The following is a 56,091-nucleotide window of genomic DNA, read 5'->3' as shown; positions in this document are numbered from 1 at the left end:
ATCAAGGAGGAGCTCAGCCGCCGCTGTAGACTGGCCGGCATCCCTGTCAACGAGACGTTTGGCCCGCTGAGCCAGCAATCCGAGGCCATCCGCGCGCGCTGGCCGCAGGCGTAGGCCGACCATTGTCGTATCGCCGCCGCAATAACTATCATTTTTGATAACTGTATTGCTGAAGTCCTATGAATATTTTCGTAAAGCAACTATACTCATGGCTCTTTAAAAAATCATCGTCACGCTGGCGGCCAGACATCCGCGCCAGAGTTCGTACGCATTCCGCTTTTTCCCTCTGTAAAAAGCACCTTTCCCCCGCGCGGCAGGCGCGGGCGTGATGACCGAGCCTTGCCCTGGTCGATTGCTACCGTTGTCATTTCCGCTGTGTTGCCGCTTTACTAAAAAGCCGGGCGCCGGCGCGCGGTGCGCAGTCATGTTTTGCGACGTCACGTTTCACTCTATTCGGTTCACGACAGTATGCTGAGTTCCATCTTTGCCGTATCGAACGATACCTTGCCGTACATCTATGGCACGCACAATGCCTGGCTGGTGCTGTTTTCCATCGGCATCGCCATCTTTGCCTCGTTCATGGCCTTGCAGATCGCCGGCATGGCGCGCAGCAGCGAACGCGGCTTCCAGCGCCAGACGGCTATCGTCACGGGCGCCATCGCGCTCGGCGGCGGCATCTGGTCGATGCACTTCATCGGCATGCTGGCCTTCGACATCTGCACGCGCGTGTCCTTCGCTCCCGGCCTGACCCTGCTGTCCATGCTGCCCGGCGTGGCCGCTTCATGGGTGGCGCTACATTTGCTGGCGCGTCCGAGTATCAACTGGCGGCAACTGGTGGTCGGCGGCGTGCTCGTCGGCGTGGGCATCGGTTCCATGCATTACAGTGGCATGGCCGCCATGCAAACCTCGCTGACCCTGCACTACGAGCCGTGGCTGTTCGCCCTGTCGCTGCTGGTGGCCGTCACCATGGCCATGCTGGCGCTGTGGGTGCGCTTCGGCCTGAGCGCGATGCGCCAGCGCCTCAGTTCGCTGGCATCCCTGCTGGTCAGCAGCGTGGTGATGGGTCTGGCTATTTCCGGTATGCACTATACGGGCATGCTTGCCGCGCGCTTTTCCGGTACGCCCACGGCCGGCGAGAACACGATCACCGTGCAAGCTTCGTTCGTGGCGCTGGCCGTGGCCCTGATTACCGTCACCCTGACCGTCTTCGTGGCCGCCGCGAACGGCTTGCTGCGCTACCGCCAGCTGCTGCGCCACGCCAGCGCTGGCGAATCGCGCCTGCGCGCCATCGTCGACACGGCGGCCGATGGCCTGATTACCATCGATGGCCAGGGCAAGGTGCGCTCCTTTAATCCCGCCGCGGAAAAGCTGTTCGGCTGGCGCGAAGCGGAGATCGTCGGGCGCGACGCCAGCGTGCTGCTGCAACCGGCCGACGCGGCCGAATACGAGGGCTATCTGCGCGACTACCTGGAAACGGGCGCCTCGCGCATCCTCGACAGCGGACGCGAACTCGATGGCTGCCACAAGGATGGCGCCGTGCTGCCCATGCGCGTGGCGATCGGCAAGATCGACATGCCGGGCCAGCCCCTGTTCGTGGCCTTCGTCACGGACATGCGCTCGTCGCGCAGCATGGAGCAGGCGCTGAAGGACAGCGAGCGCCAGTACCGCACCCTGATCCGCAATATCCCCGGTGTGTCCTTCCACTGCAGCTTCGCGCCCGAATGGAAGATGATCTTCATCAGCGACGCCGTCTTCAACCTGACGGGCTGGATGCCGCAGGACTTCATCGAAGGGCGGGTCAGGCTGTTCGACCTCGTGCATCCGGACGACCGCCAGCGCGTCAACGACACCTGCGTGCAGGCGGCCGGCGAACAGCGCGACTTCGAGAACGTCTACCGCCTGATCCACCGCGACGGGCGCGAGCGCTGGGTGCGCGAAAGCAGCGGCCCCGTGCTCGATAACGACGGCGTGGTGCGCTGGATCGACGGCGTCATCCTCGACATCACGGAAAGCGAATTGCGCAACGCCGAATACGAAGGCAAGGTGACAGCCATCTCGCGCGCGACGGCCGTGGCGGAATTCGACCTGCAGGGGCGCATCCTAGCGGCCAACCAGAACTTCCTCGACCTGGTCGGCTACCAGCTCGACGACGTACTGGGCCTGCACCACAGCATTTTCTGCGAGCCCGCCCAGGTGACCTCGCCCGACTACATCGCGTTCTGGCGGCACCTGGCGGGCGGCGAATTCAATACGGGCGAATACAAGCGCATCGGCAAGGATGGCCGTGAAGTGTGGATACAGGCTTCGTACAACCCGATCTTCAACACGGACGGCAAGCCGTTCAAGGTGGTCAAGCTGGCCACCGACGTGAGCGAGCGGCGCGCCATGCAGGAAAACCTGCGCGCGGCGAAAGACCGCGCCGAGCTGGCCGCCGAATCGAAGACCAGTTTCCTGGCCAACATGAGCCACGAAATCCGCACGCCGATGAACGCCATCATCGGCTTTACGGAAGTGCTGCTGGGGACCGCCCTGGACAGCCTGCAGCGCCGTCACCTGGGCACGGTGCGCCAGTCGGCCCGTTCCCTGCTCGAGCTGCTCAACGACATCCTCGACACGGCCAAGCTGGAAAAGGGCGCTACCGAGCTGGAACTGGTGGACTTCTCGCTGCCCGACCTGGTCGACCACGTGGCCGCCTCCCTGCGCGTCACGGCGCATGCGCGCGACCTGGTGCTGCATGTCGATGTCGATCCCGGCATGGGCCAGTTCTTCCTCGGCGACGCGCGCCGGGTGCAGCAGGTGCTGACGAATTTGATCGGCAACGCCGTCAAGTTCACGGAAGTGGGCCACGTGCGCGTGGCCGTCGACATGCAGGGCGAGCAAGTGCATATCGCCGTGCACGACACGGGCATCGGCATCCCGGCCGACCGCCTGGACAAGATCTTCGCGCCATTCACGCAAGCCGATTCCTCGATGAGCCGGCGCTTTGGCGGCACGGGCCTGGGCACGACGATTTCGCTGCAGCTGGTCGAACTGATGAAAGGCACCATCACGGTGGAAAGCACCCTGGGCGTGGGCAGCGTCTTCCACGTGCTGTTGCCGCTGGCGCCGGGCAAGGCCGTGGCGCGCCGCAGCGAGCAGCCCGTGGTGGCCTTGCCGCCGCTGCGCATCCTGGCGGCCGATGACGTGCCGCAGAACGTGGAGCTGCTGCTGATCAGCTTGGGCGCCGCCGGCCACCAGGTGATCGCCGCCAGCGATGGCGAGAGCGCCGTGCGCGAGTTCAGCAAGGGTAGCTTCGACATCGTCCTGATGGACGTGCAGATGCCGCGCATGGATGGCCTGGAGGCGACGCGCCTGATCCGCGTGCACGAGCGCGAGCAGGGCTTGAAGGCGACGCCCATCATCGCCCTGACGGCCAGCGTGCTGGAACAGGACCGGCGCGCCGCGCAGACGGCCGGCATGAACGGTTTCGCCTCGAAGCCGCTGGAGATGCACAAGCTGACGGCGGAAATCGCCCGCCTGCTCGATATCGCCGTGGCCATGCCGCCGCCAGCGTCCGGCGCGGCGGCGCGAGCGGCCGCCGGCCAAGTCGACTGGCAGCGCGGCATCGCCCTGTGGGGCGGCCGCGAAGCCCTGCAGCGGGCGATTGGCCGCTTCGTGCAGGCCAATGGCGACTGCGCCGCCATGCTGGCGGCGGAACTGGAACGCGGCGGCGGCAGCGTGGCCGGCCACCTGCTGCACCGCATCAAGGGCGCGGCAGGCAATCTGTGCCTGGTGCAGGTCGAAAGCCTGCTGGGACGCATCGAACAGGCGATCGCGCGCCAGTTGCCGGCCACCGAATTGCTGGTGCAGCTGGCCGCCGCCTTCATGGCGCTGGCCGGCGAACTGGAAGAGGTGGAGATGCCGGCCGTGGCCACGCCGGCGCCTGCTGCCAGCGCGCCCCTCGATGTAGCCGCCGCTGGCGCCTTGCTGCGGCAAGCCATCGCCAGCCTGGAGGGCGGGCAGCTGGACGACGCCCTGATGGCGCGGATCGCCGCCATGCTGGCGCCGCATGGCCAGCAGCAGCGCCTGCAGGCACTGGCCAGCGCCATCGACGACTTTGAATTTGCGCGCGCCGTGGGCGTGCTGCGTCAGCTGCTGGCGTGGCTCGAGGCGCCAACGGCTGCCGACCTTTCCTGATATTGGGCTAATGATGAGCTTACAAGAAGACAAACCGATCCTGCTGCTGGTCGACGACGAAGCGACGAATCTGCAGGTGCTGCGCCAGATCCTGCAGGACGATTACCGCCTGCTGTACGCCAAGGATGGCGAGAAGGCGCTGGAACTGGCGCAGAACAACCCCGTCGAACTGATCCTGCTCGACATCATGATGCCCGCCATGACGGGCTATGAAGTGTGCCGCCAGCTCAAAGCCATGCCGGTCACGGCGTCCATTCCCGTCATATTCGTCACCGCCCTGTGCGATGTGAAGGACGAGGCGGACGGCTTCGACGCGGGCGCCGTCGACTACATCACCAAGCCCGTCAGCCCGCCCATCGTGCGCGCCCGCGTGCGCACGCACTTGTCGCTGGTGGATGCCGAGGAATTGCGCCGCTCGCGCCTGCAGGTGATCCAGACCCTGGGCCAGGCGGCCGAATACAAGGATAACGAGACGGGCATGCACGTCATCCGCATGAGCTATTACGCGCGCCAGCTGGCGCTGGCGGCCGGCTACAGCGCGGCCAGGGCGGAAGATTTATTGAACGCGGCACCGATGCACGACGTGGGCAAGATCGGCATCCCCGACGCCATCCTGCAAAAGCCGGGCAAGCTCGATGCGGACGAATGGAACGTCATGCGCAGCCACGCGGAAATCGGCGCGGCCATCATCGGCGAGCACGCGGGCGGCCTGCTGAAAATGGCGCGCACCATCGCCCTGACGCACCACGAGAAATGGGATGGCAGCGGCTATCCGCAAGGCTTGAAAGGGGAGGAAATCCCCCACGAAGGCCGCATCGTCGCCATCGCCGACGTCTTCGACGCGCTCACCAGCGAGCGCCCCTACAAGCGCGCCTGGACGGTCGAAGAGGCCATCGCCACCATGCAGCGCGACAGCGGCACGCATTTCGATCCGGACTTGCTGGCGCTGTTCGTGGAGCACTTGCCGGCCATGCTGGAGATCAAGGACAAGTGGCGCGAGCCGGCGTAGGGGAGCATCAGCTCAGGGCGGAACCACGCGCAGGCGGTCGGCCAGCAACTGTGCATACGCAGGACTGTCGCCGAATGTCAGCTGTGAGCACGCCATGGCCTGGCCCAAGGTTGCCATGTGGCGCGATGAAATGGCATAGGCAAGTTTGCCGGGCTGCCGGCGCGATGGATACACGAAGCCATGAATCGCGCCTGCCTCCTGCGCAATGATCTGGTCCAGCTGCCAGCCCAGCCATTGGCACCAGCCGTGGTCGGGACTGCGCAATTGATCGTAGATACCCAGGCGGCTGGCGGCCAGCCCTGTCAGGTCGAGCAATTGCAGCGGGGCGCTGAACGACAGCGTGGCGATCAGCGCCAGTTCCGCACCATGCGCGATATAAAAGGTGCCCGGACGCGTCACGTCGTTCTGGCAAAGCTGGGCTTCCCAGGCCGCCGTGTAGGCATCGTCCGCAATATACGCCCAGTGATAGGGGAAGCCGGCCGCATCTGCCAGGTCGGCGGGCGGGCCGAAGCGGTATGTGCGTTCGACCTTCGCGGGCCAAATAGACGCCTCGTTCCACGCCGCGCGCACCAGGGCCTGGCCTGCTGGATGGGTGATGATATGACTCAATAATTCAGCGCGCAGCGATGCCAGCGCCGGCAGGCGCGCGGTCATTTCTGGCGGGATGGGCGTTAATTCAAACGTCATGCGGGGCTAGCCTACGATGTCGGCCATGCCCCTATGCTGCCACTTCGCCGCCGCCAGCACCTTGCGCAATCTCTCGCTGGCGGGCAAATCCAGCAGCGCCTGCTGACTGGGGTGGATGTCGGCCCGCGTTTCGAATGATTTTCCTGCGAGCATCTCTGCCGGCGAAAGTTCGTTGAGTTCGTCTGCGCTGCTGATCCAGAAGGCATGGATGTCACTACTGGGCTGGCCGGCGAGGACGGCCAGCACGGGCGCGATCAGTTCCGGCACAGGCTGGACAAATTGCCAGGCCGGAAACTCCTTTCCGATACTGCGCCCCTTGGGCGTCACGCAATAGAACCGCTGGCTTTCCACGGCGCGATACAGCGACGCCTGCGACAGTTCCACCCATCCTTGCCCAATGACATCGGATACCTTGAGTTTTGACACGGGAAGTTGCAGCAGGATCGAAGGCGGTGTGGCGAGCAGCGAAGCGCGCGCCGCATCGAGTGCGTGCGTGACCAGGCCGACCAAACGCTGGCGCTCGGGACCTTGCGCCAACAGGTCGAGTTGTGCGTTTACCAATTGCGAGAATTGTTCCACTACCCGCAGGTCGTTGTCGGTCCATTCCCGGTGCTCGGGCGCCAGGGTGTCGTGATGCAGATGCGCTGTCATGTTCGCTCCTCGGGTATATGCGCCAGGCATGCTACACACAAGATTATCATGTTTCGCAACTTTATCAAGCAAAAAACGCATTTTTCCTGCATCAGGCAGCGAGATATATGCGGCCGATCAGGGCAAGCTGTCCGGCAGCCGCAAGATTCGCCGTATCTCCAGGATCGCCTGCGGGCTTTCCTGCACGCTGTGCCACGAGGGGATGACTTTTTCCGACAGGGCGCCGTCGAGGTGGGCGCTGGCGTAGGGCACCACGCCGTCGCTCGATTCCGCCAGCGGCAGGTCCGGCGTGTCGTTGCCCATGATGGAGTAGTAGCGCACTTTCGGGCTGATGGGCAGGTCCGCCACCAGGCGCACGAACGGGTCCTTGTCGCTGAGGTTATCGATGCTGTTGGGGATGCGCAGCGGCTCGCTGCTGCCCGTGTCGAGCTGCGCCAGGCTGCCGGCCGCGTCGGACAGCTGGTCGAGCATGGTGATGGGCAAGGTGACGAGGTTGGCGATCCAGCGCGCCACCTTGTGGTTGGCGAACGAGGTGCCGCGGTGCGGCGCGGCGATGAAGATGGCGCGGTTGACCTGCGGCATGGCCGTGAAATTGAGGTAGGGCGCCAGCCCGGCGCGCACTTTTTCCGCCTTCTTGCCCTTCAAATTGTATTCTTCCGTGATGGCGTCGAGCAGGGTGTTGCTGGCGTCGGACACCATCAGGCGCGCCAGCACGCCGCCCATGCTGTGGCCGATCAAGACCATGTCGTTCGCCGCGTCGGCCTTGCCCGCCGGATCGAACTGCGCCAGGGTGGCGGCGAGCGCCTTGCGGATGGCCGCATTGTTGGCGGCCAGCGGCGCGTTGCTCGGGTAGTACACCTGCCAGATCTGGTAGCGGCGGCGCAGCTGCTCGTCGCCCATCAGTTCATTGGCCACGTTGATCCACGCTTCCGGGCTGCTGGCCAGGCCGTGCAGCATGACGATGGTGCGCTTGTTCGGGTCGTAGGGCTGCATCAGGTGCACCTGCGGGCGCGAAATGCCGTCGGCGCGGCCGAACAGGGTGCGCAGCGCCTGCACGCCGAAGCCGGAACGGGCCAGCCACAGGCCATAGCCGGCCGTGAAATTGGCGGCCACGGGCAATTCCTGGCCCGCCATGCGCGTCGATTCGCTGCGCGTCGGGTCGACCAGCATCACCAGCAGCTGCTGCGTGGCCAATACCTCCTGCAGGCTGTTGCCGTCGAAGCGGATCAGCGCCGTGACGACGGGGAAGCGCGTCTCCTGGTACGGCACATAGTCGCCTTTCGACGCCGGGGGCTTGGGCATGACGGCCACCAGGTCGGCGCCGAAGCCGTCGCGCCGGTACACATTGCGCAGGCCGGAAAACGTCAATGAGGTGGCCGGCAGCAGTTCTTCCGGCAGGGTGCCGTCGTCGGGCAGGCGCAGGGCCGACAGTTCGCTGTCGATCTGCCAGCCGGCGACGCGGATCACGTGGCCGTCCGGTCGGTATTCGCCGCGGTGGCGGAACAGGTTGCCGACGGCTTTTTGCACGGCGTAGTTATAGTAGTCGCGGATTTGCGTCTGGCGTTCCTCGAAGGCGCGCTGGCCCGGCGTGCGCGTCGTGTAGAACAGGTAGGCGTAGGCGTAGCGGGCCGATTCCAGCCACGCGGCCAGCAGTTCGGCGCTGGGGTGGCCGCCCTGTTTTTCTTCCGCCAGCGCGCTTTCCAGCCACAATTCGGAGAGCGTCGCCAGGCGCTGCTCGTCGCTGAGCAGCTCGGAGCGGGCCAGGTCGGCGCGGCAGCTGCCCGTATTGGCTTCGCAGGCGGCGATGTCGCTGCCGATAATGCGCAGCACCTCGCTGGCCGCGGCGCTGAGTTTGCCCGTGGTGAGGATGTCGCCGCGCCGCTGCTGCAGGTAGTCGGCCGGAGAAATGGCGCTGACGGTGACGGCGGCGCAGCCGCTCAGCAGCGCCGCGGCGCACAGCAGGGCGCCCAGGCGCAAGCGCCGCATCAGCGTGGCCGGCATCTCAGAACGAGTAGACCAGGGTCAGCGAGGTCTGCGTATCCGTGTTCTTCTTGTCGTCCGGTACGCGCGTATCGTTGCGGGCGCTGAAGGCGGCCTTCATCTGCATGGTGCCGTTGATCTTCGTGCTGAGGGCTGTTTCGGCGATCGAGTGGGTGTTCGAGGTGCCCCGTTCCACGCTGACCGTCTGGCTGAACATGGCCGACTGGCTGATCTTCCACTTCATGGCGGCCGCGCCGCGCACCGTCAGGCCGTGTTCCGATTCGCCCGCGTCATTGGTGCCGCTGAAATAGCCTGGACCGACTTCCACGTCGACGCTCTTGTCGCTCGACTGGTACCAGCGCGAGCCGTGACCGACGGCCAGGGTCGAGTACTTGGTGTAGGCGCCGAACTTGTCGTTCACGTGCGAAGCCAGCACGAACAGCTTTTCATGATCGGCCATCAGCTTGTAGGCGGCCTTGGCGGAGGCGGAAAAGCGTTCGGCCGAGCGCTCGCGGATCTTTTGTCCTTCGTCGTTGGTCGTTTCGTCTTCCTTGAAGTAGCCGCTGAAGATGTACTGGTTGCTCCAGTCATCGAGTTCCTGGCGCGCGTCGATCTTGCCGGTGACGGAGGTGCCGACCGTGTTGCCCGAGGTGGTGATGGCGCCCAGTTCGGCGGACGTGCTCCAGCTGCCGATGGGGATTTCATCGAACAGCATGCTTTGTTTGGTGTCTGCGGCAGCGGCGTTGCCGCATGCGCTGGCCATGGCCAGCGCCAGTGCGAGAGAGTGGGTCGATTTCATGGCTGTATTGGTCTGTGGCGCGCGCCGGGCGCGCCTGCTGTTCGTTAGTGGCAGTGGTGGCGATGCAGGCCGCGGCAAGCCGTGCGGCGCCTGTAGCAGGGGCGCGCGGGCGCGGCCAAACATTGTCGAGGCTGTATTGTACCCGACCCTGTTATCGCGCGCCGCACGCTGCGGCGCGCCCGAATGCGGCTATATGGATTTGCCCGGGCCTGCGCGGCGGGGCTGGCAAGTGGCGCGCGCCTGGCGTATGCTGCGCGTATTTGCTGCCTGATCTTTACAAGGAATCTCCCGTGCGCTGCCTGGTCATCGAAGACGAAGCCGAAACTTCCCGCTATATCTGTGCCGGCCTGCGCGAGGCGGGCCACGACGTGACCGCCTGCGACAATGGCATCGACGGCATGCGTCTGGCCTGCGGCGAAGACTGGGATGCGCTGGTGCTCGACCGCCTGCTGCCCGGCGAGATCGACGGCCTGGCCATCGTCGCGCGCCTGCGCGGCATGGGCCGCAACACGCCCGTGCTGGTGCTGTCGGCCCTGTCCAGCGTCGACGAGCGCGTGCGCGGCTTGCGCAGCGGCGGCGACGACTACCTGTCGAAACCGTTCGCCATCGCCGAGCTGCTGGCACGCATCGAGGCGCTGCTGCGCCGCGCCGCGCCCGTGCCCGAATCGACGCAGCTGCAGGTGGCCGACCTGGTGCTCGACATGCGCACCATGCGCGTGACGCGCGCCAACCGGCAAATCGCCCTGCAGCCGCGCGAATTTCGTCTGCTCGAATACCTGATGCGCCACCAGGGCCAGTCCGTCACGCGCGCCATGCTGCTCGAAGCCGTGTGGGACTACCATTTCGACCCGCAGACCAACGTCATCGACGTGCAGGTGAGCCGCTTGCGCACCAAGGTGGACAAGGAGTTTTCTCCGCCGCTGATCCACACGGTGCGCGGCGTCGGCTACACCCTGGGCGTGCTCGACAGTGCGTAACTTGCACCGCTCGATCGCGGCCCGGCTGGCGCTCGGCTATGGCGTGCTGGTGGTCGTGTCGATCAGCATCGTCTGCGCCGTGTTCTATTTCGGCACCATCGGCGTGCTCGATCGCAGCGTGGACCGCAAGCTGGCCTTGCTCTCGGAGCGCCTCGCCGCGCTGTACGAACAGGGCGGCAGCAGCCGCACGACGGCGGAAATCGCCCATCTGCTGACCGACCGCACCGACAGCGACACGGAGATCTTCTTGCTGGTCGATGCCGATGGCCGCCGCGTGGCGGGCAACCTGTCGTCCTGGCCCGACCTGGGTAGCCCCGTGGGCCGCCTGCTGCACCGCGACGTCACGCGCGAAGGCCGCAGGGTGCCCGCGCGCATGCTGATCCGCGACCTGGCGGGCGGCGCGCGCCTGTTCGTCGGGCGCGACATGGAGGAGGGCAAGTCGATCCGTACCCTGGTGCTGCGCTCGCTGGCCTATGGCGGCGGGGTGGCCATCCTGCTGGTGGTGGCGGGCGCCTGGCTGTTCCGCCGCCAGCTCGAGGCGCGCATCGGGCAGATCCGCCGCACGGCGGGCGAGATCGAGGCGGGCGACCTGAGCCGGCGCATTCCCGTCTCCAGCGAGGATGAATTCGGTTTGCTGAGCCGCGACATCAACCGCATGCTCGACCGCATCGAACACCTGATGGAAGGCGTGCGCCACGTGTCGAACGCCATCGCGCACGACCTGCGCACGCCGCTGGCGCGCATCCGTAACAAGCTCGATGGCGCCTTGCGCCAGCAGCAGGGCGTGGCCGGCTACGAAAGTGCGGCGCAGGGGGCTATCGACGACATCGACGACCTGACGCGCGTGTTCGACAAGCTGCTGCAGATCGCGGCGGCCGAATCGGGCATGCGTCCCGAGAATTTCGATGACATCGACCTGCATCAGATCGGCGCAGACATCGTGGAAATGTACGAGGCGACGGCCGACGAGCAGGGCGTGCTGCTGGTGCAGATGTATGGCGACAGTGTGCCGGCGCGGGGCGACCGCAACCTGCTGGGCAGCGCCCTGGCCAGCCTGGTCGACAACGCCATCAAGTACGCGGGGCAGGGTGCCACGGTGGAAGTGTCGGCCGGCAGCGATGAGCAGGGCAGCTGGCTGGCCGTGCGCGACAACGGCCCCGGCGTGCCGGCCGAGGAATTGCCGAAGCTGACGCAGCGCTTCTACCGGCTCGACAAGAGCCGCCATTTGCCCGGCAATGGCCTGGGCCTGTCCATCGTGGCCGCCATCGCGGCCCTGCATGGGGGCAGCCTCGAGATCGAGGACGCGGCGCCGGGCTTGCGTCTGCGTTTGCGGCTGCTGCGCTAAGGCGCCGCTGCCAGGCCGGCGTGGCGTATCGGCACATTACCAACTTGTAACCCCCTTCGTTTTCACCTCCCCCTATCATCCCCTCTACCCTGCGCGAAGCGGCTGCCAGCGTGCAGCCGGTTTGCTCCGGGCTGCCTGCGGCCGTTGCCGCGTCCCGTTCAGTAGAGCCGTTTCATGCATACTTTTACCGCCACCGGCGACAACGCCGCGCCGCAGCAGCCGGCATTGCGCCAGCATGGGCACCGCCTCAAGGCTGCGCTGGGCGCCATCGTCTTTCCCGTGCAGCGCGCGCGCTGGCAAGCCTTCGTCGCGGGCATGCCTGGCCTGGCGGCGCTGGCGCAAGCCCATCCCAGCCTGCTGTACAAGATTTACCGCCCCTACGCCAGCCGCCGCTTCGGCTGCGCGGCGAGGGTGGACCTGCTGCGCGGGCATTACCGTTTCCTGTGGCAGGCGGGCGCCCGGCCGCTGGTGGAATACGCCGCGCGCCGCGCGCTGGTGCTGGCCACCATCGAGGGCAAGGATGGCGCCACCTACCGCCTGCAACTGACGGCCATCCACGACAGCCACCGCGAGGGCGACCTGTGCCTGCGCCTCACGCGCGACGGCGTGTCGCTGTACCTGGCCAGTTTCCTGTTCCGTCCCCAGCCCGGCGGCGCCGTCATCCAGCTGGGCGCCTTGCAGGGACTGCGCTCGCAGGCGGGTGCGCAGGCGGTGAAGGACGCGACGCGGGCGCTGCACGGCTGCCGGCCGAAAAACCTGATGGTGGCCGCCTTGCGCGACCTGGGCGAGTTTTTCGGCTGCAGCCACCTGGACCTGGTCAGCAACGCCAACCGCATCGCGCTGAACTGGCGCCGGCGCCGCCACATCTCGTGCGACTACGACCTGGCGTGGCGCGAGCTGCATGCGCTGCCTGCCGGCGACGGCAATTACCGCCTGCCATGCGGCCCTTGCCGGATGCCGGACCTGGAACTGGTGCCGTCGAAAAAACGCGCCGATGCGCGCCGCCGCGGCGCCATGCTGGTGCAGCTGGCGGCGGACATGCGCTGGCAAGTGGCGGCCCTGTTGCAGCCGCAATGACGGCGCGGGGCAGGGTTTTTTGATCTGCGCGGCTTTTTTGCGGGGCGGCCCGGCGCAAGCGGCGCGATCGGCGTATACTTGCTGGCGTTGTTAACCTGAAGCCAGTCACCCCATGCCAGCACAATTCCCCACTTCGCGCATGCGCCGCCTGCGCGCGACCCCGCAACTGCGCGAGCTGTTCCGCGAAACCGAGATCAATCCGCGCGACCTGGTCCTGCCGATCTTCGTCGACGAGGGCAGCAGCGATTTCATCGACATCAAGTCCATGCCCGGCGTGCGCCGCATTCCCGAAGCGAAGCTGGCGCAGGAAGTCGAACGCTATGCGCGCGCCGGCCTGCGCTCCGTCATGACCTTCGGCATTTCGCACCACAAGGACAGCCACGGCACGGACACCCTGAACCCGGACGGCCTGGTGGCGCGCATGTCGCGCATCATCAAGGATGCCGTGCCGGAAATGGTGGTCATGTCCGACACCTGCTTCTGCGAATACACGGACCACGGCCATTGCGGCATCCTGCATGGCGACACGGTCGACAATGACAGCACGGTGCTCAACTTGGGCAAGCAGGCCGTCATCGCGGCCCAGGCGGGCGCCGACATCATCGCGCCATCGGCCGCCATGGATGGCCAGGTGGCGGCCATCCGCAGCGCGCTCGACGCGGCCGGTTTCCACGACACGCCTGTGATGGCGTATTCGACCAAGTTCGCCTCGGGCCTGTACGGCCCGTTCCGCGACGCGGCCGGCAGCACCCTGAAGGGCGACCGCAAGACCTACCAGATGGACCCGATGAACCGCCGCGAAGCGGTGCGCGAGTCCTTGATCGACGAAGCCGAAGGCGCGGACGCGCTGATGGTCAAGCCGGCCGGCGCCTATCTGGACATCATCCGCGACCTGCGCGAAGTGACGCGTTTGCCGATCGGCGCCTACCAGGTCAGCGGCGAATACGCGATGATCAAGTTCGCCGCGCAGGCGGGCGCCATCGACGAGCGCCGCGTGGTGCAGGAAACCCTGGGCGCCATCAAGCGCGCGGGCGCGGACATGATCTTTACGTACTTCGCGATGGATGTGCTGAATAATCCGTACTAAGTCAACACGGGGCAGGGCGGCCGCCTTTTCAGCTATCATGGCGCGCTGCCCAACCTGAACTTGCCCATGCCCCTGAAAATCTCCCGCATCCTGCACGCCGGCTATGTCTTCGCATGCGAAGGCACGGCCATCGCCTTCGATCCCATCGTCGAAAACCCGTTCAGCCGCAACTGCCACGCGTTTCCGTCCGTGCGCTTCGACCTCGACGCCGTGCGCCGGCTGCGCTGGGATGCCGTCTTCATCTCGCATTTCCACGACGACCACTGCTCGCTCGACAGCCTCGTTGTGCTGGACCGCGCCACGCCCATCTATCTGTATTGCGTCTTCGAGGAACTGTTCGCGATGCTGCGCGCGCTCGGTTTCACGCAGGTGGAGAAGCTGCAGGTTGACGTGCCCGTGCGGGTGGGCGCCATCGAGGTGATCCCGCGCCGGGCGCTCGATGATGACGTCGATTCGCTGTTCCAGGTGCGCGCGGCGGGGCTGAACGTATTGAACGTCGTCGACTCGTGGATCGGCCCCGAGACGCTGGCGCAGCTGGCCGCGTTCGCGCCCTGGGACATGGTCTTGTGGCCGTTCCAGACCATGCGCGAGATCGCCGTCATCGCGCCGTCGCTGGCAGCGCGCGGCCCGGTCGAGCTTCCCGACGACTGGGTGCCCCAGCTGCGCGCGCTGGCGCCCCGTTACCTCGTGCCCAGCTCCTGCCAGTTCGTGCAGGAAGACTGGTCCTGGTACAACCACGCGATGTTCCCCGTTACCTACCGCCGCTTTGCCGATGAAATCGGCGCCGCGCTGCCCGAGGCGCACATCTTTCGCCTCGACCCGTCGACGTCCGTGCTGCTCGACGCGCACGGAGTGAGCAGCGCAGAACCCTTGCCCTGGGTGCTCCCTGTGGGGTCGCAGGACGTGGATTTCGACTATCGCCCCGACGCGCCGCCGCCCGCCACGGCCGATATCGCCCGCCGTTTTGCGCCCTTGAGTGCCCATGATGCGGCGCTGGTGCTCGATTTTTGCCAGAACGGCTTGCTTGAACGCTACCGCGACATGGAACTGCCCGAGGACAGCTACTTCCAGCAACCGCGCCTGTGGCGCTTGGCCCTGTACGGCCATGACGGCACGGCCACCATCCTGCATTACCGCACGCACGGCGACTTGATCGACCTGGTGCCCGAGACGAACGAAGCGCCCGGCTGGACCACCGAAGTGCCGCTGGTGAAATGCCATGCGGCGCTGGTGCTGGGCGAATCGCTGACATCGATGTACATGCGCATCAACGACGGCCCGTTCGATGCCGGGGCACGGGCCGCACTGGCGGAGGCCGATATCGTCGACGATCCCCTGATCCGCTGCCTGTTCAATGACGCCATCGGTGCCTACCAGGCGGCGCAGCTCAAGCGCTTGCTGGCCCGCTGAAGAAAGTCGCGCGACAGAGTAAGATAGCTGCTTCTGACTAGAACGGGAAAGACACCATGGCACAAGACAACGAAACCGCGATCCTGGCCGGCGGCTGCTTCTGGGGCGTGCAAGATTTGCTGCGCCGCTATCCGGGCGTGATCGCCACGCGCGTCGGCTACAGCGGCGGCGACGTCGCCAACGCCACCTACCGCAACCACGGCACGCATGCGGAAGCGATCGAAATCATCTTCGACCCGAAAACGATCAGCTACCGCAAGATCCTGGAATTCTTCTTCCAGATCCACGATCCCAGCACGCCGGACCGCCAGGGCAACGACCGCGGCACGAGCTACCGTTCGGCCATCTTCTATACGAACGACGAGCAAAAGCGCGTGGCCGAAGACACCATCCGCGACGTCGACGCGTCCGGCCTGTGGCCCGGCAAGGTGGTGACGGAAGTGGCGCCGGCCGGCCCGTTCTGGGAAGCGGAGCCGGAGCACCAGGATTATCTGCAGCGCTTGCCGCACGGCTACACCTGCCACTACATCCGGCCGGACTGGGTCTTGCCGCAGCGTCAACAATAAGCGTCACGGGAGACGGCCATGCGCTATTGGCAGGTGGAGCGGCGGCAGGCGGAAGGGCAGCTGGATCTGGGGCGCGCCCTTGACCTGGTGGCCGCCATCGGCCATGCCGACGTGAATGCCGTCGCCGGGGCCATCCTGAAGACGGTGAGCACGGTCGCGCCCATTTCCCAGTGCACGATCTTTGCCTATGAATTCGGCAACCGGCCCCGCACGGTGGCTGTGGCCGACCGGCGCGGCGGGCGTTTCCTGCAAGATATTGCTGACAGCTACGCGCGCCACTATTACGCGCTCGACGGCAACCAGCGCGTGATCGCGCCCGCGCCCGGGCGGAAAATCGATCCAGCCATCGTACTGCACCAGCAAGCGAGCGACGAGATCGACCATCCCGGCTATCGCGCCACCTGCTATCAAAAACCGAATGTCTCGGACCGGCTGTCGCTGCTGGTGCAGCCGGCCGGCGATATCTGGTTGTCCGTCAATTTTTACCGCGACAGCAGCCAGGGCCAGTTCCAGCCTGGCGAAATCGCCGCCATCGAAACCCTGTCACCGCTGTTCGCCCATGCGGCCAAGCACCACTACAGCTTGAACGGCCAGCCCGCGCAAGGCGTCGCGCCCATGATGCTGGCCAGGCTGCGCCAGCATTGTCCCGCCTTGAGCAAGCGCGAACTGGACGTGCTGCGCTGCGTGCTCGAAGGCTTCACGGCCGTGGAAATCGCCGAGACCATGGGCCTGCAGCCATCGAGCGTCATCACCTACCAGAAGCGCGCCTATAAACGCCTGGGCATTTCCAGCCAGCGCCAGTTGTTTGCGCTGTGCATGGCGCCAGCGCCTGTCTAGTCCCTTGGATGTAGGGATGGCTCCGCCTTTTTGACTGTGTTTGCCGCGAAATGTCCCCAAAATGGGGACGGGGTTCCCGGCGCGCGTCTGCATACTGTGTTTCAAGCCGGGACCGCCCGGCCGCTCTCACCCAATAAAATCAACAAGGGGAGGGCGACACCTTATGGAGACAAGCATGACCATCGCCCAAGGGGCCACCCCCGCCATCGCCGCCACCCCGGCGCCCGTCCTCGACGCGGCCAGCGTGCAACTGGAACAGCAGGTGATGCGCAAGGTATCGCGCCATCTGCTGGGCTTTCTGTTCCTGCTGTTCGTGTTTTCCTTTCTTGACCGCATCAACATCGGCTTTGCCGGCCTGACCATGATGCAAGACCTGGACCTGTCCAGCACCCAGTTCGGCTTTGCCACCACGCTGTTCTACATCGCCTACATCGCTTGCAGCATTCCCAGCAACATCGTGCTGGCCCGCATCGGCGCCCGGCGCTGGATAGGCTCGATGATGATCGCCTGGGGCCTGGCCTCGACGGCGACCCTGTTCGCCAGCGGCCCGGCCAGCCTGTATGCGCTGCGCTTTTTAGTGGGCGTGACGGAAGCGGGCTTTCTGCCCGGCATGCTGCTGTATCTGACCTACTGGTTTCCCAGCGCCTACCGGGCGCGCGCCAATGCCCTGTTCATGATCGCCATGCCTGTCACGGCCGCCATCGGTTCGGCCCTGTCGGGTCTGATCCTGGGACTGGACGGCCACTGGGGCTTGAAGGGCTGGCAATGGCTGTTCTTGCTCGAAGGCATGCCTTCCGTGCTGCTGGGCCTGGCCGTCTACGGTTATCTCGACGACTCGCCCACCAAGGCGAACTGGCTGGGCAAGCTGGAACAGCAGGTGCTGGCCCGCATGCTGGCAGCCGAGCACAAGCCTGTGGCGCAGGCCCAGAAAACCTCGGTGCTGGCGGAAATGCTGTCACCCACCGTGCTGAAATTCGGCATCGCCTACTTTTGCCTGGTGAATACTTTGGCCATGGTGGCCGTGTGGACGCCGCTGATCGTGAAGAGTTTTAATAGCGGCGCCAGCAACACGCAAATCGGCTTGCTGGCGGCGATACCGCAAGTGTGCACCGTGATCGGCATGATTGTCTGGGGCCGCCGCTCGGACCGGCTGCAGGAGCGCCGCTGGCATATCGTCTGGCCCATGCTGCTGTCGGCCGGCGGCTGGCTGCTGACCGCGTATGCCGGCAACCCCATGCTGCAACTGCTGGGCGTGTGCATGGCCTCGACGGGCGCCTACACGGCCATGTCCGTCTTCTGGACCACGCCGGACCGGGCCCTGAGCCTGGGCGCGCGCGCCATCGGCATCGCCGTCATCAACGCCACGGGCAATATCGGCTCGGCCCTCAATCCCGTCGTCGTGGGCTGGCTGAAGGATTTCACGCACAGCTTTGCCACGGGCTTGCTGTATGCCAGCGTGCTGCTGGTGGTCGGGGCTGCCATCGTGCTGACCTTGCCCATCGCGCGCGGCGGCAACAAAGAACAATCTTGAAGAGGACACCATCATGCGCGACACGTTTCACCCTTATCCCCATGTGCCGAAAGTGTATCCGCCCGGCAAGCCAGCGGGCGCCGGCACGCAGCACGTCCCGGTCCTGATCGTCGGCGGCGGCCCCGTGGGACTGGCCACGGCCCTGGGCCTGGCGCGCCACGGCGTGCGCTCGGTGCTGATCGAGGCGGACGACGGCGTCTGCACGGGCAGCCGCGCCATCTGCATCTCGCGGCGCAGCCTGGAAATCATCGACCGCCTCGGCGCGCTCGACGGTTTTATCAGTAAAGGCTTGCCGTGGGCGGGCGGACGCAGCTTTTACCGCGACGAGGAAGTGCTGCACTTTACGATGCCGCAAGACGCGAACCAGAAATTGCCGCCGATGGTGAACCTGGCGCAATACCATATCGAGCAATTCCTGCTCGACGCGGCCGAACGCCAGAGCGAGCTGATCGATATCCGCTGGCAGACGCGCGTCACTGGCGTGCGGCAGCGCGCCGACGGCGCCACCGTCACCGTGGCGACGCCCGACGAAACCTACCAGATCGACACGGACTGGCTGGTGGCGGCCGATGGCGGGCGCAGCGTGGTGCGCGAGGCGCTGGGCCTGAAATTGCAGGGCACCAGCTATGAAGGGCGCTATGTGATCGTCGATATCCACCTGAAGAGCGAGCGCCCGACGGAGCGCCTCGCGTATTTCGACCCGCCGTCGAACCCCGGCTCGACCGTGCTGGTGCACAAGCAGCCCGACGATATCTGGCGCATCGATTACCAGCTGCGCGACGACGAGGATGCGCAGGCGGCCGTGCTGCTGGAAAACGTGGCACCGCGCGTGGACAGCCTGCTGGCCATGATGGGTGAGACACAGCCATGGCATCCCGTGTGGATCACCATCTACAAGGCCAACGCGCTGACCCTGGAAAAATACCGGCACGGCCCCGTGCTGTTCGCGGGCGACGCGGCCCACCTGGTGCCCATCTTCGGCGTGCGCGGGGCCAATTCCGGCATCGACGATGCCGACAACCTGGCCTGGAAACTCGCCTATGTCGTCAAGGGACAGGCGCCGGATAGCTTGCTGGACAGCTATTCGGACGAGCGCGTCTATGCCACCCATGAAAACCTGCGTCACGGCACGAAAAGCACGGAATTCATGGCGCCGCCCACGTTCGCCTTCGAGCTGATGCGCACGGCCGTGCTGGGCCTGGCGGGCAAACATGCGCACGTGCGCTCGCTGATCAACCCGCGCCAGACGAGCGCCATCGCGTATGCGCAGTCGGCCCTGAACGCGCCTGAGCTGGACGTGTTCACGGCCGGTCCCGCGCCGGGCACGGTCTTGTCCGAGTGCCCGCTGGTGCTGCCGCACAACGGCGGTCAAAAAGCGGGGTATATTACCGATTTGCTCCAGCGCGCGGATGGCCATTTTACGGGCCTGTATTTCAGCGACGATGGCGCGGTGCCCGCGGAACTGCTGGCGCTGGGCGACAGCTTGCCGTTGACGACCGTGGCGATCGCCCGCAGCGGCGAGCAAGGGGGCGCCTGGGACCACACGGCGCAGGTATGCTCGCTGTTCGACGCGCAGCCAGGCACGTTTTATCTCGTGCGTCCGGATGGACACGTGCTGGGGCGCTGGCGCGAGGTGAGGGGGGGGCAGGTGGTGGCAGCGCTGGCAGCGGCCGGCATCGCCCAATCAAAGTAACAAGGAGACAATATGACCGACATCGAACTGGACAATCTTTACACCGAGCTGTGCCACACCATGGGCGGCCTGGGCGAACAGCGCTCGCCCTTGTTCCTGGCCCGCTTCGCCTTGCTGGCCATGGGCGCCATCGGCAAGGCCGACGTGGTGCAGGGTTTGCTGCGCGACGCGGCCGACGGCCTGGCGGTGCGCGCATGATAGGCGCCGGCTACCAAAGCGGCTTCGGCAACGAGTTTGCCACGGAAGCCATCGCCGGCGCCTTGCCGCAGGGGCAAAATTCGCCGCAGCGTTCGCCCCTGGGCCTGTACGCGGAGCAGCTGTCGGGCACGGCCTTCACGGCGCCGCGCGCGCAGAACCGGCGCTCGTGGCTGTACCGCATCCGTCCCGCCAGCCAGCATCCACCGTTTACCTTGGCTGAAAATACCCGCATCGTCAGCGATTTCCACGCCATGCCCCCCACGCCGCCGAACCAGCTGCGCTGGGACCCGCTGCCGCTGCCCGACGGCGCCACGCCCGCGGACTTCATCGACGGCTGGCAGACGATGGCGGGAAACGGCAGCGCCGAAGCGATGAGCGGCTGCGCCATCCACGTGTATGCGGCCAACCGCTCCATGCATCGCTTCTTTTATTCGGCCGACGGCGAATTGCTGGTCGTGCCGCAGGAAGGGCGGCTGGCGATTGCCACGGAACTGGGCCTGATCGAACTGGAACCGCAGGAAATCGCCGTGATTCCCCGCGGCGTGCGCTTTCGCGTCACCCTGCCGGACGGCAAGGCGCGCGGTTATGTGTGCGAAAACTTCGGCACGGCTTTCCGTTTGCCGGACATGGGGCCCATCGGCTCAAACGGCCTGGCCAACAGCCGCGATTTCCTCACGCCGCACGCGGCCTACGAGGATATCGAGGGCGATTGCGAACTGGTGGCCAAGTTCGGCGGCCACCTGTGGCGCACGACCTTGGATCATTCGCCGCTCGACGTGGTGGCCTGGCATGGCAATTACGCGCCCTACAAATACGATTTGCGCCGCTTCAATGTCATCGGCTCCATCAGCTACGACCATCCCGACCCGTCGATCTTCCTCGTGCTGCAGGCGCCGAGCGAAAATCCGCTGTTCGGCGCCATCGACTTCGCCATCTTCCCGCCCCGCTGGCTGGCCGCCGAACACACGTTCCGGCCGCCCTGGTTCCACCGCAACGTGGCCAGCGAATTCATGGGCTTGATCCACGGCGTGTACGACGCCAAGGCAGCCGGTTTCGTGCCGGGCGGCGCCAGCCTGCACAACTGCATGTCCGGCCACGGCCCCGATGCGCAGACGTTCGAAAAAGCCTCGCACGGCGACACGTCCGCGCCCGCGAAGGTAGCCGACACCATGGCCTTCATGTTCGAGACGCGCACCATCCTCAAGCCCACGCCGTTCGCCCTGGATGGCGGCCTGCTGCAACACGATTATTTCGAGTGCTGGCAAGGCTTGCGCAAGCATTTCGATCCGGATCCTGATTGATCAGGCGGCCCGCGCCCGCGTATGCGGATTGGCGGGCCGGTCGAGGCCCAGGTGGCCGCGCAGGGTGCTGCTGGCATACTCGGTGCGAAACAGACCGCGCCGCTGCAGTTCCGGCACCACCAGCCGCGTAAAGTCCTCGAAACCCTGCGGCAGCAGCGGCGGCACGACGTTGAAACCGTCCGCGCCCCGTTCCACGAACCACTGCTCCATCACGTCGGCCACCGTCTTGACGGAGCCGATCGCTTGCAGGTGGCCGCGCGCCACGCGAAAGCGCAGCACCAGCTGGCGCAAGGTCAGGTGCTCGCGGCGGGCCAGTTCCAGCTGCTGCTGGAAACGCCCCTTGCCGTTGTCGCCCGCCGCGTAGGGCAGGTCGGGCAGGGGGCCGTCGAGCGGGTAGCCGGACAAATCGAAGCCGCCAAATTCCAGCTTGCTGAAGTCGACCAGCGACTGCAGCTCGCCGAACTGGTCCTGCGCCTGCTGCTCCGATTCGGCCACCACCACGGACAGCCCGGGCGTGACTTTCAATTGATCTTCCGTGCGTCCGTATGTCGCCATGCGTCCCTTCACGTCCGCGTAATACGCCTGCGCCACGGGCAGCGAGGTGGCGGAGCAGTACACCATCTCGGCCAGCCGCGCTGCAAATTCGCGGCCCGTCTCGGAATTGCCCGCCTGGACCAGCACGGGGTGGCCTTGCACGGGGCGGGGCAAGTCCAGCAAGCCTTGCGAGGCGAAATACTCGCCCTGGAAATCGAGCGCATGGCCCGCTGCCGGCTGGTAGAACTGGCCGCCGGCGCGGTCGGGCCGGTCGAAGGCATCGTCGTCCCAGCTATCCCACAGGGCCTTGGACAGGGCGACGAATTCATCGGCCCGCGCATAGCGCTGCGCGTGGCTGCGCGGTGCCTCGATGCCGAAATTGCGGGCCGTGTGTTCGCCGAACGAGGACACGACGTTCCAGCCCGCGCGCCCGCCGCTCAGGTGGTCGAGCGAACTGAATTTGCGCGCCACGTGATACGGGTGTTCGTAATTGGTATTGACGGTGGCGATCAGGCCGATGTGGCGCGTGACGGCGGCAATCGCCGACAGCAGGGTGAAAGGCTCGAACGGCAGGCCGATGGCGGCGCGGCCCGTGTCCGGCGTGACGTCGCCGGCGCGGCCGATGAAGTCGGCGATGAAAAAGCTGTCGAACCTGGCCGCCTCGGCCAGCCTGGCGGCGCGCAGCCACCAGGCCAGGTCGGGCCGTCCGCTGGCGCTGGCGGACGGATGGCGCCAGGCGGCCGGATGATGGCCGTGGCGTTGCAAAAAGACGTTCAGGACAAGCTGGCGTTGCGGCATGGTGGCTCCGTAGTGTGTTGACGACATGGCGTGCATGGCTGGCCATGCAAACTCCGGGCCAGCACTGGAGCTGCGCGGCGCATATGCAAAATCCGGATAAGCTAGCGCGGCACCATTCGTTCACGCCTGCAGATGGCGCGCGGTATAGTCGCCCCATGGAACTCTTAGCCCACAATTTCAGCAGCGATTTCGCGCGCAGCGCCCACCTGGCCCGCGGCGCCGGCGATGACGGCGACAGCGAGGCGCTGGTCGCCTTCCGCGACCCGCAGCAAATGAGCTTGCTCGTGCGCGCCACGGCCTTTGTCTTTGCCGACCCCCGCTCGCGCCAGCTGCACGAACTGATCGAACGCATCGCGCCCAGCGAGGCGACGGTGCTGATCACGGGCGAGACGGGAACAGGAAAAGAACTGATCGCGCGCCATGTGCACGGCTTGAGCGGACGCGCCGAACAGACCTTTGTGGCGATCAACTGCGGCGCCTTTTCCGAAACCCTCGTCGAGAGCGAACTGTTTGGCTATGAAAAAGGCGCGTTTACGGGCGCGCAGCAGGGCAAACCTGGCTGGTTCGAGACGGCCAGCGGCGGCACCCTGTTCCTCGATGAAATCGGAGACTTGCCGCTGGCGATGCAGGTCAAGCTGCTGCGCGTGCTGCAGGAACGCGAAGTGGTGCGCCTGGGCGCGCGGCGCGCCATCCCCATCGACGTGCGCCTGATCGCCGCCACGAACGTGGACCTGGCCGAAGCCGTGCGGGCTGGGCGCTTCCGCGAAGACCTGTATTACCGGCTGCAGGTGATCGGCCTGCCGCTGCGTCCCCTGCGCGAACGCCCGGGCGACATCATGCCGCTGACGCGCCACTTCATGGCTATCTATGCGCAGCGCCTGCATCTGGGCGAGGTGGAGCTGGACCTTGATGCGCAACAAGCCTTGCTGGCCTATCCATGGCCGGGCAATATCCGCGAACTGGAAAACGTCATCCACCGCGCGCTGCTCGTGTGCCGCAGCGGCGTCGTGCGCGCCGAAGATCTGAGTTTGTCGGGCTGGCACCGCGCTCCGGCGCCTGCATCCGCCCCTGTGCCCGTGCCGGACGCGTGGGCCGGCGGCGCCGACATCGCCTACGCGGCCCACGGCGCGGCTGGCCAGGACGATTTACTGGCCGCCGAGCGCTTTGCCCGCGCCTGGCAAGCCTTGCTCGACTCGGGCGAGCCCGTGGAATTCGAAGCCATGCAGCAGGAACTGGTGCGCGCCGCGTGGGAGCGCAATGAGCGCAATCAGGTACGTGCGGCGAAACACCTGAACCTGAGCCGCAACATCCTGCGTACTTTCCTGAAAAAGGCCGGCGCCATCGACTGATCCTGCATCTTCCCCTGAAGCCGGACCCGCAGCGCTGCGGCTCCGGCTTTTTTCATGGCTGCTGCGCGCGCAGCACATTGCTGCCACAAGTACAGCCGATTGCTGCGCAAGCAGCAGCTTTGGACGTCGATGGGTATCGAGCGCCTGGCATGCTTTCTGCGAGGAGGGAAGGGCAAGCCGCCGCGCCAATGTGCGGCGGTGTTTTCTTCGACCCACGACAGGAGTCCATGCATGACCATCGAATTCATCTGGCAATTGCCCACCAGCGGCGACGGCCGCTACGCGGCGCCCGGCATCACGCGCCGGGGCGAACGGGCCGCTGGCGCGCCCAGTCCCCTGCAGGCGGGCGTGAGCGACCCGCGCGGCGCCCGCCCGCCCTTCAATTATTTCGATTACCTGCACCAGATCGCCCGCGCGGCCGACCTGTCCGGCTTCGACGGCATCCAGATACGCCACGATACGCAGGGCGATGAAAGCTGGATCGTCGCCGGCTACCTGGCCCGCAGCACGCGCCACCTGAAGCTGATCGCCGAATTCGACGCGGCCTGGGGTTCGGCCGTGTACGCGGCGAAGAACGCCGTCAGCTTCCAGCGCTTCACGGGCGGACGCTTCGCCTGGCAGATCGGGCACGGTGGCGATGCGGCAGCGCGCCGGCGCCAGGGCGATGCGGCGCCGGACGCCGACATCGTGCCCCGCATCGATGAATTCATCACGGTGGCGCGCGGCGTGCAGAACACGTCGCCGTTCAGCTTCAAGGGCAAGTTCTTCGAAGTGCAGGACGGCGGCTTCAAGGGGCCGCTGGCGAACCATCCTGTGAATAGTATTTACCTGACGGGGGAGACGCCCGAAGCGCTGGCCCTGTCGGCGCGTCAGGCCGACGTGCACGTATTCGATGCGGTGCCCGTGACGGACTTGCAGCCTTCCATCGATCGTCTGCAAACGCAGGCGCGCCAGCTGGGCCGCGCCGTGGCGGCAGGCTTGCGCATCGACGTGCTGGCCCGCGAAACCTTCGACGAAGCCTTGCGCGATGCGCGCCGCTACCGCAGCGGGGCCGGTTTGCCCGACGAACTGCCGTCCGATGGCGGCACTGCCGCGTTCTGGCCCGGCTTTGCGCAAGCGCACACGGGCGCCCACGGCGCCCTGGTCGGCAGTTATGCGCAGGTGGCCGCCGCGCTCGAAGCGTACGCGCAGGCGGGCGTATCGAGCTTCGTGCTGGCGGCCATCCCCCATTTCGAGGAAGCCTACCGCATCGGCGAACACGTGCTGCCTCGCGTGCGGGCAGCATTAAGCGCCCAGCTGCAAGCGGCCTGAATCCAACTTACCAAGGAGCACTTCACATGGCAATCGATTTTTTCTGGCGCATCCCCACGCATGGCGAACCGAGTTCGCACCGCGCCCGCACGCCGTTTCGCGGCGACTGGTTCCCCGGCAATGACAACCTGCGCCAGGCCGGCCTCGGTGGCGGCGGCGCCGACGGTTTTACGTATATCGACTACCTGGCGGAGATCGCCCGCGCGGCCGAACTATCGGGCTTCCAGGGCGGCCTGATTCCGTCGTTCCCAATGACGGATGAACCGTGGGCCATTTCCGCGCTGCTGGCGCGCGAAACGCGCACTTTCCGCTTCATGATCCCGTTCCAGCCCGGCTTTCTGAACCCCGTGGTGGCCGCGCGCATGACGGCCAGCCTGCAGCGGGCCACGGGCGGCCGCGCCCTGTACAACGTCATCACGGGCGGCGGCGGCCCGGCGCAACTGTGGTGGGGCGATGCGGCCGGCCACGACGACCGTTATACGCGCACGACGGAATTTCTCGACGTGGTGCGCGGCGTGTGGCGCGGCGGACCGTTTTCCTACCAGGGCAAGTTCTATCAGGTGGAAGACGCGGGCCTGGCCACGCCGTTGTCGGAGCAGGACTTCCCCGAGATCTATTTTTCCGGCTCCTCCGACGCGGCCCTCGGTTCGGCCTCGAAGCACGCCGATTACTACCTGACGTGGCTGGAACCGTTCGAGCAGCTGCGCGAGAAATTCGCCCGCGTGCAGGAAAAGACGGCGCTGCTGGGGCGCAAGATCAAGTGCGCCGTGCGCGTCGACATCGTGGCGCGTGCCACGGAAGAAGAAGCGTGGGAGGAGGTGCGCAAGGGCTTTGAGGCCGTCGATGCGGCCACCCTGCGCCAGTTCCTCGGCACCGATGGCGGCGATTCCGTGGGCGCGGCGCGCCAGCGGGGCAACCGCCCGACCACCTTGAACAGCTACAAGGACCTGATCACGGCGCCGAATATCTGGTCCGGCTTCAACCTGCTGCGCGGCGGGCAGACGCAGGGCATCGTCGGCAGCTACCAGCAGGTGGCCGAACGCCTGGACGAGCTGGTGCAGCTGGGCGCCGACGCCTTCATCCTGGCCAGCACGCCGCACCTGGAAGAAGCGTACCGCGTGGGCGAGGAAGTGCTGCCCCTCGTGCGCGGCCACACGGCGGCACTGCTGCGCGCCGCCTGATCCTTTCCCCTGTTGCCGCGACAGCAGCGCCACCGCCTGCTGTCGCGCAGGCAGCACGCGGCGCTGTCGCTGCTGCCAAATCAACAGCGCTATCATCACGATAGTCTTCCTTTGAAATCAAATACTTAAGTTCTGTTTTGCTGCGCTGCGGCAGCGGGCATGCCCCTTGCAATACTGGTCATCACCATCTCGCGTTTTGACTTTACTCAAGGATAATCACCCATGCGCCGTTCGACTGCCCCTGCCGACTCTTCCCCATTTCCTTTCCACCTGACGCCAGTGCGCCGCGCGCTGCGCTCGGCCTTCGCCATCGGCGGCCTGATGCTCGCCCCAGGTCTGGCCCATGCGGAAACGCCTGGCGCCGATGTCATTGCCGCGGCTGACGCGAATGGCGCCGGCGAGGGCGCCTCGCTGCAATCGGTGACGGTGACGGCGCAAAAGCGCGAGGAATCGGCGCAGAAGGTGCCGAGCGCGATCACGGTGTTAGGCGGCAAGGAGCTGCTCGACACGGGCATCGGCCGTTCGGCCAGCGAAATCCTCAATTACGTGCCGAACGCCTCGGCCGGCACGCAGCAGCACGGCCGCCCGCGCTGGTGGATACGCGGCGTGGGCGCGGGCCAGCAGCAGGTGGATTTTCCGAATCCCGTCGGCTTCTACCTCGATGACGTCTACATCAGCAATTCCAGCGCCACGGGCTTCCCCCTGTTCGACCTGGACCGGGTGGAGGTGCTGCGCGGCCCGCAAGGCACCTTGTGGGGCAAGAACACGACGGGCGGCGCCATCAACGTGATCTCGCGCAAACCTTCGTTCAAGTCCAGCGGCTACGCCAAGCTCGATTACGGCAGCTACGACACCAAGCTGGCCGAAGGCGCCATCGGCGGCGCGCTCGTCGACGAAGTGCTGGCGGGGCGGCTGTCCTTCCACACGGAGCAGCAGGACAAGGGCCGCTTCCACAACCAGTTTACGGGCGAGCGCGATGGAAAACTCAAGGACAGCGCCATCCGTGGCCAGCTCAAGGCCCTGATCGGGCGCGACCTGACGGCGAACCTGAACCTCCATTACCGCGATTACACGACCAAGGGCGCCACCACCACCGTGGCCAGCTATGGTGCCAATGGCGTGTACCGCAACGGCTACATCCCCAGCACCAATCCCGACGACGTCAGCACGAACGCGCCGGCCGACAGCGACGTGAAACAGGGCGGCGCCCAGCTGAATCTCGAATATGCGCTGGGCGAGCTGACCCTCACTTCCATCACGGGCTATGAAAATTTCAGGAACGAGGCCACGGGCGACAGCGACAACACGCCGCTGGAAGTGGGCCGCAGCCGCGCCAAGGCCAGCAGCCGGCAAGTGTCGCAGGAGCTGCGCCTGACGTCGCCGCAGAACGGCGCCGTGAGCTGGGTGGCGGGGCTGTTCTACTTCAATGAAAAGATCGATGCCGATTCGGCTGGCGCGCGCCTGCCCAACGGCACCGTGCCGGCACAGGCGGGCAGCACGCAGCCCGTCGGCTACAACCGCACCATCTACCAGCACAAGGCGCGCAGCGCGGCCATCTTCGGCAGCACGACCGTCAACTTCAGCGAGCAGCTGCTGTCCACCTTCGGCTTGCGCTGGACCACGGAAACCAAGGACCTGGACTTGCGGCGCGTTCAGGCGGCCTCGAACACGGTGACGTTCGGCGACGCGGCCAACTGGTGGAACACGGTCCAGGGCGGCAATTACACGGCCGCTTCGGTGGCCAACAATAACTTCACATCGAATCCATCGACCACGTGGACCGCGCTGACGTACGACGTGACGCCCGAATACCGCTTCAGCCGCACCCTGCGCGGCTACCTGAAATACGCGCACGGCATCAAGTCGGGCGGCTACAACACGAGCGCCACGGACGTGCGGGCGCTCAATACGGTGAAGCCGGAAACCCTGAACTCGTTCGAGGCGGGCATCAAGTCGGAATGGCTGGACGGGCGTTTGAATTTCAACGCCAACGTTTTTCACTATGATTACAAGAACGTGCAGGTCAATATCACGGGCGTGTACAACGGCGACCCCACGCAAAGCGTCAATTACCTGCAGAACGTGCGCAAGGCCCATGTCAACGGCGCGGAATTCGAGATCGAGGCGCAGCCGACGGATAACCTGCACGTCAACGCCAACCTGGGCCTGCTGCGCACGGAATTCGACGATTTCGCCATCCAGAACAATGGCGGCGACCGCTCCGGCAACGAATTCGTGCGCTCGCCCCACGTGACGGCCCTGCTGGCGGCCGACTACCGCTACCCGCTGGGCAATGGCGCGCAGCTGGTCTTCAGCGGCGACGTGCGCTACACGTCGAAGCAGTACTACTATGTCGACCCGCAAAGCGATGCGCGCGGCTTGCTGAACCAGGGCGGCTTCGCGCTGTCCAATGCGCGCCTGTCGTATGTGCTCCCGGGCGGCAAGCAGCGCATCACCGCGTATGCGAACAACCTGGCCGACAAGGTCTACCGCAACCACACCTTGACCAGCTTCGTGCCCGGCGCCGTCAACGGCGACACCGTCATCATCGGCCAGGGCCGCACGGTGGGCGCATCGTACACGATCCAGTTCTGAGCGTGACTGCCTGAGGTAAAAAAGGCCGGCGAATGCGCCGGCCTTGTGTTTTCCCGTAGGTCGGCTTAGCGCAGCGTAAGCCGACAACACCACTACGCCGCCACCCGCAGCAGCGCCTCCAGCCGCCGCTGCGCCTCTTCCAACGGCCGGCGGTCGATCCAGCTGTCGATATCGACGTCGCGGTCGAGGAAACCGTGCTGCAATTGAAAATCCTTCTGCTGGCGGAACAGCGCCACTTTTTCTTCCGACAGGTCGGGCGCCAGGGTCAAATGAAAACCGTCGCGGTAGGCTTCGGCCACGGCGTCGGCGCCGGCCCGCGTTTCGCCCTGCAGGATAGCCAGCACATCTTCTTTGTGGCTGCGCGCCCAGTGCGCGGCGCGCAAGGTCTGCGTCAAAAAGCGCACGACCAGCTCGAAATGCTGCTCCAGCATGGATGCATGCACGGTGATCGGGCGCGGCGTGCCGTTATTCACGCGGAAGCGCCGGTCGGGCAGGGCGTCGATGTCGATGCCTACTTCCAGCCCCGCCGCGCGCGCCGCCTCGGCCGCCGCCGCGCCTTTCACGTAGACGGCGTCGACTTCGTCGCGCAAGAGCGGGACTATGCCTTGCCACAGGCCCGCGCCCAGATTGGCCGATGCCTGGGCGTCGGCCCCCACTTCCACCAGCTGCACATCGTCGAGCGTGAGGCCGGCCGACGCCAGCACGCCCTTGTAGCCGGCCAGGCTCATGCCGCGCGCGATGCTGCGCCCGCGCCGGTTCTCGCGCAAGTCTTCGGCGCGGAACACGGGCAGCGCCAGGCGCTTGCCTTGCAGCTGCGCGGGCGTGGCGATGCCGGAACCGGGGCGCACGAGGATGGCTTGCCATTCATCGATCCACGTCAGGCCGATCAGGCGCGTGGGCGCTCCTTGCGCGCGCGCGGGCAGGGCCAGCAGGTTGCCCCCTTCGCGCACGAGCGTGGACAGGCCATGGTCGTAATGGTGGCGCGCCAGCTCGCCGCCCACTTCCTGCAGCGTCTTCAAGGCGATGCCGTCGCGGGCGAATTCCTCGTCCAGCCAGCCAAGCTTGTAGGCCAGGCCCGTGGCCGTGGGCACGGGGCAGCGGGTGAACCAGACGGTATCGACGGCGGGAGATGGTGCGGTAGTCATGGGATTCTTTCGTGATGGGTGGAGCCTGGAACCGTGCAGGAACCGTGCCCGCGCCGCTTGCTGGCTTGCCGACAGCCGCTGCGCACAACGCTGCTGCCGCGCCAGCAGCCGCTGTTGCGCAGGCAGCAGCGCTCCACCATTTCTGCGGCCCTGGCGCTGGCACGCGTCTTGCGAAAGTACAGGCATGACTGATTCGTACCTCAACCTCAAGAATGGAGCATGACATGACGGACGTGGCACAAGCGGAAGCACAACAAGTACAGGCGCAGGAGTTGACGGCGGCCGAACTGGCCTTCGTGGAACAGGTGCGGCGCGATGCGCAGATCGCCTTTGACGGCTTGCGCGAGACGGGCAGCCTGACGGCCAACGGCACGGTGGGCTTCGTCGAGCGCACCCCTGGCGGCGACAAGGTCGTGGTGGTCAACGACCCGGGTCCGTTCCGCCGCGGCCAGCCCTTGAAGGCGGCCGTGCTGGCGCTGGACGGCACGGTGCTGCTCGGCGACGCCAACAACGGCGGCGCGCGCTATTTAAAACTGTTCCGCGAGCGGCCCGAGGTGACCTCGATCTCGCACGTGCATTCGCCGTCCTTGGGCGCGTGGGCGCAGACGCACCGCACCCTGCCGATCCGCTACGTGCCCGTGCAGCGCTTCCAACTGATCCGCGAAATTCCCATCTACATCGACCGCCGCCAGCCCGAAGTCGATTTCATCCTCGGCGAAATCGCCCGCAATACGCATGCCACGGCCATCCTGGAAGCGAATGGCGGCGCCACCGTGTGGGGCAAGCAGGGCTTGCTGAAGCTGGCCGAATTCATTCTGCTGCTGGAAGAAGGCGCGCAGATCCAGATCGCGGCCGAAGCCATCGGCGGTTCGCGCGACTTCGGCCCGGGCGTGCTGCTGCAGCAATGGAAAATGAGCAAGCTGATCGACACGGCGCGCGCGCTCTCCTTGCTTCCCGCTACCGATCTGGTGTAACCCTTACAAGAACAGGCCTGCAATGTCATTGAAATTCTTACGTGTGCGCTGGCGCAAGCTGTTTGTCGCCGTAATGGCGTCCAGCGTGCTGGCGCCAGCCATCGCGGCTGCGGCCGAGCCGCTGCCTGCCGCCGTGCGCATCGCCGTCGTGGCCCGCACGGCGCCGTCCGGCAAGACCGTGTTTGCCGGTTCGGCGGCCCAGGTGGCTGCGCAAGGCTGGCTGGCGGCCGAATTGGGCAAGCTGGGCGTGAAGCTGGAATGGGTGCCCGTCACCACCAATTCCGTGGCCACGCAAGTCAACGAGGCGTTTGCCAACCACTCGATCGACCTGGCCCAGTATGGCGACTTGCCGTCGATTATCGCCAATGCCTCGGGCTTGCAGACGCGGCTGATCCTGCCTGGCGGCAGCTTCAGCAACACTTATCTGGTGGTGCCGAACGGCTCGACGGCCAGGTCGATCAAGGAGCTGAAGGGCAAGAAGATCGCCCTGCACCGTGGCCGGCCGTGGGAATATCCGTTTGCGCGCCTGCTGGAAGCGAATGGCATGACCTTGCGCGACGTCAAGATCCTCAACCTGAACCCGCAGGCGGGCGCGGCGGCCGTGGCGACGGGCGGCGCGGATGCCTTCTTTACCCTCAGCGACGCCTTTTTGCTGGAAGATAAAAAGGTGGGCAAGATCATCTGGTCCAGCAAGGCGCCGCCGCAGGACTGGAAGATGCGCGCCGAACTGTGGGCCGACAGCGGCTTCCTGCAACGCTGGCCGCAGCTGGCCCAGCTGGTGGTGACGGCGTATGTGCGCGAGCACCACCGCGCCGCCGGCGCGGGCGGCGAAGACGAGTATGTGCGCAGCGAGGCGGCGGCCGGCCAGGTGGAAAGCGTGGTGCGGCGCGAGCTGGCGGGCGACCATACGCCGTGGCAGGCGCGCTGGTCGCCGTTGTTTACGGCCAGCCTGCGACAGCATTACGTGGGCGAGGCGGCGTACGCGAAGAGCGCGGGCCTGATCGGGCGGCCCCTGCAAGTTGACAGCCTGTTCGCGCCCCAGTTCGTCAACCAGGCGCTGGCGCAGCTGAAATTGCAAACGTACTGGGCGCCATGACTTCCCTCACTGTCGCCTTGCCGCGTATTCCCGCGCCAGCGCATGCGGCGTCCATTCCCTGGCTGCATCGCTTTGTGCGCTCGCCCTGGTCCGTGTGGGCGTCGCCGCTGGCCTTGCTGCTGCTGTGGAGCATCGCCACCACTTTCGAATGGATGCCTGCGCACATCCTGATGTCGCCGTGGCAAGTGCTGCTGACGGCGCGCGACCTGGCCGACAGCGGCGAACTGGGCCAGCACCTGGGCATCAGCCTGTTCCGCCTGCTGGCCGGTTTCGGCCTGGGCGCCAGCGCGGGCCTGGCCTTTGGCGTCGTGCTGGGCCTGTCGCCTGGCTTGCGCAGCTATGTCGATCCCACGTTCAATGTCTTGCGCCAGCTGCCGACCGTCGCCCTGATCCCTCTGTTTATCTTGCTGTTCGGCATAGGCGAGAGTTTCAAGGTGTTTATCGTGGCCAAGGCCAGTTTCTTTATCGTCGCGCTGGCCGTGCATGACGCCATCCGCAACCTGTCGCAGCGCTACTTTGAGGTGGCGCAAGTGTATTGCTTTTCGCGCTGGCAGCGCATCCGTTTGATCGTCCTGCCCGCCATCGTGCCGGCCGCGCTGACGGGCATGCGCATCGCCCTGTCGCGCTCGTGGATGGTGCTGGTGGGCGCGGAATTGCTGGCCGCCGACAGCGGCCTGGGCCAGATGATGGAAATGGGCCGGCAAATGTTCCGCCTCGACGTGGTGATGGTGGGCGTGGTGCTGACGGGCGTGATCGGCTTCGGCCTGGACCGGGCCTGCCACGCGCTTGAGGCAAGATTGATGCGCTGGAAGCGCAGTGGAGAGAGCGCATGAAGCAACGTTTGAGTGTGATCTTCAAGGGCGCGCTGCTGCCCCTGGCCTTGCTGGGCACCTGGCAATGGGCCTCGGGCCAGGGCGCGGCCGCCGCCTACATCTTCGTCTCGCTGGGCGATCTGGCGCACAGCCTGCGCGACCTGGTCTGGACGGGCGAGCTGTGGGTGCATCTGCGTGCCAGCCTGGGACGCACGCTGGCCGGCTTGCTGCTGGGCGGCGGCGCCGGCATCGTCACGGGTGCGCTGATGGCGCAGTCGCCGCTGGCGGACCGCCTCATCGGCCCCCTGTTCCACAGCATCCGCCAAGTCCCCTTGCTGGGGCTGATTCCCTTGCTGGGCTTGTGGGTGGGCAATGGCGACGGCGCCAAGCTGCTGGTGATCGCCATCGCCGCCTTTTATCCCACCGTGCTCAACACGTATGCGGGCATGCGCCAGGTGGAAGGGAGGCTGCGCGAAGTGGGGCAGGTGCTGACCCTGACGCGCTGGCAAACCTTGCGCCAGATTCTGTTGCCGGGTGCCATGCCGGCCATCGTCACCGGTGTCACGCATGCGCTGGCGTTCGCCTGGCTCGCGTGCCTGGGCGGCGAACTGCTGTTTGCGGCCGGTCCCGGCATGGGTTCCTTATTGCTCAACGGCGAAGTGTCGGGCCGCATGGACGTCGTCCTGCTGGCCGTGCTCGTTGTCGCCTTGCTGGCGCAAACGATGAACGTGGCGTTTGCGCGGCTCGCGCGTCTGCTGGTGAAGGGGCGCAGCAGTGAGTAAATCCCTGCCATTCCAGCCAGACGCCGCCGCCAGCGCCCGCGAAGGGGAGTTGCGCGCCTTCTTGCTGCGCTTTATCGGCTTGACCCTGCTGTCGGGCGTGACCATCGGCATGAACAAGGTGCTGGCCACCTTGCTGGGCTTGCATTTGCACGTGAGTAATTTCCAGCTGGCCACGATCAGCAGCGCGGAAACCCTGGCCATGGCGCTGGGCACCATTCCTGCCGGCTACATCTTGTCGCGCGGTAATCCGAAGCATTTGTACGCGGGAGTGAGCCTGAGCCTGGCGCTGGCCTTTTGCGTGCTGCCGTGGCTGCCCGGCTGGCAATGGGTGGCCCTGCTGATGTTTCTCGTGGGACTGTGCATCTCGCTGCGCATCGTGGCCATGAGCACGGTGTTTCTCGTGCGCCTTCCGGAACTGGGGCAGGGCAAGGCGGGCTGGTACAAGGGAACATTGATCCTCGGCATGCAGTTCCTGGGCCCTTTGTGCGGCAATTATCTGATCGCGCAGCTGGGATTGAAGGCGGGCTTCCTGATTTCGGCCCTGATGTTCGCCATGTTGGCCGTGCTGGGCTGGCAAGTGTTGCCTGACAATACGGCGCCGCGCAAGCAGGCAGGACAGGGTGCGCTGCCCGGCGCGGCCAGCCTGCGTGAACTGCTGCGCCTGCCCATCGTGCGCAGCACGTATCTGTTCGAGATCCTCGCCAGCTTCACGGCGTCCAGCGTGGGCGTGTTTTCCATCCTGCTGGCCATCCGCGTGCTGCACTGGCCTGCGCACCACTCCGTCTGGCTGATGGCCGTGCAGGGACTCAGCTGCGTGCTCGTGCTGCTGTTCCTGGGGCGCTTCGTGCTGGCCAGTCGGCACCGCGAGCAATTGTATGGGGGCGCCCACCTGGCCATCATGGCGGCCTTGCTGATCCTCGGCTTGTGGCCGTCCAGCATCGCCTACCTGGCCGCTTCCGTGCTGCTGGGACTGGGCCTGGGCGTGAATAACCTCGTCAATACGGACAACATCGCCCGCGCGCCCGTCGACAAGACCCGCGTTTCCGCCCATCTTACCCTGTTCGGCATGGTAGGCGGCACGGCTGGCGCGCTGGCGGCCGGCCATCTGGCCGACGTGACGGGCTTGCGCAATGTGTTTTTGATCTGGCTGGCGCCGTGGCTGGCCGCCTGGCTCTGTTTCCACGGCAGCCGCTGGCTGCGCCGGGCGCCGCCCGCCGCCATTCCTTCCCTCGCCCCCACCGCAGAGAGCGCACCATGAATGATTTTGTTTCCCCCTCGACCTTGCTGCCGCAGCGGCAGCACCTGAACGGCGGCTTGCAAGTGCAGCACGTGAGCAAGTCGTTTGCGCTGAAAGGCGCGCCGCTGCCCGTGCTCGACGATATTTCCCTGACGATTGCACCCGGCGAATTCGTCGCCATCGTGGGCGCCTCCGGTTGCGGCAAATCCACCTTGCTGCGCCTGCTGGCCGGTCTCGATACGGACTACACGGGCTTGCTGCTGCACGACGGCGTGCCGATCCGTGGCACGGACTTGCGCCGCGGCCTCGTGTTCCAGGACCACCGTTTGTTTCCATGGCTGACGGTGCAGCAGAACGTGGCCGTGGCGTTCAGCAATACCCGTGTGCCGCAGGCCGAGCGCGACGCCCGCGTGGCGGCGGAAATCACGCGCGTGGGCCTCGATGGCTATGCGGATGCTTATCCGCATCAATTGTCGGGCGGCATGTCGCAACGGGCGGCGATCGCGCGCGCGCTGGTCGGGCGGCCCGACGTGCTGCTGCTGGACGAGCCGCTCGGTGCGCTCGACGCGCTGACCCGCTTGCGCCTGCAGCAAGAGCTGCGCCGCCTGTGGCAGGACGAGGGCATCACCATGGTGATGGTCACGCATGACATCGATGAAGCCGTGTACCTGGCCGACCGCATCGTCGTGCTCGATGCGCGGCCGGGCAAGGTGCGCCGGGTGCAGGACGTGCCGCTGGCCCACCCGCGCCAGCGGGGCTCAGCCGGCTTTGTCGCCATCCGCGATGGCTTGCATGCGGATTTCAGCGACCTCGACGATGCGCACGCGCCCGTGGCGCAGGAAGTGGATCCCAGCAGCCTGTGGGATGGCAATGAATGGGCGCGCAGGATGGCGCTGTAGTTTTTTTGATATCCATCAACCTGGAGAGACAGCATGAGCAATGAAAGTCAGGCAGCAAACCAAGCACTCGACACCCTGTGGTACACGCGCTGCCCCGTCCCCACGGGCCTGGGCATTTCCCTGCAGCAGGGCTGGCTGGAAGAAGCCTTGCGCGCCGACGGCACGAGCTTGCGCTCCTTGCGTGAATCGGACCAGGAAGCCGTGCGCGAATCGCATTTCGACCATACCTTGCAGAATTCCGTGCGCCACGGCGGCAATATTCCCGCCCTGTGGGCCAGGGCGGCGGGGCGCGACACGCGCGTGATCGGCCTGTCGTGGTCGGACGAGACGCAGCTGATCTTGACTCTTCCCGGCAGTGGCATCGAGACGGTGCGCGACTTGAAGGGCCGGCGCTTCGGCTTGCCATTATGGGCCAGGGCGCAGATCGACTTTGCGCGCGCGCAAGCCTTGCGGGGGCTGGAAAACGCGCTGAGCCTGGAAGGCTTGACGGTTGCCGACGTGGAACTGGTCGATTATGTGATCCAGGCGGGCCAGAGCGAAACGCCGCCGGAGCGGGGCGCGGCAACGAATCTGTTCAGCGGCGCGCGGCGCGGCGGGCAAAGCCCGGAATTGCTGGGCTTGCTGCGGGGCGAGGTGGATGCCATCTTCCTGAAAGGCGCTTCGGCCGCCCAGCTGGCGCAGCAGTTCGGCTTGCACACGGTGATTGACACGGGCAGCCATCCGGAGCCCTTGATCCGCGCCAACAATGGCACGCCGCGCACCCTGAGCGTCGATGCGCACTTGCTCGACCACCATTTCAGCTCGGCCGTCACCCTGGTCGAGCAAGTGCTGCGGGCCGAAGCGTGGGCACGCGGTCACGCGGACGAGACGCGGCGTTTCCTGGCGCGCGAATCGAATGCCAGCGAGCACTGGGTGCAAGTGGCCTACGGCAAGGATGCCCATCTGCGCCTGGACACGGATCTGGCGGAAACGTCGGTCGCGGGCTTGCAGGATTTCAGCGACTTTTTGTTCCGCTGGAACTTCCTGCCCAGCAAGGTTGACGTGCGCGCGTGGATCGATCCCCGTCCTTTCGACGCGGCGCTGGCGCAGACGCGCCGCGCGGCCTGAGCGGGAAGCACGTCAACGGTGGCCATGTTCGATGATGAGGAGAATGCGATGCGGCGACGCACGGTGATGGGCGGGCTGGCCTTGCTGCCCCTGGCGGGAAAGGCGGCCTCGGCGGCGAAAGCGGCGGGGGCGCCACCGGCGGCCTTGCGCATCGCCTCGACGGGTTTTGCGGAAAACGGCAAGGCGGAACTGGGCGGCATCGCCTACCGCGTGCAGCAGGAAGGCTGGCTGGCCCGCGAACTCAAGCTGCGCGGCGTGCGGCTGGAATGGCTGCCCGTCACGGGCGACACGGGCGCGACCATGAACGAGGCGTTCGCCAGCGGGCGCATCGACATGGCCGCATATGGCGACTTGCCGTCCGTCATACTCAACGCGGGCGGCGTGCGCACGCAGGTGATCGTGCCGGCGGGGCGGGGCACGGACCAGTTCCTCTTGGTGCCTACCGGTTCGCGCGCCACGTCCCTGGCCGACCTGAAAGGCAAGCGCATCAGCGTGCACCGGGGCCGGCCGTGGGAACTGGGCTTGCGCCAGCTGATCGCCGACCAGCGCATGTCGCCCACGGATTTTCGTTTGATTAATATGGATTTGAAGCCGGGCACGGCCGCGCTGGCCACGGGCGCCGTCGACGCCTTGTTCATGATCAATGGCTATCCGCTGGAAGACAAGGGCATCGGCCGCATCATCTGGTCCAGCAAGGGCTTGCCGGAGAGAAAAATGCGGGCGGAACTGTGGGCGCGGCGCGACTTTACGCAAGCCCATCCCGATATCGCCGAACTGGTGGCCACGGCCTGGCTGCGGGCCCAGCACTGGGCCGCGCTCGATGGCAACCGCGAGGCGATCATCAAGGATGGCACGCGCAATGGCACACCGGACAGTGTGGTGCGGCGCAGCTACGACGATCCGGGCCTGCAGTGGAAGGAGCGCTGGTCGCCGCTGTACGACGACGCCGTGTACCGCCATTACCGCCGGGTGCTGGCATTTGCGCAGGAGCAAAAGCTGATCCGCCAGCCGTTGACGGCGGAAGAGTTGCTGGAACCGCGTTTCGTGGCGGCCGGCTTGAAAAAGCTGGGTCTGGCCAATTACTGGGAACCGGCCAAGGTGTAGTCCGGCCGCAGGGCGTGGCTCAGTGCGGCAGGCACACGCGTCCCGCCACATTGACCACGTCGTTGCCCGCATGCGCGCGCAATTGCAGCAGCATCAGCGCCACGCCCAGCATCAGCGCCGCAGCGCAGAGTTTCTTGTGCATCGTCGTTCCCGTTTTCACTATCTATGAAGGTGTGCAGCGATATTATTGCCGAAATTCAGCGTGCGGGATGAGCAAATTACCAAGTGTGCTCTACAATTATGCATCTTGCGCATCCGCGCCATCTGAATTGTATGCATAGTATGTGAAGGGAATGACAAGCCTGTGACTTCCAAGCCGATCAAGATCGCCGCCACCGTTGTCGTGGCTCTCGCCGCTGGGGCCGGCATTTATAGCTACACCCGACCGGCCGCCACCGCCACGCCCGCCGCCCCGGCTTCGGGCAGCCCTGCCGCGCCGCAATCGACCGTCGACACGGCCGCCGTGGCCAGCCAGTTCCGCGACTTGCTGGGTAATTTCCGCAAGATCATCGTGCTGCTGGCCGACGAGCAAAGCTTGCCCGAAGGCGCGCGTGACGAAGCCCGTAAAGTGGGCCAGGCCCTGTTCCATGAAAACCAGGAACGCATCGCCAAGCTCGATGCAGCGCTCGATCAATTGATGGCACCGACCAATCCGGGCCGCTTCGAGGCGCTCGACAGTCTGCTCACGTATATCGAATCCGATCCCGGCCTGTACGACGCCGACCGCCTGGCTTTCCGCGAGCTGCTGCAAAGCATGCTGGCCGACGTGGCCAAGGATACCTCCCTGCCGGCGATCAAGCTGCACAAGCGCATTTCCGAAGACCTCGACGCGCTGGGCGAGATCGAGCGCAATTACGAGAAGGAAATCCGGCAAATCTTCGGCAACCTCGGCCAGCGTTCCATCGAACTCAAGCGGGAACGCTGGGACGATTACGTGGCGCAGCTGAAAAAACTGTACAGCCGCGAACAGATTTTGAAGGAAAACGGTATTGTTGTGCCGTATGCGGTACCACCGGCCGGCTCCGTGCCGGAGGCCAAGCCCGTGCCCAAGAAGGACGAGGCGGAAATCTTCGGCCTGGGCTTGCCGAAGAAAACCATCGTGCTGACCTTCGACGACGGCCCGCACCGCCGCTACACGGAAGAAATCAGCGCCATTTTGAAACAGTATGGCGTGCCGGCCGTGTTCTTCAACGTGGGCCGCAATCTGGGCAGCCTGGATGCGGAAGGCCACGCCAAGCTGGGCGCGGGCGCGGAAGTGAGCCGCAAGCTGATGAAAGAAGGCTATGCCGTGGGCAACCACAGTTTCAGCCACGCACAGCTGTCGAAACAGACGGGCGACAAGCTGAAAGGCGAAATCCTCGGCACCGACACTTTATTAAAGGCCATCAGCCCCGACCGCGCCGCGCTGTTCCGCTTTCCGTATGGCGCGCGCAACAGCGAAGGCATGGCCGCGCTGGCCGACGCGCATCTGAAATCCGTGATGTGGAATATCGATTCGCTGGACTGGGCCGATCCCGTGCCCAGCTCGATCACGAACCGCGTGCTGGCGTCCGTCGACAAAGCGGGGCGGGGCATCGTCCTGTTCCACGACATCCACGAACGCACGGTGAAAGCCTTGCCGGCCGTGCTCGACAAGCTGATCGCCGAAGGCTATCAATTCGCGGGCTGGGATGGCACGAGCTTCCAGGTGGCGAAAAGCACGGCGCCCGCGCCCGAGAAAGTGCCCGTCACCACGGGCTACGCCAATTCCTGGGCCGTCGTGATCGGCATCGACGATTACGCTAAGTGGCCGAAGCTGCAATATGCGGTGCGCGACGCGCAGGGCATACGCGAAACGCTGATTGAAAAATTCGCGTTTGCGCCCGAGCGCGTCGTGACCCTGAAAAATGGCGAAGCGACGCGCAACAACATCCTGGCCGCCTTCCACGACAAGCTGGCCCATGGCGGCGTGCAAAAGAATGACCGCATCTTCGTCTTCTTCGCCGGCCACGGCGCCACGCGCAAGCTCAGCTCGGGGCGCGACCTCGGCTACATCGTGCCCGTCGATTCCGACCCGGCGCAGTTCGCCACGGATGCGATTCCGATGACGGAAATCCAGAATATCGCGGAGTCCTTGACGGCCAAGCATGCGTTCTTTGTCATGGACGCCTGCTACAGCGGCCTGGGCCTGACGCGCGGCGCCGGTTCCAGCTCTTTCCTGCGCGACAACGCCAAGCGCATCGGCCGGCAAATGCTGACGGCCGGCGGCGGCGACCAGCTGGTGGCCGATGGCGGACCGAACGGGCACTCCGTGTTTACCTGGACCCTGCTGCAAGGCCTGGCGGGCAAGGGCGACCTGAACGGCGACGGCCTCATCACGGCCACGGAACTGGCGGCCTACGTGGCGCCGGCCGTCTCCAGCGTGTCGAACCAGACGCCCGCGTTTGGCAGCCTGCCCGGTTCGGAAGGGGGCGATTTCGTCTTCGAATTGCCGGGCGAGACGGAATTCCTCAGCCCGAACACGACGCAGCTGTCGACGGAAGCCATCGCCCTGAACAGCAAGCTCGACGCCAAGCCGGCGGCGGCCAGCGTGACGGTGAAGGATTTGCAGGGCGGCGAACAGAAGATCGTCACGCCGGGCGCCGTGCCGACCTCCACGCGCCAGCTGGCGCAGCGGGCCAACGACCGCGGTTTGCAGCTGTACAAGGAGAAACAGTATGCGGCGGCGGAAGCGCAATTTACGGAAGCGCTGAAATTGCGTCCCGATTTCGCGCTGGCGGCCAATAACCTGGGCTTTGTTTTCTACAAGCAGGAAAAATACCGCGAAGCGGCCCGCTGGTTTGAAAACACGGTCAAGATGGACCCGTCGCGCGCCATCGCCTACCTGAATCTGGGCGACGCCTATGCCAAGGCCGGCGATGCCGCCAAGGCGAAAGCGGCCTATAAAACCTATCTGGAACTGGCGCCGACGGCTTCGACGGCGCCGGCCGTGCGGCAAAAGATGGAGAAGCTTTAATTTTGCCCATGCTCCACGTGTTTGCCTGCAGCGGCCGTTTCTCCAGCTGGGAAGCGCTGCAGGCCTACCTGTCGCCCACGTACACGGAGGATGGCGATGCCGTGCCGTCGCCATTCTTCCTGGAAACGGGACTGACGCACTACGAACCCGCCTGCATCGAAAGCGCGCTGCTGGCGTCGCCCGCGCCGCTGGCAGAGTTGCTCGATGGCGTGTCGTATGCGGACAGCTGGCTGGCGCAGGCCTGTGCGGACGCGGATGCGCAGGGCTTGCTGGCCGATACGGCCGTGTGCGTGTTTGCGCCGAATCGACTGGCGCATCCGCAGGGCAGCTCGCTGCACTACGTGGGCAGCTACGCCTACGACGGTGGCTGAGCGCCATCCTCGCGTTTTTCATGTATGAGCTTGTTGACGCTGGCCAGCAGGCTGGTGCCCGAAGTGGTGATGAAACGGGCGCCGGCCGCCTGCGCTTCCGTGCCGTAACTGGCGACCGTATCTTTGCTGCAATACACGACGATGGGCAGGTCCGGCAAGGTCTGGCGTACTTCGCGCACCGTGCGCACGCCCGCATCCTTGACCCGGCGGCCGTTTTCCACCCTGGCCATGTCCGTGATGAATAGCGCGTAGTGGTTCTGTTGCAGCATGGCCAGCGCCTGCCGCGTCGACACGGCCTGGTCCACCTTGATGTTTTCCCGTTCCAGCTGTTCCACCAGCAAGGTGTTGTTGCGCGGATGGTCGTCCAGCCACAGCACCAGGCTGGCAGGCTTTTGCGCCGTCGGCACGCCGGCCAGGGCCGTGACGGCGGCGCCGCCATCGGGCGGATGGGCCAGCAGCAGTTGCGTGACGGCTTCCTGCATGTCGTCGAGCGACTTTTGCTGCAAGCGGCTCAGTTCCGTCACTTCGATTTCCTTGCCGCTCTCCAGGCGCACGGACTCGTTCTTGACGAGGCTGTCGGCCCGCTTGATCATGATCGACAGGTAAATGCGCGTGAGCAAATAGCCGATCAAAAAGCCATGCACGGAAAAGAACAGCATGATGCCGCCCACTACCGCCATGGCCGTGGGCGTGTCCGTGGCCAGGCTGGGCGCGATGAAGGCGGCCATGCTGCGCGCGCTGCCGGGCAGGCTTTTGAGTTCGATTAACCCCACGCCCACGATGATCTTCGTCAGCCAGTCCGACACTTCCACCAGGTTCGAATTGATTTCCATGGGCGTGGGCGTGCCCAGGAACAGCGTGTTGCTGGGTGTGCCGGCCGCCGCGTCGGCGCCTGCCGGGGGCGCTTCGTCCGTGGGGCGGCCCTTGCCATTGGCCCGTTCGTCGGGTGGCGCCATGTTGACGGTGCCCGACGGCAGGGTGCGCGGGATGCCGAACAGGAATCCCAGCAGCATGCCGCTGACGCAAAAGCCCAGGCTCCACAGCAGGGCCGGCACGGCGTGGTAATAGGGCGGCAGCAGGGCGCCCGCCAGCACGGCCAGCAAGCCCGCCAGCAGGATGAACAGCAGGATGTAGGGCAGCACGTCGCGCTTGCGCACGGCCGCCGTGGCGGTTTTTGTCGCCTTGCCGCTGCTGTCGCTCAGGTCCACGGTCGCTCCTTGAAAAATGCTGAATCCAGACAGCCAGCCTGCCGCGTATATATCCCGTAGGAGCCTGTACTGACATCATAAAAAGGGGAGGCGCAATGCAATTGATAAAACGCAAACAGATGGCAGCTTGTGCCTTGTTGCTGGTGGCCGGCGCCGGCAAGGCGGCTGCGCCGGAGGCCGCATCGTCCACGGATGCGTCGCGCACCGTGCGCGTGACGGGCCACTACGACAACGCCGTCGGCACCTCGGACGCGGCCAGCCAGGGCGTCATCACCAATGAGCTGATCGTCAACCGGCCCGCCTTGCGCACGGGCGAATTGCTGGAATTCGTGCCGGGCCTGATCGTCACCCAGCACAGCGGCGACGGCAAGGCCAACCAGTATTTCCTGCGCGGCTTTAACCTCGACCATGGCACGGATTTCGCCACCTATGTCGACGGCATGCCCGTCAACATGCGCACGCATGCGCATGGCCAGGGCTATTCCGACCTCAATTTCCTCATTCCCGAGCTCGTGCAGCGCATTGATTACAAGAAGGGGCCGTATTTCGCCGGCGAAGGCGATTTCGCCTCGGCGGGCGCGGCGCGCATCCGCCTGGCCGACAGATTGCCGCAAGGCCAGGCCAGCGTGTCCGTGGGCCAGCACGGCTATGTGCGCGCCGTCGTGGCCGATTCCCTCGATGCGGGACCAGGCACCTTGCTGTACGGCCTGGAAGTGAACCGCAACAATGGCCCCTGGGACGTGCCGGAGCGCGTGCGCAAGGTCAGCGGCGTGCTGCGCTACAGCCAGGGCACGCAGGACGACGGCTTCAGCGTGACGGCCATGGCCTACAAGAACAGCTGGAACGCCACGGACCAGGTGCCGCTGCGCGCCGTGGAGTCCGGCCAGATCGGCCGCTTCGGCTCGCTCGCGCCCAGCGACGGCGGCGACACCTCGCGCGCCAGCCTGTCGTACGCCATGCGCCAGCGCACGGAAAACCGGGTGTTCGAGTTCGATGCTTACCTGATCCGTTCGCAGCTGGAACTCAACAGCGATTTCACCTATTTCCTGGCCGACCCGGCCGCCGGCGACCAGTTCCAGCAAAGCGAGCGGCGTACGGTGGCCGGTGTCAACGCCAGCGAAAGCTGGAATACGCAGCTGTTCGGTCTTCCCCTGCGCAACAAGCTCGGCGTGCAGGCCCGTTATGACCGGCTTTCGCCCGTGGGCCTGTACAACACGGTGGACAGAGTGCGGCAAAGCACGATCCGCGAAGACCGTGTGCGCGAGGCCAGCGTCGGCCTGTACGGCGAAAACACCGTGCAATGGCTGCCGTGGCTGCGTTCCGTGGCGGGCGTGCGCTACGACGCCTACCGTTTCAATGTGGCCAGCAGCATAGCCGGCAACAGCGGCGCGGCAAGCGGCCACGTGGTGTCGCCCAAGCTGTCATTGATCCTCGGTCCATGGAGCAAGACGGAATTCTTCGTGAACTATGGCGAGGGTTTTCATAGCAATGATGCGCGGGGCACGACACAGACGCGCTTGCCCGATGGCACGCCATCGACACCCGTGACGCCCCTGGTGCCGACGAAAGGCATGGAACTGGGCGCGCGCACGGAATGGCTGCCGGGCCTGCAAAGCTCGCTCGCCCTGTGGCGCCTCGACGTCGCGTCGGAACTGCTGTTCGTCGGCGACGCGGGCGAAACGCAGCCCAGCCGCGCCAGCCGCCGCCACGGCATCGAGTGGAACAACCATTATGTTGCCGCGCCGTGGCTGCTGTTCGACCTGGACCTGGCCGCCTCGCGCTCGCGCTACACGCAAAACGATCCGGCCGGCAACTTCATTCCCGGTTCCATCGACAAGGTGGCGTCGTTCGGCGTGACCGTGACGGACCGGGGGCCGTGGTCGGGCGCCTTGCAGCTGCGCTATTTCGGCCCCCGTCCCTTGATCGAGGACAATAGCGTGCGCTCGGCGTCGACCACCTTGGCGTATGCGCGCCTCGCCTACCAGCTCGACCGCAGGACGCGGCTGTCGCTCGACGTCTTTAACCTGTTCAACAAGCAGGCCAGCGACATCGATTATTACTATGCGTCACGGTTGCCCGGCGAGGCACAAGACGGGGTGGGCGACCGGCACTTTCATCCGGTGGAACCGCGTTCCGCGCGGTTGACCTTGTCGTATGCGTTCTGATAACGGTAAACTGGGGCATGACCGATCACCTAGTACAAACCAGTAAATTCCTTTCCCTCATACTGCGCCACGCACCCGAAAAAATCGGCCTCGCGCTCGATGCCCGGGGCTGGGCCGACATCGGCCAGCTGCTGGCGCAATCGGCCAGCCATGGCCGTTCTATTTCCCGTGAACAATTGGATGACGTAGTGGCGCGCGACAGCAAGACGCGCTACGCGATCAGCGATGACGGCTTGCGCATCCGCGCCAACCAGGGGCATTCCCTGGCCGCCGTCGATATCGATCTGCCGCCCGCCACGCCGCCCGCCACGCTGTACCACGGCACGGCCAGCCGCTTTGTCGAGGCGATCCGTGCCGGTGGTTTGCTGCCGGGAGCGCGCAAGCACGTGCACCTGTCGTCCAGCCGCGAAACGGCCGTGGCCGTGGGCGCGCGCCACGGCAAGCCCGTCGTGCTGACGGTTGATGCGGCCGCCATGCAGGCGCAGGGCCATGTGTTTTATGTGTCGGACAATGGCGTGTGGCTGACGCAGGCCGTGCCGCAGGCATTTATCGGTTTTCCCGGATGCCTTGCTCCGCGACAGTCCAACCCACTTCGGCCAGCGCCGCCGTAGCCAGCCCAATGAGGGGCGCGATCAAGCACTGATGAGCTTGATATCGGCCACCCGCTCCACCAGCCACACACACGCCACCAGGGCAATCGCCAGCGAACCGACAGTCAGCACTAGCCGGTACAGCCAGGTCTTGCGCAGCAGCCAGGCGACGGGCAAAAACGCGGCGACGATGGCCAGCTGGCCGATTTCCACGCCCACGTTGAAGCCCAGCAGGCTGGCCAGCAGCGAGCCTTGCGGCAAGCCCAGGTCGCGCAGCACGCTGGCAAAGCCGAAACCGTGGATCAGGCCGAAGGCAAAGGCGGCCACGGGGCGCTTGCCCCGGAACAGGGGCAGCAGGTTGTTCAGCGCGGCCAGGATCACGGAAGCGGCGATCGCCGACTCCACCCAGCGCGAGGGCAACGATACGAGCGACAGGCTGGCCAGGCTCAGGGTGATGGAATGGGCGAGCGTGAACGCTGTGACGACTTTCAGCACGTCAAGGAAGGCCGCCTTCAGACCCTGCTGCTGTTCGCGCAAGCCCGGCAGCAGCACGGCTGGCAGCAGCAGTGACAGCAAAAACAAAATATGGTCGTAGCCGATCCAGATATGCCAGATGCCGTGTTTGACGTAGGCGCCGAACTGCGCCAGGCGGTCGGGCGCGGCCAGCGAAATGGTCTGGCGCGGGCTGTCCGGCTCGAAGATGGCCGTTTGCGTGGCGCCGCCGCTATCGATCTTGAGCAGCCCCTTGTGCTGCGGATCGAGGTCGGCGAACAGCGTATAGCCAATGGTCAGATTGGCTGGCGCGCCGCCGGGGCAAGTGGCCTGGAAGCGCAGCACATTGTAGGCGCCGTCCGTGTGGCTGTCGACCAACTGTTCGATGGCTTGCAAGGGGCAGACGCCCTGGTCGCTGGCCAGCTGCAGGCGCTGCAGCGCATAGGCGGCAATCGCCGCATGGCGCGCGCGGATTTCATCCCAGGTCAGGGCGCCGTCGCCATTGCCATCGAGGCCGATGGCGAAATCGAGGTCGCGCAGGGCGATATCCCATTGCCCCTCGACCTGCTGGCCGTGCACGGCCAGGCTCAGATAGCTGTCGCTGGGCTTGTGCGCCTGCGCGGGGGATAGCCAGGCGCACAGGAACAGGATGAACAGGCAGCGTTTCACAGCACACCTGCTTTCTTGATAAAACTGATTTTTTGTCTATCCTGCGGCCCCAGCTGCCTGACGAGGCCTTGCAGGACCGTATCTTCCACGCCGTTGGCCGCGATCCAGGCCAGCACCGGTTGCGCGGCCCCGTAGTTGCGCGCGGCCAGGGCAGCTTCGAGCAGGATGCGCATGTCGGGCACCTCCTTCTGGATGGACCAGTTTTTCTGCGCCAGTTGCAGCGCGGACGGTACATCCTGCTGCAAGAACAGGGCGAAACGGGCTTGCTCGCGCTGGTGCACGGTATCGCCCCGCTGCATGGCGGCGGTGAAGCGGGTCGCCAGTTCCGCTTTTGCCGCCAGGAATGCCGTCTGCCGGCCGGGCAGCGATTGCAGGGCCAGCGCATAACGCAGCAGCAGGGCATCGATGCGCTGCTGGTCTTTGAGTAACTTGACGACGTCCTGCGGACGCTGCCGGTCGAGCAGGAAATCCGCGTAGGCGCCCAGCAGATAGCTGTCGCGCGGCTGCCGCGCCAGCGCGGTCTTGTAGCGGGCTTCGGCCAGCGTGGTTTCGCCGCGCCGCGTGGCCATTTCCGCCAGCAGGGTGGCGGCCCAGCTTTCCAGCTCGGGCGCCGCGCCGGCACTCCTTTGCAAGGTCAGGTCGAGCAGGCGCTCGCTGGCGGCGGCGCGGCCCGTGACGCTGGCGATATTGGCAAGGCAGGTGACGGTGACCAGCTGCGTGGAAAGCGCCGACAGGCGGGCGCAGGCCGCTGTCGCCTGCGCGTAATCGCCCTGCACCGTGAGCACGGTGGCGCGCGTCAGCCAGGCCTGGCCATTCGCCGGTTCCTGGGAGATGACGGCGTCGAGGTCTTGCAGGGCGAGACCGAACTTGTGGGTGCTTTGCAATATGGTGGCGCGCAGCAGGCGCACGGGCAGGGGCGCCGCCGCCTGCCGCCACCAGGGCGCCAAGGCCGCTTGCGCGTAACCGAGGTAGCGCGGGTCCGTTTCACTGCGCGCCAGGGCGATGTAGCGCTGGGCCAGGCCGCCGGCCAGCGCCAGGTCTTGCGGCGTGGCATTCAATTGCTGGCGCAGGCTGCGCAGCTCGCTCTGCGTGGCGTCGGCGCGGCGCGGCAGCTGTTCGATGACGGCGCCGCCGTCTTTCGGCGTGTAGGGCGCGGCCCAGGCCAGCAGGGGCAGGCAGGCGCACAGCAGGGAAATCGGTGTTTTCATCATGGATGCCCTCAACAGTCATTGATGCGGGCGCCGGGGAGCGGACTCCCCGGCGCCCGCAAGGGCCTTACAGCGGCACCGGTTCCGTGTCTTCCGGCGACGTCGCCATGATGGCGTCGATGGCGACGCCATCCTTGTCATCGCTGGTGGTCAAGATGACGTTGCTGACGGCCACATAAAACGCATCGAGCAAGACCACGGGCGGCGGCGTGGTGCCACCGTTGCCGTTATCGCCGTCGTGGCTGCTGCTGCCGCCACCGCAGCCGGCCAGCAGGGCCGCGAGCGCCAGGGCGCCGATCAGATAGAGTTTTTTCATCGCGTTCTCCTTGTTACTGCTGTGGCGAACCGGCCACGGGCGTTTTCAGGTAAGGGAAACCCGCCGTGAAGAAGGTTTCATCCAGGAAAGCGCCATCCGTGAAGTGCAGGGCGCCGGCCGGTGCGTCGGCCGGGGCGCAGCCGATGTTCAAGGTGCACAGCTTGCCCATGGCCACGCGCAGCACCACGTCGACCACGTCGTCGCCGGGACGGCGGCCGTTCGGGAAGCCTGCGTTATCGCCGCCGATGACGCCGAGGCGGTTTTGCGATCCCACGGCGGTGGGGGCGATCGAGGTGTTCAGGCGCAGCATTTCGGACGCCGTCACGGTGACGGGCTGGTTCACGCCCTTGATGCCCGTCAAGAAGGTGGCCACCAGGTCGTTGCGGGGGAAGTTGGTGGGCGCCTTGGCGCCTGCCGAGCCGAACAGCACTTCCACCAGGGCCGGCGCCGTGGGGTTGGTGACGTAGTCGGCAAATTGCGCATCGCCCGACGGTTTGCTGGCGTTGAAGCGGTCCTTGTCCTTCAGGCCGATGACCAGTTCATTCACCAGCGGCATGCCCAGGCGCGACACCTGCACCCACGCGCCGCCTTCCTTCGACGCCGCGGTGCTGCCAGGCGCCGGGTTCAGCAGACGTCCCTGGCGCAGGCTGGCCGTGGTCCAGCCGCCGATGACGGGGTCGCTGCCCGCCGTCAGGCAGGCGGTCGGCACTTCCATCTCGATGGCCGTGACGTTCTTGCGTGCCAGGTCATCCCTGGCAGCCGATTCCGCATTCGCGGCAAACTCCGTGGCGGGCGCCTTGATGTTAATCAAGTCAAACGTTTCGCCCAGGTTCACCACGAACGGGTCCTTGCGCTGGCCGACGAACATGCGCGCCGGCGTGGCGCAGCCGGGGATGTTGACCGTGTAGACGTGCTGCGCGGCATACGCGGCATAGTTGGGGATGGACTTGGTGCCGATGTAGTCGACGGGCTTGTCGAAGGTCGTGCCGCCGCCCGTGGCGTTGGTCACGCTGCTGCGCGTGCCCGTGCGGCGGTCGCCCCGCACCACCGTCACGCTGTAGGTTTCGCGCACGTTCAGGCCGGCCGGGTTGACGGAATCGATGGCGCCGCCGTTGATGACGAGCGGAATCGACACTTTCTTGCCGCCCACGGTGAACTGGCCATCCTTGATGGTGTTGTTGAAGCGGAACTGGAAGGTGAGGTCTTCCTTGCCGTCGCCATTGTTGTCGATGTGGATTTCGTACAGGGCGTTGGGGTCCATGGCGAAGTAATTCGGGCCGCCATAGGCGTCCTGCAGGGGAATATAGTCGGCCACCAGGGTGGTGTAGGCGCCGCGGCCCGCTTCATAGCTGCGGAACATATAGAAGTCGGTGGCGTCGACTTTGGGGTTTTGCGTGATGAACGGCGCTTCGCGGTGGCTGGAAGCGTAGGCGGCTGGCGCGATGGCCAAGGCCAGAAGGTTGCCCAGGAGTGCGGCGCCCAGTGCGGTTTTCGAGTATGACAATGACATTTCGATTCTCCCGATTTTTGTTAGCGTTGACAGACAAGTCCAAGAAACTGCAGGCTGCCTGACTTATACGAACGGCTACAAAAAACGGATTCAACTCTTTGTCAAAGTCTGCAACTGACCTTGCCGGGCCCTTACCAGGCCAGCACTTTGGGGCCGATGGCGGCGCCGATGGCGGTCGGCACCAGCATGCCCAGCACGTACCAGAAACCGACGAAGCTGGCCGCCAGCTCCGGGCAATGCAGGCAATACACGAGCGCTGCCATGCCGCCGGCGGCAAACCCGGCGGCGGCGCCCGCCAGGCGCAGGCGCGTGGGCGCCAGCTGGCGCATCAGGCGCAGCACGGCGGCCAGGATGGGCAGCGACAGCATGGCGATCAGCAGGGGGCAGCTGCGCCAGGTGGCGCCCCAGAACAGCTCGGCGCGCTGTTCGGGCGGCGCTTCGTTCAGGATGATGGCGCCCAGCGCCCACATCAGCAGCAGTGGCAGGGCGAGCAGCAGTGGCAGGGCGCTTGTGTTGGCGCCCGGCACGCACAGGCGGCGGCTGACGTGCCAGGCCGCCAGGCACAGGCACACGACAAAGCCCACCTTGATCCAGAAATCGGGCAGCAGTGCCAGCTGTTCCAGGTTGGGCCGTACGCCCAGCAGCATGGCCATCAAGGCCACGCTGGCCAGCAGGCCGGCGCCCAAGGTGCCTGCGGCGCGCCAGTGCGTGCCGGGCGGCGCCGCGGCGGCCACGTCGGGGCCGCTGGCCAGCATGGCGATCAAGTCATCGGTTTTCATGGTGCGCTTCCTTCTATCCTTAAATGGGCCGCCAGGGCCTTCAAGCCGCGATGCACGGCTACCTTGACGCTGGCTTCCGAAATGTCCATGGCCGCCGCCGTGTCGCGCACGGACCAGCCGTCGAGCTTGGTATGCACGATGGCGTCGCGCTGCTGCGCCGGCAAGGTGGCCAGCAGCTTGCCCAGGTCGCGGCTGGCCTCGGCCGCCTCGGCATCGGCGCTGGAAAACAGTTCCTGCGCGCTATCTTCTTCGTCATACGGCAAGTGCTGTGCCTCGCGCCGACCATGCCGGCGCAGCCAGTCGATCATCTTGTAGCGCGCGATCGCATGGATCCACGACGTCAGCGGCACGCCCGTGTCATACGTCAAGCGCTGGTTGTGGATGGCTAATAAACATTCCTGCACCAGGTCTTCCACCTCGTCCGGCCAGCGCTGCAGGCGGCGCCGGAAAAATGCGCGCAAATGGGCGCTGCTTGCCTGCAAGAAACTGCGATACGCCGCCGCATCGCCGTCGAGGCCGCGCAGCATCAAGCCGTGCAGCCGCAATTCCGTGCCGTGCAACTGCTCGCTTATTGGTATTCGTTGCATGCAAGCCTTTGGTGACAGGCGTTGAAAAAAATAAATCTTAAATTATTTGAGGGTGGCTGTAACCAATCCGCAGGGTGCGGCGAATTGACAGGCAAGCACGTTTCTTCATTCACTATAACGGGTAGTCATCATGCATATCAAGCACCGCCTTGCCGCCAGCCTCGTTCCGCTCTGCCTGTGGGCCGCGACGGCACCCGCGTACGCGCAACTGGCGTCCGGCCAGCGCTGCGAAGTCAAAAGCGGTGCGCAGACGGCGGCGCTGGTGGAACTGTACAGCAGCGAAGGCTGCTCCAGCTGCCCGCCCGCCGACCAGCGCCTGAACGCCTTGCGCAAGGAAGCGGGGGCGGCCAGCCTGATCGTGCCGCTGGCCCTGCACGTCACGTACTGGGACCAGATCGGCTGGGCGGACCCGCTGGCGCAGGCGCAATTCGATGCGCGCCAGGCCGAGCTGCTGCGCCACCAGCCGCGCCATGTGGCTTACACGCCGCAGTTCTTCGTGGGCGGCACGGAATTGCGCGGCTGGGATACGCAACTGCCGGCCGCCATCCGCCGCATCAACGCGACCGCCGCGCCCGTCGCTATCCGCCTGTCCGCCGCGCCGGCGCCGGGTGGGAAGCTGCTGCTGGAAGCCGATGCCAGCGCGCCGGACGCGCGGACGGACGGCCAGCTATACGTCGCCATCAGCGAAAGCGGCATCGTCTCGACCGTGTTGCGTGGCGAAAACCGGGGCGCCACCTTGCGCCATGATGCGGCCGTGCGCCTGTGGCTGGGCCCAGTTGCGCTGGCGCAAGGCAGCGCCCGGCTGCGCCGTGAAGTCCAGCTGCCCGCCAGCTGGCGCCACGAACAGCTGCAAGTGGTCGCCTTCGTGCAGCGGGCCGACAGCAGCACCATCCTGCAAGCCGTCAGCACGGCATCCTGCGCGAAAGGAGTGATGTGATGAACGGACAAGCGAGCGTGATCCACCCCGCCTGGCTGCGCCTGACGCACTGGCTCAATGCCGTGGCCGTGGTGGTGCTGGCCACCAGCGGCTGGCGCATCTACAACGCGGCGCCATTCTTCCCCTTCGAGCTGCCGCGCGCGCTGACCCTGGGCGGCTGGCTGGGCGGCGCCCTGCAATGGCATTTCGCCGCCATGTGGCTGCTGGTGGGCAATGGTTTGCTGTATCTGGTCATCAATATCGTCTCGGGACGGCTGCGGCGCCAGTTCTTTCCCCTGTCGCCGCGAGCGCTGCTGGCCGATTTCATCGCCGCGCTGAAGGGCAAGCTGGCCCATGCGGACCCGCGCCGCTACAACATGGTGCAGCGCGCCGCCTATCTGTTCGTCATGCTCGATTGCATCGTGCTGGTGCTGTCCGGTCTGGTGCTGTGGAAATCCGTGCAGTTTCCCATCTTGCGTGAACTGCTGGGCGGCTACGAGAGCGCGCGCAGGGTCCACTTCGTCGCCATGGCGCTGCTGACGGGCTTTGTCGGCGTACACCTGCTGATGGTGGCGCTGGTGCCGCGTACCCTGGTCGCCATGCTGCGCGGCCGCTAAGGAGATGAGCATGAAAAAATCCATCCTCGTGCAAGCGCAGGGCCAGGCCATGCTGGCCGACGCCTTGCGCCAGATCAAACAGCCGTCGCGTCGCCTGTTTTTGCAGCGCAGCCTGACCCTGGGCGGCCTGTCCCTGCTGACCGGCTGCAACGCCAGCGACCCATCCAGCATCGAGACGGCCCTGACGGCGGTCTCGCGCTTCAACGACCGGGTGCAGGGCTGGCTGTTCGACCCCAACAAACTGGCGCCCACGTATCCGGACTCCATGATCACGCGGCCGTTTCCCTTCAACGCCTATTACGGCGAAGATGAAGTGGAACAGGTCGATGGCGACGCCTGGCGCCTGGAATTGAGCGGCTTGATCGCCGACAAGAAGCCCTGGACCCTGCCGCAGCTGCGCGCCCTGCCGCAGGAAACGCAGATCACGCGCCACATCTGCGTGGAAGGCTGGAGCGCCATCGGCAAGTGGGGCGGCGTGCCGTTTTCCCATTTCCTCAAGCGCGTGGGCGCCGACACGACGGCCAGATACATCGGCTTCAAGTGCGCCGACGATTATTTCACGAGCATCGACATGGCCACGGCCCTGCATCCGCAAACCATCATGGCCCTCACGTACGACGGCCAGGAATTGCCGCCCAAATACGGCTACCCGATGAAATTGCGCATGCCGACCAAGCTGGGCTACAAGAACCCGAAGCACATTCAGGCTATTTTCGTCACGAATACCTACCCGGGAGGGTATTGGGAAAACCAGGGCTACAACTGGTTCGGCGGTTCCTAGGAAGGCCGGGGAGCCGGCCAGGGCTAGTCGTACTGCCTGCGGCAATGCGCCTGGCCCTGACCACCTCCCGGCCTTCCTTATGTTCAGCAGCAAGCAGCACCCTGTAGTACCGCAGTCGCTTTCACACCGGGCATTTGCCCATTTAACCCAGAGACAAGGACATATCATGAAAACCACCATTTCCACCTTCGCCGCCATCATCGCTTCCGCCATCCTCATGTCGGGCGCCGCGTTTGCCCAGGATGCCATGAAGAAAGACGCGATGGCCAAGGACGCCTCGGCCGATGCCATGCACAAGGATGCGATGGACAAGGACGGCATGCACAAGCCGATGGCCAAGAAGCACATGAAGAAGGATCACATGGCCAAGGATGGCATGGCAAAAGATGCCATGGCGAAAGACGGCATGAAGAAGGATGAAATGAAAAAGGATGGCATGGCCAAGGACGCGATGGCCAAGTAAGGCAGGCAAGTCAGGCAAATGCGCTTGCGCCGCCTTGATGGGGCGCAAGGGCAGGTTTGCCGCGATGGTATTGACGCGCCATGCCGGATACCGCAGAGTGCCGTGACGACGCCCGACTCTGGATACCCATGCAGCCATTCCCCCTCATTGAAACGCCATGGACTATCCTGACCTTGCTGCACCCTGGCAATGCGCACCTTCTGCTTGCCTATCAGCAGGAAAACAGGCATCACCTCGCGCCGTGGGAACCCGAACGCGACAGCCAGTTCTACACCGTGGAGGCCTGCGCTGCGCGTGCCGCGAGCGCCTGTCGCGCATTTTTGGATGGCAATGCCGTCAATTTCATCGCCATCGGCCGCGACTCGGACACGATGGTCGCCGGATGCAACTTCACGAATATCGTCAGGGGGGCGCTGCAGGCCTGCAATCTCGGCTACTCTGTCGCCAAGGCTTGCGAAGGACGGGGCCTGATGCGCGAAGTGGCGGCGGCGGGGATCGCTTACGCCTTCGAGGAACTTGGCTTGCACCGCATCATGGCCAACCACATGCCGTCCAACGTGAAAAGCGAGCGCCTGTTACGCACGCTGGGATTCGAGCGGGAAGGCTATGCCAGGGCCTACCTGAAAATTGCCGGCAAGTGGGAAGACATGGTGCTCAATGCGCTGATCCATCCGCAGGGATAAGCCGCGGCGACATACGGATGAGTCTCTACTCTTATATACTGGCTATCTCTTCCGATTTTCAGCCGCAGAGCCATGACCGACCCGCACACCGCCGCGTTGTCCCCCGAAGCACCTTCCTCCGATAAATCGATCCGCCGCCGCTCGCTGTTCGCCGCCTGCAGCGCGCATACCGTGCATGACGGCTTGACGGACGTGATCTACGTGCTGCTGCCCATCTGGCAGGCGCAGTTTGCCATCAGCTATGCCATGGTGGGGCTGTTGCGCGGGTCGTACTCGGGCATGATGGCCGGTTTCCAGCTGCTGGCCAGCCGCCTGGCCAGGCGCTGGGGACGCGAGCGCATGCTGGTGGGCGGCACGGCGCTGGCCGGCATTGCCTACCTGATCGCGGGGCAGGCGGGCGGCCTGGCCGTGCTGCTGATCGCCTTGCTGCTAGGCGGCCTGGGCGCCAGCACCCAGCATCCGCTGGCTTCGTCCATCGTCACCGATACGCACGAGGCGGGCGGCGGCGTGAAGGAAGCGCTGTCGCACTACAATTTTGCCGGCGATATCGGCAAGACCCTGATTCCCGCGCTGGTGGGCTTGCTGTTGCTCGTGTGCAGCTGGCAAGCGAGCGTCTCGCTGCTGGGCTTGCTGGGCCTGGCGGCGGCTGGCTTGCTGTGGTGGTTGCTGCCGAAGCCGGAAGAGATCCAGGCCAGCCAGAAGAAAGCGGTCAAACCCATCACTGGCAGCGGCGCCAAAGGCAGCTTTCGCGCGCTGCTGGCGACGGGCACCCTGGACAGCGCCGTGCGCATGGGTTTTCTCACCTTTTTACCGTTCTTGTTGAAAAGCAAGGGGGCGGGCACGGCCGGCATCGGCGTGGCGCTATCGCTGCTGTTCGTGGGCGGCGCCTTCGGCAAGCTGCTGTGCGGTTATCTGGGCGCGCGCATCGGCATGATGAAGACCGTGTGGTTGACGGAATCGATGACCTCGCTGCTGATCGTCGCGGCCCTGTGGCTGCCGCTGGCCGGCATCATGGCCATGCTGCCCCTGCTGGGGCTGGCGCTGAACGGCACCTCGTCCGTGCTGTACGGCGTGGTGCCGGAACTGGCCGAGCCGGGCAAGCGCGAGCACGCGTTCGCCCTGTTCTACACGGGCAGCATCGGCGGCGGGGCGCTGTCGCCCGTGCTGTTCGGCGCGCTGGGCGACCATACGAGCGTGCCCACGGCCCTGCTGGCGCTGGCGGCCGTATTGCTGCTGACCTTGCCGCTGGCGTGGAAGGTGCAGCGGGGCCTGGCGCATGGCGCCGCCGCATGACAGGATACCTCGCATGAGTCTGCCATTGCCGCGCGATAAACACGATACGGGCAATGCGCAAGCCCTGACCGCCTTGCCATGGGAGGAAATCCGTCCCGCCATGCCGCAGATCCTCGAGTGGGTGCAGGATGCGAACTGGCCCGTGGCCGGCGTGCTCCTGCCGTATCTGGCCGGCATCGGTCCGCGCCTTGCCCCGTATG

51 protein-coding genes (2 of these 51 only partly in view) are annotated in these 56,091 nt (G+C 65.6%); 37 read left to right on the top strand and 14 right to left on the bottom strand.

Annotated elements, in window-relative coordinates; all coding sequences use genetic code 11:
- The 3 genes from ACQ4WQ_RS12330 to ACQ4WQ_RS12320 all read left to right on the top strand — a co-directional run.
- Nucleotides 1-114, top strand: the end of a protein-coding gene (locus ACQ4WQ_RS12330; protein WP_436497354.1) for a hypothetical protein. The gene continues 543 nt to the left of window position 1, outside the view; only the last 114 of its 657 coding nucleotides appear in the window; its start codon lies off the left edge, out of view; it ends in the stop codon at nt 112-114.
- A gap of 354 nt (nt 115-468) precedes the next feature.
- Complete coding sequence (locus ACQ4WQ_RS12325; RefSeq protein WP_436497352.1) at nt 469-4,176, top strand: PAS domain S-box protein; 3,708 nt, start codon at nt 469-471, stop codon at nt 4,174-4,176.
- Between the two features lie 13 nt (nt 4,177-4,189).
- A complete protein-coding gene (locus ACQ4WQ_RS12320) occupies nt 4,190-5,185 on the top strand; it encodes an HD domain-containing phosphohydrolase (RefSeq protein WP_436497425.1) in 996 nt (331 codons plus the stop codon).
- A 12-nt stretch (nt 5,186-5,197) separates the two neighbouring features.
- On the opposite strand, the gene ACQ4WQ_RS12315 is transcribed toward ACQ4WQ_RS12320, so the two are convergent.
- The 4 genes from ACQ4WQ_RS12315 to ACQ4WQ_RS12300 all read right to left on the bottom strand — a co-directional run bounded on the left by ACQ4WQ_RS12315 (nt 5,198) and on the right by ACQ4WQ_RS12300 (nt 9,302).
- Nucleotides 5,198-5,872 (bottom strand): RES domain-containing protein, encoded by a 675-nt coding sequence (locus ACQ4WQ_RS12315; RefSeq protein WP_326457147.1) that lies wholly within the window; start codon nt 5,870-5,872, stop codon nt 5,198-5,200.
- Nucleotides 5,873-5,878: 6 nt separating this feature from the next.
- A complete protein-coding gene (locus ACQ4WQ_RS12310; RefSeq protein WP_436497350.1) occupies nt 5,879-6,523 on the bottom strand; it encodes a hypothetical protein in 645 nt (214 codons plus the stop codon).
- A 117-nt stretch (nt 6,524-6,640) separates the two neighbouring features.
- Nucleotides 6,641-8,524, bottom strand: a complete 1,884-nt coding sequence (locus tag ACQ4WQ_RS12305; protein ID WP_436497348.1) for an esterase/lipase family protein — start codon at nt 8,522-8,524, stop codon at nt 6,641-6,643.
- Nucleotide 8,525: 1 nt separating this feature from the next.
- Entirely contained in the window at nt 8,526-9,302 is a 777-nt protein-coding gene (locus tag ACQ4WQ_RS12300; RefSeq protein WP_436497347.1) for a DUF481 domain-containing protein, read from the bottom strand.
- 290 nt (nt 9,303-9,592) lie between these two features.
- On the opposite strand from ACQ4WQ_RS12300, the gene ACQ4WQ_RS12295 reads away from it, so the two are divergent.
- The 11 genes from ACQ4WQ_RS12295 to hmgA all read left to right on the top strand — a co-directional run bounded on the left by ACQ4WQ_RS12295 (nt 9,593) and on the right by hmgA (nt 21,324).
- The gene (locus ACQ4WQ_RS12295; protein WP_070218452.1) at nt 9,593-10,279 is read left to right on the top strand and encodes a winged helix-turn-helix domain-containing protein; all 687 of its coding nucleotides are present in this window, start codon (nt 9,593-9,595) and stop codon (nt 10,277-10,279) included.
- Nucleotides 10,272-11,624: a sensor histidine kinase gene (locus ACQ4WQ_RS12290; protein ID WP_436497344.1), complete on the top strand. Its 1,353-nt coding sequence runs from the start codon at nt 10,272-10,274 to the stop codon at nt 11,622-11,624. The genes ACQ4WQ_RS12295 and ACQ4WQ_RS12290 overlap by 8 nt, the downstream gene beginning before the upstream one ends.
- 174 nt (nt 11,625-11,798) lie before the next feature.
- On the top strand, nt 11,799-12,701 hold the full coding sequence (locus ACQ4WQ_RS12285) for a VirK/YbjX family protein (RefSeq protein WP_436497342.1): 903 nt from the start codon (nt 11,799-11,801) through the stop codon (nt 12,699-12,701).
- Between the two features lie 112 nt (nt 12,702-12,813).
- Nucleotides 12,814-13,788, top strand: coding sequence for a porphobilinogen synthase (gene hemB / locus ACQ4WQ_RS12280; RefSeq protein WP_035819309.1), 975 nt, complete (start codon nt 12,814-12,816; stop codon nt 13,786-13,788).
- Nucleotides 13,789-13,854: 66 nt separating this feature from the next.
- Entirely contained in the window at nt 13,855-15,198 is a 1,344-nt protein-coding gene (locus tag ACQ4WQ_RS12275) for an MBL fold metallo-hydrolase (protein ID WP_436497340.1), read from the top strand.
- A gap of 56 nt (nt 15,199-15,254) precedes the next feature.
- Nucleotides 15,255-15,764 carry a peptide-methionine (S)-S-oxide reductase MsrA gene (gene msrA, locus ACQ4WQ_RS12270; RefSeq protein ID WP_326457140.1) on the top strand — a complete coding sequence of 170 codons (510 nt, stop codon included), beginning with the start codon at nt 15,255-15,257 and terminating at the stop codon, nt 15,762-15,764.
- An 18-nt stretch (nt 15,765-15,782) separates the two neighbouring features.
- Entirely contained in the window at nt 15,783-16,601 is an 819-nt protein-coding gene (locus tag ACQ4WQ_RS12265; protein ID WP_436497338.1) for a helix-turn-helix domain-containing protein, read from the top strand.
- A 175-nt stretch (nt 16,602-16,776) separates the two neighbouring features.
- A complete protein-coding gene (locus tag ACQ4WQ_RS12260) occupies nt 16,777-18,132 on the top strand; it encodes an MFS transporter (protein WP_436497336.1) in 1,356 nt (451 codons plus the stop codon).
- Between the two features lie 13 nt (nt 18,133-18,145).
- The gene (locus ACQ4WQ_RS12255; RefSeq protein ID WP_436497334.1) at nt 18,146-19,825 is read left to right on the top strand and encodes an FAD-dependent oxidoreductase; all 1,680 of its coding nucleotides are present in this window, start codon (nt 18,146-18,148) and stop codon (nt 19,823-19,825) included.
- A 12-nt stretch (nt 19,826-19,837) separates the two neighbouring features.
- A complete protein-coding gene (locus ACQ4WQ_RS12250) occupies nt 19,838-20,023 on the top strand; it encodes a hypothetical protein (protein ID WP_326457136.1) in 186 nt (61 codons plus the stop codon).
- The gene (gene hmgA, locus ACQ4WQ_RS12245; RefSeq protein ID WP_436497332.1) at nt 20,020-21,324 is read left to right on the top strand and encodes a homogentisate 1,2-dioxygenase; all 1,305 of its coding nucleotides are present in this window, start codon (nt 20,020-20,022) and stop codon (nt 21,322-21,324) included. The genes ACQ4WQ_RS12250 and hmgA overlap by 4 nt, the downstream gene beginning before the upstream one ends.
- Here hmgA and ACQ4WQ_RS12240 read toward each other — a convergent pair whose 3' ends face one another.
- Nucleotides 21,325-22,656, bottom strand: coding sequence for an LLM class flavin-dependent oxidoreductase (locus tag ACQ4WQ_RS12240; RefSeq protein WP_436497330.1), 1,332 nt, complete (start codon nt 22,654-22,656; stop codon nt 21,325-21,327).
- Between the two features lie 155 nt (nt 22,657-22,811).
- On the opposite strand from ACQ4WQ_RS12240, the gene ACQ4WQ_RS12235 reads away from it, so the two are divergent.
- The 4 genes from ACQ4WQ_RS12235 to ACQ4WQ_RS12220 all read left to right on the top strand — a co-directional run bounded on the left by ACQ4WQ_RS12235 (nt 22,812) and on the right by ACQ4WQ_RS12220 (nt 29,092).
- The gene (locus ACQ4WQ_RS12235; RefSeq protein ID WP_436497328.1) at nt 22,812-24,005 is read left to right on the top strand and encodes a sigma-54 interaction domain-containing protein; all 1,194 of its coding nucleotides are present in this window, start codon (nt 22,812-22,814) and stop codon (nt 24,003-24,005) included.
- A gap of 231 nt (nt 24,006-24,236) precedes the next feature.
- Nucleotides 24,237-25,316, top strand: a complete 1,080-nt coding sequence (locus ACQ4WQ_RS12230) for an LLM class flavin-dependent oxidoreductase (protein ID WP_436497326.1) — start codon at nt 24,237-24,239, stop codon at nt 25,314-25,316.
- 26 nt (nt 25,317-25,342) lie between these two features.
- Entirely contained in the window at nt 25,343-26,497 is a 1,155-nt protein-coding gene (locus ACQ4WQ_RS12225) for an LLM class flavin-dependent oxidoreductase (protein WP_326457132.1), read from the top strand.
- 222 nt (nt 26,498-26,719) lie between these two features.
- A complete protein-coding gene (locus ACQ4WQ_RS12220; protein WP_436497324.1) occupies nt 26,720-29,092 on the top strand; it encodes a TonB-dependent receptor in 2,373 nt (790 codons plus the stop codon).
- 92 nt (nt 29,093-29,184) lie between these two features.
- Here ACQ4WQ_RS12220 and ACQ4WQ_RS12215 read toward each other — a convergent pair whose 3' ends face one another.
- Nucleotides 29,185-30,237 carry an ABC transporter substrate-binding protein gene (locus ACQ4WQ_RS12215; RefSeq protein WP_436497322.1) on the bottom strand — a complete coding sequence of 351 codons (1,053 nt, stop codon included), beginning with the start codon at nt 30,235-30,237 and terminating at the stop codon, nt 29,185-29,187.
- A 224-nt stretch (nt 30,238-30,461) separates the two neighbouring features.
- Between ACQ4WQ_RS12215 and ACQ4WQ_RS12210 the strand changes: the two genes are divergently transcribed.
- Genes ACQ4WQ_RS12210 through ACQ4WQ_RS12175 form a run of 8 tightly spaced genes read left to right on the top strand, consistent with a single transcriptional unit; the run spans nt 30,462 to nt 38,248 of the window.
- Nucleotides 30,462-31,211, top strand: a complete 750-nt coding sequence (locus ACQ4WQ_RS12210; RefSeq protein ID WP_436497320.1) for a class II aldolase/adducin family protein — start codon at nt 30,462-30,464, stop codon at nt 31,209-31,211.
- 22 nt (nt 31,212-31,233) lie between these two features.
- Nucleotides 31,234-32,307 carry a PhnD/SsuA/transferrin family substrate-binding protein gene (locus ACQ4WQ_RS12205; RefSeq protein WP_436497318.1) on the top strand — a complete coding sequence of 358 codons (1,074 nt, stop codon included), beginning with the start codon at nt 31,234-31,236 and terminating at the stop codon, nt 32,305-32,307.
- On the top strand, nt 32,304-33,140 hold the full coding sequence (locus tag ACQ4WQ_RS12200) for an ABC transporter permease (protein ID WP_436497316.1): 837 nt from the start codon (nt 32,304-32,306) through the stop codon (nt 33,138-33,140). The genes ACQ4WQ_RS12205 and ACQ4WQ_RS12200 overlap by 4 nt, the downstream gene beginning before the upstream one ends.
- A complete protein-coding gene (locus tag ACQ4WQ_RS12195; protein WP_436497314.1) occupies nt 33,137-33,901 on the top strand; it encodes an ABC transporter permease in 765 nt (254 codons plus the stop codon). Before ACQ4WQ_RS12200 ends, ACQ4WQ_RS12195 begins: the two co-directional genes overlap by 4 nt.
- On the top strand, nt 33,894-35,159 hold the full coding sequence (locus ACQ4WQ_RS12190; RefSeq protein WP_436497312.1) for an MFS transporter: 1,266 nt from the start codon (nt 33,894-33,896) through the stop codon (nt 35,157-35,159). Before ACQ4WQ_RS12195 ends, ACQ4WQ_RS12190 begins: the two co-directional genes overlap by 8 nt.
- Nucleotides 35,156-36,037 carry an ABC transporter ATP-binding protein gene (locus ACQ4WQ_RS12185; protein WP_436497310.1) on the top strand — a complete coding sequence of 294 codons (882 nt, stop codon included), beginning with the start codon at nt 35,156-35,158 and terminating at the stop codon, nt 36,035-36,037. Before ACQ4WQ_RS12190 ends, ACQ4WQ_RS12185 begins: the two co-directional genes overlap by 4 nt.
- Nucleotides 36,038-36,070: 33 nt before the next feature.
- Nucleotides 36,071-37,144 carry an ABC transporter substrate-binding protein gene (locus ACQ4WQ_RS12180; RefSeq protein WP_326459236.1) on the top strand — a complete coding sequence of 358 codons (1,074 nt, stop codon included), beginning with the start codon at nt 36,071-36,073 and terminating at the stop codon, nt 37,142-37,144.
- 48 nt (nt 37,145-37,192) lie between these two features.
- A complete protein-coding gene (locus ACQ4WQ_RS12175; RefSeq protein ID WP_162995676.1) occupies nt 37,193-38,248 on the top strand; it encodes an ABC transporter substrate-binding protein in 1,056 nt (351 codons plus the stop codon).
- A 19-nt stretch (nt 38,249-38,267) separates the two neighbouring features.
- Here ACQ4WQ_RS12175 and ACQ4WQ_RS12170 read toward each other — a convergent pair whose 3' ends face one another.
- Nucleotides 38,268-38,390, bottom strand: coding sequence for a hypothetical protein (locus tag ACQ4WQ_RS12170; RefSeq protein ID WP_276208760.1), 123 nt, complete (start codon nt 38,388-38,390; stop codon nt 38,268-38,270).
- Nucleotides 38,391-38,552: 162 nt separating this feature from the next.
- Here ACQ4WQ_RS12170 and ACQ4WQ_RS12165 point away from each other — a divergent pair, with 162 nt between their 5' ends.
- Nucleotides 38,553-41,243 (top strand): polysaccharide deacetylase family protein, encoded by a 2,691-nt coding sequence (locus tag ACQ4WQ_RS12165; protein ID WP_436497307.1) that lies wholly within the window; start codon nt 38,553-38,555, stop codon nt 41,241-41,243.
- Nucleotides 41,244-41,251: 8 nt separating this feature from the next.
- Nucleotides 41,252-41,614, top strand: a complete 363-nt coding sequence (locus tag ACQ4WQ_RS12160) for an immunity 22 family protein (RefSeq protein WP_436497423.1) — start codon at nt 41,252-41,254, stop codon at nt 41,612-41,614.
- On the opposite strand, the gene ACQ4WQ_RS12155 is transcribed toward ACQ4WQ_RS12160, so the two are convergent.
- Entirely contained in the window at nt 41,599-42,822 is a 1,224-nt protein-coding gene (locus ACQ4WQ_RS12155; protein ID WP_436497305.1) for a response regulator, read from the bottom strand. The genes ACQ4WQ_RS12160 and ACQ4WQ_RS12155 overlap by 16 nt on opposite strands.
- A gap of 95 nt (nt 42,823-42,917) precedes the next feature.
- Between ACQ4WQ_RS12155 and ACQ4WQ_RS12150 the strand changes: the two genes are divergently transcribed.
- Both ACQ4WQ_RS12150 and ACQ4WQ_RS12145 read left to right on the top strand, forming a co-directional pair.
- Nucleotides 42,918-44,987 carry a TonB-dependent receptor gene (locus ACQ4WQ_RS12150; RefSeq protein WP_436497303.1) on the top strand — a complete coding sequence of 690 codons (2,070 nt, stop codon included), beginning with the start codon at nt 42,918-42,920 and terminating at the stop codon, nt 44,985-44,987.
- Nucleotides 44,988-45,004: 17 nt separating this feature from the next.
- On the top strand, nt 45,005-45,598 hold the full coding sequence (locus ACQ4WQ_RS12145) for an RNA 2'-phosphotransferase (protein WP_436497301.1): 594 nt from the start codon (nt 45,005-45,007) through the stop codon (nt 45,596-45,598).
- A gap of 21 nt (nt 45,599-45,619) precedes the next feature.
- Here ACQ4WQ_RS12145 and ACQ4WQ_RS12140 read toward each other — a convergent pair whose 3' ends face one another.
- From ACQ4WQ_RS12140 to ACQ4WQ_RS12115, 6 genes are all read right to left on the bottom strand, one after another.
- Complete coding sequence (locus tag ACQ4WQ_RS12140) at nt 45,620-46,738, bottom strand: HupE/UreJ family protein (protein ID WP_436497299.1); 1,119 nt, start codon at nt 46,736-46,738, stop codon at nt 45,620-45,622.
- Nucleotides 46,735-47,949: a tetratricopeptide repeat protein gene (locus ACQ4WQ_RS12135; protein WP_436497297.1), complete on the bottom strand. Its 1,215-nt coding sequence runs from the start codon at nt 47,947-47,949 to the stop codon at nt 46,735-46,737. Before ACQ4WQ_RS12135 ends, ACQ4WQ_RS12140 begins: the two co-directional genes overlap by 4 nt.
- A 64-nt stretch (nt 47,950-48,013) precedes the next feature.
- Complete coding sequence (locus tag ACQ4WQ_RS12130; protein WP_230502968.1) at nt 48,014-48,262, bottom strand: hypothetical protein; 249 nt, start codon at nt 48,260-48,262, stop codon at nt 48,014-48,016.
- A gap of 13 nt (nt 48,263-48,275) precedes the next feature.
- A complete protein-coding gene (locus tag ACQ4WQ_RS12125; RefSeq protein WP_436497295.1) occupies nt 48,276-49,772 on the bottom strand; it encodes a DUF4331 domain-containing protein in 1,497 nt (498 codons plus the stop codon).
- Between the two features lie 131 nt (nt 49,773-49,903).
- Entirely contained in the window at nt 49,904-50,551 is a 648-nt protein-coding gene (locus tag ACQ4WQ_RS12120; RefSeq protein ID WP_436497293.1) for an NrsF family protein, read from the bottom strand.
- Complete coding sequence (locus ACQ4WQ_RS12115) at nt 50,548-51,138, bottom strand: sigma-70 family RNA polymerase sigma factor (protein ID WP_121669593.1); 591 nt, start codon at nt 51,136-51,138, stop codon at nt 50,548-50,550. Before ACQ4WQ_RS12115 ends, ACQ4WQ_RS12120 begins: the two co-directional genes overlap by 4 nt.
- 130 nt (nt 51,139-51,268) lie before the next feature.
- Between ACQ4WQ_RS12115 and ACQ4WQ_RS12110 the strand changes: the two genes are divergently transcribed.
- The 7 genes from ACQ4WQ_RS12110 to ACQ4WQ_RS12080 all read left to right on the top strand — a co-directional run.
- The gene (locus tag ACQ4WQ_RS12110) at nt 51,269-52,075 is read left to right on the top strand and encodes a DUF1223 domain-containing protein (protein ID WP_436497291.1); all 807 of its coding nucleotides are present in this window, start codon (nt 51,269-51,271) and stop codon (nt 52,073-52,075) included.
- The gene (locus ACQ4WQ_RS12105; protein ID WP_436497289.1) at nt 52,075-52,671 is read left to right on the top strand and encodes a cytochrome b/b6 domain-containing protein; all 597 of its coding nucleotides are present in this window, start codon (nt 52,075-52,077) and stop codon (nt 52,669-52,671) included. The genes ACQ4WQ_RS12110 and ACQ4WQ_RS12105 overlap by 1 nt, the downstream gene beginning before the upstream one ends.
- Nucleotides 52,672-52,675: 4 nt before the next feature.
- Nucleotides 52,676-53,452, top strand: coding sequence for a molybdopterin-dependent oxidoreductase (locus tag ACQ4WQ_RS12100; protein WP_436497287.1), 777 nt, complete (start codon nt 52,676-52,678; stop codon nt 53,450-53,452).
- Nucleotides 53,453-53,618: 166 nt separating this feature from the next.
- Nucleotides 53,619-53,915 carry a pentapeptide MXKDX repeat protein gene (locus tag ACQ4WQ_RS12095; RefSeq protein ID WP_436497285.1) on the top strand — a complete coding sequence of 99 codons (297 nt, stop codon included), beginning with the start codon at nt 53,619-53,621 and terminating at the stop codon, nt 53,913-53,915.
- A gap of 128 nt (nt 53,916-54,043) precedes the next feature.
- Nucleotides 54,044-54,598 carry a GNAT family N-acetyltransferase gene (locus ACQ4WQ_RS12090; RefSeq protein ID WP_436497283.1) on the top strand — a complete coding sequence of 185 codons (555 nt, stop codon included), beginning with the start codon at nt 54,044-54,046 and terminating at the stop codon, nt 54,596-54,598.
- A gap of 72 nt (nt 54,599-54,670) precedes the next feature.
- The gene (locus ACQ4WQ_RS12085) at nt 54,671-55,891 is read left to right on the top strand and encodes an MFS transporter (protein WP_436497281.1); all 1,221 of its coding nucleotides are present in this window, start codon (nt 54,671-54,673) and stop codon (nt 55,889-55,891) included.
- A 13-nt stretch (nt 55,892-55,904) separates the two neighbouring features.
- Nucleotides 55,905-56,091 carry the 5' portion of a DUF5071 domain-containing protein gene (locus tag ACQ4WQ_RS12080; RefSeq protein WP_436497279.1) on the top strand. The gene runs 209 nt beyond the window's last position, so the window shows 187 of its 396 coding nt (coding positions 1-187); its start codon is at nt 55,905-55,907; its stop codon lies off the right edge, out of view.

Source organism: Janthinobacterium goodfellowi, assembly GCF_051380695.1.
Lineage (GTDB): Bacteria > Pseudomonadota > Gammaproteobacteria > Burkholderiales > Burkholderiaceae_D > Janthinobacterium.
Note: the sequence above shows the minus strand (reverse complement) of the source record. Positions and strands in the feature narration are given on the sequence as shown.

What these genes read in the sequence shown, in the direction of transcription:
- ACQ4WQ_RS12325 (WP_436497352.1), top strand. Translation starts at nt 469, where the DNA reads ATGCTGAGTTCCATCTTTGCCGTATCGAACGATACCTTGCCGTACATC.
- ACQ4WQ_RS12320 (WP_436497425.1), top strand. Translation starts at nt 4,190, where the DNA reads ATGAGCTTACAAGAAGACAAACCGATCCTGCTGCTGGTCGACGACGAA.
- ACQ4WQ_RS12315 (WP_326457147.1), bottom strand. Translation starts at nt 5,872, where the DNA reads ATGACGTTTGAATTAACGCCCATCCCGCCAGAAATGACCGCGCGCCTG.
- ACQ4WQ_RS12310 (WP_436497350.1), bottom strand. Translation starts at nt 6,523, where the DNA reads ATGACAGCGCATCTGCATCACGACACCCTGGCGCCCGAGCACCGGGAA.
- ACQ4WQ_RS12305 (WP_436497348.1), bottom strand. Translation starts at nt 8,524, where the DNA reads ATGCCGGCCACGCTGATGCGGCGCTTGCGCCTGGGCGCCCTGCTGTGC.
- ACQ4WQ_RS12300 (WP_436497347.1), bottom strand. Translation starts at nt 9,302, where the DNA reads ATGAAATCGACCCACTCTCTCGCACTGGCGCTGGCCATGGCCAGCGCA.
- ACQ4WQ_RS12285 (WP_436497342.1), top strand. Translation starts at nt 11,799, where the DNA reads ATGCATACTTTTACCGCCACCGGCGACAACGCCGCGCCGCAGCAGCCG.
- hemB (WP_035819309.1), top strand. Translation starts at nt 12,814, where the DNA reads ATGCCAGCACAATTCCCCACTTCGCGCATGCGCCGCCTGCGCGCGACC.
- ACQ4WQ_RS12275 (WP_436497340.1), top strand. Translation starts at nt 13,855, where the DNA reads ATGCCCCTGAAAATCTCCCGCATCCTGCACGCCGGCTATGTCTTCGCA.
- msrA (WP_326457140.1), top strand. Translation starts at nt 15,255, where the DNA reads ATGGCACAAGACAACGAAACCGCGATCCTGGCCGGCGGCTGCTTCTGG.
- ACQ4WQ_RS12265 (WP_436497338.1), top strand. Translation starts at nt 15,783, where the DNA reads ATGCGCTATTGGCAGGTGGAGCGGCGGCAGGCGGAAGGGCAGCTGGAT.
- ACQ4WQ_RS12260 (WP_436497336.1), top strand. Translation starts at nt 16,777, where the DNA reads ATGACCATCGCCCAAGGGGCCACCCCCGCCATCGCCGCCACCCCGGCG.
- ACQ4WQ_RS12255 (WP_436497334.1), top strand. Translation starts at nt 18,146, where the DNA reads ATGCGCGACACGTTTCACCCTTATCCCCATGTGCCGAAAGTGTATCCG.
- ACQ4WQ_RS12250 (WP_326457136.1), top strand. Translation starts at nt 19,838, where the DNA reads ATGACCGACATCGAACTGGACAATCTTTACACCGAGCTGTGCCACACC.
- hmgA (WP_436497332.1), top strand. Translation starts at nt 20,020, where the DNA reads ATGATAGGCGCCGGCTACCAAAGCGGCTTCGGCAACGAGTTTGCCACG.
- ACQ4WQ_RS12240 (WP_436497330.1), bottom strand. Translation starts at nt 22,656, where the DNA reads ATGCCGCAACGCCAGCTTGTCCTGAACGTCTTTTTGCAACGCCACGGC.
- ACQ4WQ_RS12235 (WP_436497328.1), top strand. Translation starts at nt 22,812, where the DNA reads ATGGAACTCTTAGCCCACAATTTCAGCAGCGATTTCGCGCGCAGCGCC.
- ACQ4WQ_RS12230 (WP_436497326.1), top strand. Translation starts at nt 24,237, where the DNA reads ATGACCATCGAATTCATCTGGCAATTGCCCACCAGCGGCGACGGCCGC.
- ACQ4WQ_RS12225 (WP_326457132.1), top strand. Translation starts at nt 25,343, where the DNA reads ATGGCAATCGATTTTTTCTGGCGCATCCCCACGCATGGCGAACCGAGT.
- ACQ4WQ_RS12220 (WP_436497324.1), top strand. Translation starts at nt 26,720, where the DNA reads ATGCGCCGTTCGACTGCCCCTGCCGACTCTTCCCCATTTCCTTTCCAC.
- ACQ4WQ_RS12215 (WP_436497322.1), bottom strand. Translation starts at nt 30,237, where the DNA reads ATGACTACCGCACCATCTCCCGCCGTCGATACCGTCTGGTTCACCCGC.
- ACQ4WQ_RS12210 (WP_436497320.1), top strand. Translation starts at nt 30,462, where the DNA reads ATGACGGACGTGGCACAAGCGGAAGCACAACAAGTACAGGCGCAGGAG.
- ACQ4WQ_RS12205 (WP_436497318.1), top strand. Translation starts at nt 31,234, where the DNA reads ATGTCATTGAAATTCTTACGTGTGCGCTGGCGCAAGCTGTTTGTCGCC.
- ACQ4WQ_RS12200 (WP_436497316.1), top strand. Translation starts at nt 32,304, where the DNA reads ATGACTTCCCTCACTGTCGCCTTGCCGCGTATTCCCGCGCCAGCGCAT.
- ACQ4WQ_RS12195 (WP_436497314.1), top strand. Translation starts at nt 33,137, where the DNA reads ATGAAGCAACGTTTGAGTGTGATCTTCAAGGGCGCGCTGCTGCCCCTG.
- ACQ4WQ_RS12185 (WP_436497310.1), top strand. Translation starts at nt 35,156, where the DNA reads ATGAATGATTTTGTTTCCCCCTCGACCTTGCTGCCGCAGCGGCAGCAC.
- ACQ4WQ_RS12180 (WP_326459236.1), top strand. Translation starts at nt 36,071, where the DNA reads ATGAGCAATGAAAGTCAGGCAGCAAACCAAGCACTCGACACCCTGTGG.
- ACQ4WQ_RS12175 (WP_162995676.1), top strand. Translation starts at nt 37,193, where the DNA reads ATGCGGCGACGCACGGTGATGGGCGGGCTGGCCTTGCTGCCCCTGGCG.
- ACQ4WQ_RS12170 (WP_276208760.1), bottom strand. Translation starts at nt 38,390, where the DNA reads ATGCACAAGAAACTCTGCGCTGCGGCGCTGATGCTGGGCGTGGCGCTG.
- ACQ4WQ_RS12160 (WP_436497423.1), top strand. Translation starts at nt 41,252, where the DNA reads ATGCTCCACGTGTTTGCCTGCAGCGGCCGTTTCTCCAGCTGGGAAGCG.
- ACQ4WQ_RS12150 (WP_436497303.1), top strand. Translation starts at nt 42,918, where the DNA reads ATGCAATTGATAAAACGCAAACAGATGGCAGCTTGTGCCTTGTTGCTG.
- ACQ4WQ_RS12145 (WP_436497301.1), top strand. Translation starts at nt 45,005, where the DNA reads ATGACCGATCACCTAGTACAAACCAGTAAATTCCTTTCCCTCATACTG.
- ACQ4WQ_RS12135 (WP_436497297.1), bottom strand. Translation starts at nt 47,949, where the DNA reads ATGATGAAAACACCGATTTCCCTGCTGTGCGCCTGCCTGCCCCTGCTG.
- ACQ4WQ_RS12130 (WP_230502968.1), bottom strand. Translation starts at nt 48,262, where the DNA reads ATGAAAAAACTCTATCTGATCGGCGCCCTGGCGCTCGCGGCCCTGCTG.
- ACQ4WQ_RS12125 (WP_436497295.1), bottom strand. Translation starts at nt 49,772, where the DNA reads ATGTCATTGTCATACTCGAAAACCGCACTGGGCGCCGCACTCCTGGGC.
- ACQ4WQ_RS12120 (WP_436497293.1), bottom strand. Translation starts at nt 50,551, where the DNA reads ATGAAAACCGATGACTTGATCGCCATGCTGGCCAGCGGCCCCGACGTG.
- ACQ4WQ_RS12115 (WP_121669593.1), bottom strand. Translation starts at nt 51,138, where the DNA reads ATGCAACGAATACCAATAAGCGAGCAGTTGCACGGCACGGAATTGCGG.
- ACQ4WQ_RS12110 (WP_436497291.1), top strand. Translation starts at nt 51,269, where the DNA reads ATGCATATCAAGCACCGCCTTGCCGCCAGCCTCGTTCCGCTCTGCCTG.
- ACQ4WQ_RS12105 (WP_436497289.1), top strand. Translation starts at nt 52,075, where the DNA reads ATGAACGGACAAGCGAGCGTGATCCACCCCGCCTGGCTGCGCCTGACG.
- ACQ4WQ_RS12100 (WP_436497287.1), top strand. Translation starts at nt 52,676, where the DNA reads ATGAGCATGAAAAAATCCATCCTCGTGCAAGCGCAGGGCCAGGCCATG.
- ACQ4WQ_RS12095 (WP_436497285.1), top strand. Translation starts at nt 53,619, where the DNA reads ATGAAAACCACCATTTCCACCTTCGCCGCCATCATCGCTTCCGCCATC.
- ACQ4WQ_RS12090 (WP_436497283.1), top strand. Translation starts at nt 54,044, where the DNA reads ATGCAGCCATTCCCCCTCATTGAAACGCCATGGACTATCCTGACCTTG.
- ACQ4WQ_RS12085 (WP_436497281.1), top strand. Translation starts at nt 54,671, where the DNA reads ATGACCGACCCGCACACCGCCGCGTTGTCCCCCGAAGCACCTTCCTCC.